This is a genomic window from Pseudomonas sp. HP_01, assembly GCF_055284355.1.
In genome coordinates, this window is record NZ_JBTOPV010000018.1 from 1 (window position 1) to 57,351 (window position 57,351).

At 59.3% G+C, this 57,351-nt stretch carries 49 protein-coding genes and 3 pseudogenes (1 of these 52 only partly in view); 19 read left to right on the forward strand and 33 right to left on the reverse strand.

What is annotated here, in order from left to right; all coding sequences use genetic code 11:
• Window positions 1-544: 544 nt before the first annotated feature.
• The 6 genes from ACYAR8_RS12025 to ACYAR8_RS12050 form a co-directional block, all read right to left on the reverse strand.
• Entirely contained in the window at window positions 545-1,081 is a 537-nt protein-coding gene (locus ACYAR8_RS12025; RefSeq protein ID WP_074890949.1) for a C40 family peptidase, read from the reverse strand.
• Window positions 1,082-1,169: 88 nt separating this feature from the next.
• Window positions 1,170-1,871, reverse strand: coding sequence for a C40 family peptidase (locus tag ACYAR8_RS12030; protein WP_074890950.1), 702 nt, complete (start codon window positions 1,869-1,871; stop codon window positions 1,170-1,172).
• A gap of 66 nt (window positions 1,872-1,937) precedes the next feature.
• Window positions 1,938-2,711 carry an NAD-dependent deacylase gene (locus ACYAR8_RS12035; protein WP_463580002.1) on the reverse strand — a complete coding sequence of 258 codons (774 nt, stop codon included), beginning with the start codon at window positions 2,709-2,711 and terminating at the stop codon, window positions 1,938-1,940.
• Window positions 2,712-2,719: 8 nt separating this feature from the next.
• On the reverse strand, window positions 2,720-3,424 hold the full coding sequence (hda, locus tag ACYAR8_RS12040) for a DnaA regulatory inactivator Hda (protein ID WP_463580003.1): 705 nt from the start codon (window positions 3,422-3,424) through the stop codon (window positions 2,720-2,722).
• A 288-nt stretch (window positions 3,425-3,712) separates the two neighbouring features.
• Window positions 3,713-4,786, reverse strand: coding sequence for an AI-2E family transporter (locus ACYAR8_RS12045; RefSeq protein WP_074890953.1), 1,074 nt, complete (start codon window positions 4,784-4,786; stop codon window positions 3,713-3,715).
• 54 nt (window positions 4,787-4,840) lie between these two features.
• The gene (locus ACYAR8_RS12050) at window positions 4,841-5,902 is read right to left on the reverse strand and encodes a DUF2066 domain-containing protein (RefSeq protein ID WP_108120597.1); all 1,062 of its coding nucleotides are present in this window, start codon (window positions 5,900-5,902) and stop codon (window positions 4,841-4,843) included.
• A 331-nt stretch (window positions 5,903-6,233) separates the two neighbouring features.
• On the opposite strand from ACYAR8_RS12050, the gene purM reads away from it, so the two are divergent.
• The 4 genes from purM to ACYAR8_RS12070 all read left to right on the forward strand — a co-directional run bounded on the left by purM (window position 6,234) and on the right by ACYAR8_RS12070 (window position 9,292).
• Entirely contained in the window at window positions 6,234-7,292 is a 1,059-nt protein-coding gene (gene purM / locus ACYAR8_RS12055) for a phosphoribosylformylglycinamidine cyclo-ligase (protein WP_074890955.1), read from the forward strand.
• Between the two features lie 8 nt (window positions 7,293-7,300).
• Window positions 7,301-7,951, forward strand: a complete 651-nt coding sequence (gene purN, locus ACYAR8_RS12060; protein WP_074890982.1) for a phosphoribosylglycinamide formyltransferase — start codon at window positions 7,301-7,303, stop codon at window positions 7,949-7,951.
• Between the two features lie 8 nt (window positions 7,952-7,959).
• On the forward strand, window positions 7,960-8,676 hold the full coding sequence (locus tag ACYAR8_RS12065) for a DUF3108 domain-containing protein (protein WP_074890956.1): 717 nt from the start codon (window positions 7,960-7,962) through the stop codon (window positions 8,674-8,676).
• 427 nt (window positions 8,677-9,103) lie between these two features.
• Window positions 9,104-9,292, forward strand: a complete 189-nt coding sequence (locus ACYAR8_RS12070; RefSeq protein ID WP_108120469.1) for a hypothetical protein — start codon at window positions 9,104-9,106, stop codon at window positions 9,290-9,292.
• A gap of 73 nt (window positions 9,293-9,365) precedes the next feature.
• Here ACYAR8_RS12070 and ACYAR8_RS12075 read toward each other — a convergent pair whose 3' ends face one another.
• The 7 genes from ACYAR8_RS12075 to ACYAR8_RS12105 all read right to left on the reverse strand — a co-directional run bounded on the left by ACYAR8_RS12075 (window position 9,366) and on the right by ACYAR8_RS12105 (window position 18,001).
• A complete protein-coding gene (locus tag ACYAR8_RS12075; protein WP_074890960.1) occupies window positions 9,366-9,908 on the reverse strand; it encodes a DUF2058 domain-containing protein in 543 nt (180 codons plus the stop codon).
• A gap of 26 nt (window positions 9,909-9,934) precedes the next feature.
• Window positions 9,935-10,768, reverse strand: coding sequence for a nucleoside triphosphate pyrophosphohydrolase (gene mazG, locus ACYAR8_RS12080; protein WP_074890961.1), 834 nt, complete (start codon window positions 10,766-10,768; stop codon window positions 9,935-9,937).
• Window positions 10,769-10,960: 192 nt separating this feature from the next.
• Window positions 10,961-13,204, reverse strand: a complete 2,244-nt coding sequence (gene relA, locus ACYAR8_RS12085; protein WP_074890963.1) for a GTP diphosphokinase — start codon at window positions 13,202-13,204, stop codon at window positions 10,961-10,963.
• 156 nt (window positions 13,205-13,360) lie between these two features.
• On the reverse strand, window positions 13,361-14,716 hold the full coding sequence (gene rlmD, locus ACYAR8_RS12090; RefSeq protein ID WP_463580004.1) for a 23S rRNA (uracil(1939)-C(5))-methyltransferase RlmD: 1,356 nt from the start codon (window positions 14,714-14,716) through the stop codon (window positions 13,361-13,363).
• Window positions 14,716-15,618 (reverse strand): cysteine synthase CysM, encoded by a 903-nt coding sequence (gene cysM / locus ACYAR8_RS12095; RefSeq protein WP_074890966.1) that lies wholly within the window; start codon window positions 15,616-15,618, stop codon window positions 14,716-14,718. The genes rlmD and cysM overlap by 1 nt, the downstream gene beginning before the upstream one ends.
• A gap of 260 nt (window positions 15,619-15,878) precedes the next feature.
• Window positions 15,879-17,246 (reverse strand): histidine kinase sensor domain-containing protein, encoded by a 1,368-nt coding sequence (locus ACYAR8_RS12100; RefSeq protein ID WP_463580005.1) that lies wholly within the window; start codon window positions 17,244-17,246, stop codon window positions 15,879-15,881.
• Between the two features lie 8 nt (window positions 17,247-17,254).
• The gene (locus ACYAR8_RS12105) at window positions 17,255-18,001 is read right to left on the reverse strand and encodes a response regulator transcription factor (RefSeq protein WP_463580006.1); all 747 of its coding nucleotides are present in this window, start codon (window positions 17,999-18,001) and stop codon (window positions 17,255-17,257) included.
• Between the two features lie 582 nt (window positions 18,002-18,583).
• Between ACYAR8_RS12105 and ACYAR8_RS12110 the strand changes: the two genes are divergently transcribed.
• The 5 genes from ACYAR8_RS12110 to ACYAR8_RS12130 all read left to right on the forward strand — a co-directional run bounded on the left by ACYAR8_RS12110 (window position 18,584) and on the right by ACYAR8_RS12130 (window position 25,850).
• Entirely contained in the window at window positions 18,584-21,337 is a 2,754-nt protein-coding gene (locus ACYAR8_RS12110) for a response regulator (RefSeq protein ID WP_463580007.1), read from the forward strand.
• A 518-nt stretch (window positions 21,338-21,855) separates the two neighbouring features.
• Window positions 21,856-22,842, forward strand: a complete 987-nt coding sequence (locus tag ACYAR8_RS12115) for a 2-hydroxyacid dehydrogenase (protein ID WP_463580008.1) — start codon at window positions 21,856-21,858, stop codon at window positions 22,840-22,842.
• An 85-nt stretch (window positions 22,843-22,927) separates the two neighbouring features.
• Entirely contained in the window at window positions 22,928-23,365 is a 438-nt protein-coding gene (locus tag ACYAR8_RS12120) for a hypothetical protein (RefSeq protein ID WP_065992852.1), read from the forward strand.
• The gene (locus tag ACYAR8_RS12125) at window positions 23,362-23,766 is read left to right on the forward strand and encodes an META domain-containing protein (RefSeq protein WP_074892298.1); all 405 of its coding nucleotides are present in this window, start codon (window positions 23,362-23,364) and stop codon (window positions 23,764-23,766) included. Before ACYAR8_RS12120 ends, ACYAR8_RS12125 begins: the two co-directional genes overlap by 4 nt.
• 164 nt (window positions 23,767-23,930) lie before the next feature.
• Window positions 23,931-25,850 (forward strand): ATP-binding protein, encoded by a 1,920-nt coding sequence (locus tag ACYAR8_RS12130; RefSeq protein ID WP_463580009.1) that lies wholly within the window; start codon window positions 23,931-23,933, stop codon window positions 25,848-25,850.
• Between the two features lie 29 nt (window positions 25,851-25,879).
• Here the strand turns inward: ACYAR8_RS12130 and ACYAR8_RS12135 are convergent, their stop codons facing one another.
• From ACYAR8_RS12135 to ACYAR8_RS12155, 5 genes are all read right to left on the reverse strand, one after another.
• On the reverse strand, window positions 25,880-26,434 hold the full coding sequence (locus ACYAR8_RS12135) for an ankyrin repeat domain-containing protein (protein WP_463580010.1): 555 nt from the start codon (window positions 26,432-26,434) through the stop codon (window positions 25,880-25,882).
• 53 nt (window positions 26,435-26,487) lie between these two features.
• Complete coding sequence (katB, locus tag ACYAR8_RS12140; RefSeq protein ID WP_463580041.1) at window positions 26,488-27,963, reverse strand: catalase KatB; 1,476 nt, start codon at window positions 27,961-27,963, stop codon at window positions 26,488-26,490.
• Between the two features lie 313 nt (window positions 27,964-28,276).
• Entirely contained in the window at window positions 28,277-29,398 is a 1,122-nt protein-coding gene (locus tag ACYAR8_RS12145; RefSeq protein WP_463580011.1) for an alkene reductase, read from the reverse strand.
• Between the two features lie 2 nt (window positions 29,399-29,400).
• Window positions 29,401-30,444, reverse strand: coding sequence for an MsnO8 family LLM class oxidoreductase (locus tag ACYAR8_RS12150; protein WP_463580012.1), 1,044 nt, complete (start codon window positions 30,442-30,444; stop codon window positions 29,401-29,403).
• A 141-nt stretch (window positions 30,445-30,585) separates the two neighbouring features.
• Window positions 30,586-32,397 (reverse strand): ABC transporter ATP-binding protein, encoded by a 1,812-nt coding sequence (locus ACYAR8_RS12155; RefSeq protein WP_463580013.1) that lies wholly within the window; start codon window positions 32,395-32,397, stop codon window positions 30,586-30,588.
• Between the two features lie 265 nt (window positions 32,398-32,662).
• On the opposite strand from ACYAR8_RS12155, the gene ACYAR8_RS12160 reads away from it, so the two are divergent.
• A complete protein-coding gene (locus ACYAR8_RS12160; protein WP_367948771.1) occupies window positions 32,663-33,019 on the forward strand; it encodes a response regulator in 357 nt (118 codons plus the stop codon).
• A 121-nt stretch (window positions 33,020-33,140) separates the two neighbouring features.
• On the opposite strand, the pseudogene ACYAR8_RS12165 reads toward ACYAR8_RS12160, so the two are convergent.
• From ACYAR8_RS12165 to ACYAR8_RS12185, 5 genes and pseudogenes are all read right to left on the reverse strand, one after another.
• A pseudogene (locus tag ACYAR8_RS12165) lies at window positions 33,141-33,377 on the reverse strand (methyl-accepting chemotaxis protein); the annotation flags it as partial.
• 48 nt (window positions 33,378-33,425) lie between these two features.
• Window positions 33,426-34,436 (reverse strand): annotated as a pseudogene (locus ACYAR8_RS12170) (PAS domain-containing protein); the annotation flags it as partial.
• A 245-nt stretch (window positions 34,437-34,681) separates the two neighbouring features.
• Complete coding sequence (locus ACYAR8_RS12175) at window positions 34,682-35,122, reverse strand: YetF domain-containing protein (RefSeq protein WP_108120482.1); 441 nt, start codon at window positions 35,120-35,122, stop codon at window positions 34,682-34,684.
• A gap of 7 nt (window positions 35,123-35,129) precedes the next feature.
• Entirely contained in the window at window positions 35,130-35,642 is a 513-nt protein-coding gene (locus ACYAR8_RS12180; RefSeq protein WP_463580014.1) for a hypothetical protein, read from the reverse strand.
• Window positions 35,643-36,017: 375 nt separating this feature from the next.
• Window positions 36,018-37,448, reverse strand: a complete 1,431-nt coding sequence (locus ACYAR8_RS12185; protein ID WP_463580015.1) for an IS1182 family transposase — start codon at window positions 37,446-37,448, stop codon at window positions 36,018-36,020.
• 620 nt (window positions 37,449-38,068) lie between these two features.
• Between ACYAR8_RS12185 and ACYAR8_RS12190 the strand changes: the two are divergent.
• Window positions 38,069-38,187: pseudogene (locus ACYAR8_RS12190) on the forward strand (magnesium chelatase subunit ChlI family protein); the annotation flags it as partial.
• Between the two features lie 9 nt (window positions 38,188-38,196).
• On the opposite strand, the gene ACYAR8_RS12195 reads toward ACYAR8_RS12190, so the two are convergent.
• A complete protein-coding gene (locus ACYAR8_RS12195; protein WP_463580016.1) occupies window positions 38,197-39,411 on the reverse strand; it encodes an aldose 1-epimerase family protein in 1,215 nt (404 codons plus the stop codon).
• Between the two features lie 236 nt (window positions 39,412-39,647).
• Between ACYAR8_RS12195 and ACYAR8_RS12200 the strand changes: the two genes are divergently transcribed.
• Window positions 39,648-40,436: a nucleotidyltransferase domain-containing protein gene (locus ACYAR8_RS12200; protein WP_463580017.1), complete on the forward strand. Its 789-nt coding sequence runs from the start codon at window positions 39,648-39,650 to the stop codon at window positions 40,434-40,436.
• Window positions 40,437-40,636: 200 nt separating this feature from the next.
• Here the strand turns inward: ACYAR8_RS12200 and ACYAR8_RS12205 are convergent, their stop codons facing one another.
• Window positions 40,637-41,635: an NAD(P)H-quinone oxidoreductase gene (locus ACYAR8_RS12205; protein ID WP_463580018.1), complete on the reverse strand. Its 999-nt coding sequence runs from the start codon at window positions 41,633-41,635 to the stop codon at window positions 40,637-40,639.
• A 96-nt stretch (window positions 41,636-41,731) separates the two neighbouring features.
• Window positions 41,732-42,907 (reverse strand): saccharopine dehydrogenase family protein, encoded by a 1,176-nt coding sequence (locus tag ACYAR8_RS12210; RefSeq protein WP_463580019.1) that lies wholly within the window; start codon window positions 42,905-42,907, stop codon window positions 41,732-41,734.
• 110 nt (window positions 42,908-43,017) lie between these two features.
• Between ACYAR8_RS12210 and ACYAR8_RS12215 the strand changes: the two genes are divergently transcribed.
• Complete coding sequence (locus tag ACYAR8_RS12215) at window positions 43,018-43,917, forward strand: LysR family transcriptional regulator (protein ID WP_108120600.1); 900 nt, start codon at window positions 43,018-43,020, stop codon at window positions 43,915-43,917.
• Between the two features lie 139 nt (window positions 43,918-44,056).
• On the opposite strand, the gene ACYAR8_RS12220 is transcribed toward ACYAR8_RS12215, so the two are convergent.
• Window positions 44,057-44,959: a LysR family transcriptional regulator gene (locus tag ACYAR8_RS12220; protein ID WP_073163701.1), complete on the reverse strand. Its 903-nt coding sequence runs from the start codon at window positions 44,957-44,959 to the stop codon at window positions 44,057-44,059.
• Window positions 44,960-45,046: 87 nt separating this feature from the next.
• On the opposite strand from ACYAR8_RS12220, the gene ACYAR8_RS12225 reads away from it, so the two are divergent.
• Window positions 45,047-46,060, forward strand: coding sequence for an NADP-dependent oxidoreductase (locus tag ACYAR8_RS12225; protein WP_108120486.1), 1,014 nt, complete (start codon window positions 45,047-45,049; stop codon window positions 46,058-46,060).
• Window positions 46,061-46,126: 66 nt separating this feature from the next.
• Window positions 46,127-46,429 (forward strand): putative quinol monooxygenase, encoded by a 303-nt coding sequence (locus ACYAR8_RS12230; protein WP_073163707.1) that lies wholly within the window; start codon window positions 46,127-46,129, stop codon window positions 46,427-46,429.
• Window positions 46,430-46,533: 104 nt separating this feature from the next.
• Here the strand turns inward: ACYAR8_RS12230 and ACYAR8_RS12235 are convergent, their stop codons facing one another.
• The 4 genes from ACYAR8_RS12235 to ACYAR8_RS12250 all read right to left on the reverse strand — a co-directional run bounded on the left by ACYAR8_RS12235 (window position 46,534) and on the right by ACYAR8_RS12250 (window position 50,327).
• Window positions 46,534-46,950, reverse strand: a complete 417-nt coding sequence (locus ACYAR8_RS12235; protein ID WP_108120488.1) for a DUF4279 domain-containing protein — start codon at window positions 46,948-46,950, stop codon at window positions 46,534-46,536.
• Between the two features lie 129 nt (window positions 46,951-47,079).
• Window positions 47,080-48,171, reverse strand: a complete 1,092-nt coding sequence (locus ACYAR8_RS12240; RefSeq protein WP_074892312.1) for a polyamine ABC transporter substrate-binding protein — start codon at window positions 48,169-48,171, stop codon at window positions 47,080-47,082.
• Window positions 48,168-49,202, reverse strand: a complete 1,035-nt coding sequence (locus ACYAR8_RS12245; RefSeq protein WP_463580043.1) for a histone deacetylase family protein — start codon at window positions 49,200-49,202, stop codon at window positions 48,168-48,170. The genes ACYAR8_RS12240 and ACYAR8_RS12245 overlap by 4 nt, the downstream gene beginning before the upstream one ends.
• A 132-nt stretch (window positions 49,203-49,334) precedes the next feature.
• On the reverse strand, window positions 49,335-50,327 hold the full coding sequence (locus ACYAR8_RS12250; protein WP_108120491.1) for an AraC family transcriptional regulator: 993 nt from the start codon (window positions 50,325-50,327) through the stop codon (window positions 49,335-49,337).
• A gap of 243 nt (window positions 50,328-50,570) precedes the next feature.
• On the opposite strand from ACYAR8_RS12250, the gene ACYAR8_RS12255 reads away from it, so the two are divergent.
• The 3 genes from ACYAR8_RS12255 (at window position 50,571) to ACYAR8_RS12265 (ending at window position 54,622) form a co-directional block, all read left to right on the forward strand.
• The gene (locus ACYAR8_RS12255) at window positions 50,571-51,368 is read left to right on the forward strand and encodes a phosphodiesterase (protein WP_463580020.1); all 798 of its coding nucleotides are present in this window, start codon (window positions 50,571-50,573) and stop codon (window positions 51,366-51,368) included.
• A gap of 467 nt (window positions 51,369-51,835) precedes the next feature.
• Window positions 51,836-53,962: a TonB-dependent siderophore receptor gene (locus tag ACYAR8_RS12260; RefSeq protein WP_463580021.1), complete on the forward strand. Its 2,127-nt coding sequence runs from the start codon at window positions 51,836-51,838 to the stop codon at window positions 53,960-53,962.
• Between the two features lie 201 nt (window positions 53,963-54,163).
• The gene (locus tag ACYAR8_RS12265; RefSeq protein ID WP_463580022.1) at window positions 54,164-54,622 is read left to right on the forward strand and encodes a GNAT family N-acetyltransferase; all 459 of its coding nucleotides are present in this window, start codon (window positions 54,164-54,166) and stop codon (window positions 54,620-54,622) included.
• 127 nt (window positions 54,623-54,749) lie between these two features.
• Here ACYAR8_RS12265 and ACYAR8_RS12270 read toward each other — a convergent pair whose 3' ends face one another.
• Window positions 54,750-55,571, reverse strand: coding sequence for a hypothetical protein (locus ACYAR8_RS12270; protein WP_245760101.1), 822 nt, complete (start codon window positions 55,569-55,571; stop codon window positions 54,750-54,752).
• A gap of 473 nt (window positions 55,572-56,044) precedes the next feature.
• Entirely contained in the window at window positions 56,045-56,503 is a 459-nt protein-coding gene (locus tag ACYAR8_RS12275; protein WP_463580023.1) for a VOC family protein, read from the reverse strand.
• A gap of 233 nt (window positions 56,504-56,736) precedes the next feature.
• Here ACYAR8_RS12275 and ACYAR8_RS12280 point away from each other — a divergent pair, with 233 nt between their 5' ends.
• Window positions 56,737-57,351: the 5' portion of an AraC family transcriptional regulator gene (locus ACYAR8_RS12280; protein WP_463580024.1), read on the forward strand. It continues 165 nt past the right edge of the window; the window shows 615 of its 780 coding nt (coding positions 1-615); its start codon is at window positions 56,737-56,739; the stop codon falls past the right edge of the window.

Consider the following 57,351-nt stretch of genomic DNA (forward strand, 5'->3'; position numbering starts at 1 on the left):
CCGCGAAGGCGGTGGTTCAGGCGACAGATGCGTCACAGGCAAAATCTTTCGCGGGCAAGCGCGCTCCTACACTGATCTCGGTAACGCCCACCGTCTGTGGCGTACACACGATCCGTAGATATCGGGTTGCTGGCGAAGGCGTCGGGCCACACGACATTGCAGCGTCCGCACGAATGCATTCGCCAGCAAGCTTGCTCCCGGAGGTTTTGCGCCCAATGCGGAAGTCGGTAAACCACGCCCCATTGTAGGAGCGCGCTTGCCCGCGAAGGCGGTGGTTCAGGCGACAGATGCGTCACAGGCAAAATCTTTCGCGGGCAAGCGCGCTCCTACAATGATCTCGGTAACGCCCACAGTCTGTGGCGTACACACGATCCGTAGATATCGGCTTGCTGGCGAAGGTGTCCGCAGTCAGCTCATCAGCGCGAGACGAATCAGGTTCGCCAGCAAGCCGGCTCAGAGGGGTGTGTTTGGCGCTGACGGGGTTCGCGCCGCCGGTCGTGTGTTCGCTCGCCAACAGCGTTTGAACACATTGCCTCAGGAGCGGTTATTGCCTGGCCAGATTCGATGGCTGGATCACGCGCTTGGCATTCAGCCAGGCTTTTTGCCAATACGGCTTGTCGAGGCTGTCGAGCTTGACCGTGCCGCCGGTGGCCGGTGCATGGACAAATCGCCCTTCCCCGACGTAGATGCCGGCATGGCTGACGTTGGAACCACCGCTGGTGGCGAAGAACACCAGATCACCGGTCTGCAATTGGCTGCGGTCGATGTCGGGGCCACGCAGGGTGATCATCTCCCGCGTCGATCGCGGCAAAGTGATGCCCGCGGCGTCGTGGTAGACATAGCCGATCAGGCCACTGCAATCGAAACCCGAATCAGGCGTGTTGCCACCCCAGCGATAGGGCGTGCCAACGAGGCCGATCGCGCGCAACAGCACATCGTCAGCGAGTGGTGAAGAAAACTGGGGAGGAGCGGAAACCACAGGCCGGTAGACGACCTTGCGCGGAGCGGGCGGTGGAGTGCTGGAACATGCGGCCAGCAGCACAGCCAGAGAGGCGACGATCAGGCGAACCGTTAACGACATAAACACGACAACCTGTGCGGGGTGCAGCTTACTTTGCCGAGAGCCGGGTTTGCGCGCAAGAGGGGGTTAGCCCTGTGCGCGCCCGGAATTAACGGGTTTGGCGCTTGATTGTAGTCGAGCTCATCGCGGTGGTGGTTGCAGGTACCGTTGACGATGCCGTTGCAGGCGCCATTGCCAGCGCGCGTTTGGCTTCGATGAAGGTACGGGACCAGTAGGCATCGTCCAGGCTGTCGACACGAACACCGCCACTGCGACGGCTGCTGGAATGGATGAACTGGTCATCGCCCAGGTAGATGCCCGCATGGCTGACGCGGCCGCGACCGGCGGTGCTGAAGAACAGCAGATCGCCTGGCTTGAGGTCATTGCGCTTAATGAGAGGGGCATCGATGTTGATCATTTCGCGGGAAGAACGCGGCAGGCTCATGCCGGCCTCTTCACGGAACAGATAGCCGATGAAACCGCTGCAGTCGAAGCCGGAGGTGGTCGACGTACCGCCGAAGCGATAGCGAGTGCCTATCAAGGATTTACCGCGTTCAAGGATGCTGTCGGCCAGAACCGGCAGGCGGTACGGCTTATTGTCGGCAAATTGAGCGAGTTCGTCTTCGGTGGCGACTTCGTCATCCAGAACGGAAGAGGCGTAGTCGGCGCGCTTGCTGGCGGATTGAGCGGTGGCAGAGTCCCGGAACTGGGGGCTTTGCGACTGTTGTTGCGACGTCGGCATCTGGGCCGCGCAGCCGAACAACAGCGTAACGAGTGCGAGAGGCACGAGGGGTGCGAGGCGGTTTAGCATGTGCACGACCGTGGCTGAAGTGTAAAGAAGCCGAGACTATGCCTTCAATCGTACCCATTTGCAAATTCAATCGAAACAAATGTGACTTACGATGTCGTCCATCACTTCTAAGGCTCTACACCTCAGAAACGCATCCATGTGCGCGGAATGATCGGTCGGCGAAGGGTTTATCTCGGCAGTAAAGCCGCCCGTCACCCGAGCGCGCAGCATGGGCTCATGAATGTACGGGAAACTGGCGGTGGTTCCGATGCTGAGCACAGCGTCAAAACCTTTTGCCGTCTCCTCCTGAAGCACATTCAATGCCAACTCCGGCAGCATCTCCTGAAATAACACCACCGATGGCCTCAGAACGCCACTACAGCTGGGGCAAAGGGGTGGCAGTGGTCGACTGAGATGCTCGCTCAGCTGCGGATCTTCGGCGCCACAAGATTGACAGTAGAGCGGCGCCAGTTGGCCGTGGATCTCGATCAGCCGTTCTGGCGGACTTCCCGCCGCGCGATGATAGCCGTCGACATTTTGCGTCAATACCCAACATTCCGGCTTGCGCCGCTGCAATTCAGCGATGGCGTAGTGCGCCGCATTGGGACGTCCGCCCAGGCAAGCGCTGCCCAATTGTGCGATGTACTTCCAGCACAGCGCAGGATCACGACGCAGCATCGGGCCAGACAACGCCATTTCGATGGGCAAACCATCGTCGGTCTCGCCGTTATACAGCCCACCGACACCGCGATAGGTCGGCAGGCCCGAATCCGCCGAAAGCCCTGCACCGGTGATGATCAATATCCGCGTGGCGTGGCGCAAGGCCGCTGCGGTTTGCAGGACCAGGGCCGGATCGACCACGGGCGGGCTTACCAACCGAGGGTTTCTTTCAGGAAGGGAATGGTCAGCTTGCGCTGGGCCTGGAGCGATGCCTGGTCGAGTTGTTCAAGCAGGTCGAACAGCGCGCTCATGCTGCGCTTGCCGCGGGTAAGGATGAAATGCCCCACTTCATCGGTCAGGTGCAGGCCTCGACGCGACGCGCGCAATTGCAGGGCGCGGAGTTTTTCTTCGTCGGACAACAGGCGCATCTGGAACACCAGCGCCAAGGTCAGGCGGGATTTCAGGTCCGCCAGTTTGACCGGCAGCTCCCGAGGCGAGCATGAAGCAGCGATAAGCAAGCGTCGGCCGCTGTCGCGCAGGCGATTGAACAAGTGGAACAACGCTTCTTCCCACTCAGGCTTGCCGACCACCGCTTGCAGGTCGTCGAGGCAGACCAGTTCATATTGCTCCAGATGATCGAAAAGGCCGATGCCTTGATCGAGCAGCTCGGCCATCGGCAGGTAAACCGCTGGCTCGCCCATCTGTTCGAAACGCAGGCAGGCAGCCTGCAACAGATGCGTGCGCCCTACCCCGTTCTTGCCCCACAGATAAATCAGACTCTCCGTCCAGCCGGCCTCGGCTTCGCACAGCCGCTCGACATAGCCGAGTGCAGCGGCATTGGCGCCTGGATAGTAATTGATGAAGGTGGCGTCATCACGCAGACGCACACTCAGGGGCAGCTGAACTGGTTTCATGCTGGCTGAACGGTTCGTGACGAACCGCCAAGGGGCCTCTGTGAAAAGTGCGCAAAGTCTATACCCGCAGGGCTGACCGCACAATGCGGCAGACCGCCAGCAAAATCAAAGGCTTGCGTAGGTGACTGGTATGACTGGGGATTACGAGGAAAAATGAACCGATCGCAGAAGCCGGCTTGCTGGCGAAAGCATCGTGTCAGGCAACACGACGCAAATGATCAACCGGTTCGCCAGCAAGCCAGCTACAGGGTCAGGGTCCATCCTTGACCTGCGCTCTACGTCCGAGAATCAGAGATCCGGGTCGTCCAGGCCGCCGTAGATGTCCGAATCCTTGTACAGGTCATGAACATGGCGCACCAAAACCATGATCACCGCAGCCACCGGCAACGCCAGCAGGATGCCGGTGAAACCGAACAGCTCGCCGCCCGCCAGAATCGCGAAGATCACTGCAACCGGGTGCAGGCCGATGCGGTCGCCCACCAACAGCGGCGTCAGCACCATCCCTTCCAGCGCCTGACCGACCATGAACACCGCGACGATGCCCAGCATCGGGTACAGGTCGCCGCCGAACTGGAAGAAGCCCGCCAGAATCGCCGAGCCGATGCCGATGACGAAACCCATGTACGGCACGATGGCCGCCAGACCGGCAATGACGCCGATCAACAGACCCAGCTCCAGACCGACCAGCATCAGCCCGGCGGCGTAAATCACGCCCAGGGCGACCATCACCAGCAACTGGCCACGAATGAACGCGCCCAGGACTTCATGGCACTCGTCCGCCAGGGCGACGATCTTCTTCTCGCGGTGACGCGGCAACAGGCTGCGGACCTTGGCGGTCATCACGTCCCAGTCACGCAGCAGGTAGAAGCAGACCACCGGGATCAGCACCAGATTGGTAAGCCAGCCGATCAGCGCCAGGGTCGAGGTGGTGGCCTGGGACAGGACGATGCCGACGATGTCGCCGGTCTGGCCCATGTGCTCCGAGATCGCCGCCTTGACCTTGTCGAACTTCCAGAACCCTTCCGCCAGCCCGAGCTTGGCCTGCGCCCACGGCATGGCGGTGTGCTGCAGCCAGTCGAGGATCTGCGGCGCCAGTTCGTACAGCCGATAAAGCTGCTTGGCCAGCATGGGCACCAGTACCAACAGCAAGCCCATAAAGATGAGGGTGAACAACAGAAACACCGTCACCACACTCATGGTGCGTGACAGCTTCAGTTTTTCCAGCCGGTCTGCCAGCGGATCGCCCATGTACGCCAGCAGCAGCGCCACGAGGAACGGCGTCAGAATCGAATGCAGCAGCCAGACGAACAAACAGACCAGGACAACCCCGCCCAGCCAGAACCAACGACGCGTATCAGTCATTACTGCCTCTTTCCCCAGGATGATGTGCTTCGTGCAACGTCGTTATGAACCTGTTCACCAACGGAAGTGCAATGCGCTGTCAGAAACAGCGGGCGGCTGCGGTGCTGCCGGCGTGCCGTCCGCAGCAACGGGCGCGGGGTTGACCGGCGCGCTGGCGATTTCACTGGCTGGAACTTCCTGCAATTTCGCCAGCGCGAGCTGCGAACGCAACTGATCGGGGCTGCCGCTGACGTCGAAAGCGATGCGATCACCGTCCGCTGATTTAAGGCGACCACCGAACGGTTCGAGCAGGTGCAGCAGCTGCGCGTAACGCTCAAGATTCATGCCCTGCACATCCAGCACCATGCCCGTCGAAGCACCCGGCTTGACCACGAAGCGTGGCGCCAGACGCTGGCTCACGGCCAACAGCACGGCGTCTGCCAGTTCCGCCGAGCTGGCGCCGCTGGCACTGCCCTGCTCCATCTTGTCGCCCAGCCACAGGTGCCACTTGCCCTGCCACTGGCCGCCGTTTTCCTGCGCGTGAACCGCCAGAATCGCGTCCGAACCGTAGCGCTCGGAAGCCTCTTTGAGCGGGCCGACGTTGTTACCGTCGAGGGTCTTGGCGTTGCCGATGCCTTGCTCGCCCAGGTCCGCCAGTGGCAGACGCAACGGCAGGCCGCGATGCTGAGCCGCGCGGCGCAAAGGTTCGGCAGAGGCCTGACCGTCGCCGACGAGATTGGCGCCGTCAGTGGCGTCATTCAGCCACCAGGCCATGATCACCGGACGGTTGGAACCCCACAGCGACAAACCCGCCTGGCGCATGACACGTTCGGTGCTCGCCGGATCGAAATCGACCTGCAGGCTTTCGGGCGGGCCGGCGTCATAACCGTACTGACTGATGATTTGCTGAGGGTCCTTGCGCACCTCGGCAAGGCCGCCGTTCTGTACCGCCTTGGGGTCGCCGGTCAGGCGGATGACCAGGGTTTCGAGCGCAGCCTGGGTGGCGCGGGTTTTCTCGTCAGGGGTCTGGCCGCTGACGGGTTCGCGCACCTGATAAAGAGTGTTCACCGTCTCGGCGAGCGCCGGCAGACTCATCAATGAGAGACAACCCACGAACAGGCAGTTTTTTAGGCGCATGAAGGAAGGTGGACGCATGAAGGATTCCCGCTGGGTAAAAAGGCAACGCTATAAATAGCTGCATGAACTCAAGTGACCCGACTCTGACCGCAGACGCGCCCGAATCGCTCACTCAGGCGCCAACGTTACACCGGATCCTCCTGGCGACGAACGGGTGCGGTGGGATAAACCGGGTTATTTTTTCTTCACCATGTCCTGCCCGTCGGCCCAAGGATGGCCGCTTGCGCCCAACCCTGATAAAATCGCGCGCCTTCGCAGACCGGCGAGGACACGGCCCCCGCGTCGTTGCCACTCGGTCGTTACCCCGAATCCCCCCCTAAAGGCCTGGATCATGAGCAAGCAACCCTCCCTGAGCTACAAAGACGCCGGTGTTGACATCGACGCCGGTGAAGCGCTGGTCGAACGCATCAAGAGCGTCGCCAAGCGCACCAAGCGCCCGGAAGTGATGGGCGGGCTCGGGGGCTTCGGCGCTCTGTGCGAAATCCCGGCCGGCTACAAGCAGCCTGTACTGGTCAGCGGCACCGACGGCGTCGGCACCAAGCTGCGTCTGGCACTGAACCTGAATAAACACGACACCATCGGCATCGATCTGGTCGCCATGTGCGTCAACGATCTGGTGGTTTGCGGCGCCGAGCCGCTGTTCTTCCTCGACTACTACGCCACCGGCAAACTCAACGTCGACACCGCGGCTCAAGTGGTGACCGGCATCGGCGCGGGCTGCGAACTGGCCGGCTGCTCGCTGGTCGGCGGCGAGACTGCTGAAATGCCTGGTATGTACGAAGGTGAAGACTACGATCTGGCCGGCTTCTGCGTCGGCGTCGTGGAGAAAGCTGACATCATCGACGGCTCCAAAGTGGCCGCCGGTGACGCGCTGATCGCCCTGCCGTCTTCCGGCCCGCACTCCAACGGCTACTCGCTGATCCGCAAGATCATCGAAGTGTCGGGTGCCGAGATCGACACCATCCAGCTCGACGGCAAGCCGCTGACCGAACTGCTGATGGCGCCGACCCGCATTTACGTCAAACAACTGCTCAAGCTGATCAAAGACACCGGCGCGGTAAAAGCCATGGCCCACATCACCGGTGGCGGCCTGCTGGACAACATTCCTCGCGTGCTGCCTGAAGGCGCTCAGGCCATCGTTGATGTGGCCAGCTGGACCCGTCCGGCGGTCTTCGACTGGCTGCAGGAGAAAGGCAACGTCGATGAGCATGAAATGCACCGCGTGCTGAACTGCGGCGTCGGCATGGTCATCTGCGTTGCGCAGGAACACGTCGAAGTCTCTCTCAATGCCCTGCGTGAAGCCGGCGAGCAGCCGTGGGTGATAGGCCAGATCGGCACCGCTGCCGAAGGCGCTGCACAAGTCGAGCTGAAGAACGTCAAGGCTCATTAATGCCTGACATGCCCCAACCCTGTGACGTGGTAGTGCTGCTGTCCGGCACTGGCGGTAACCTGCAGGCGATGATCGACAGCTTTCAGGACAGCGTGAGCCCTGCGCGCATCCGTGCGGTGATTTCCAACCGCGCCGATGCCTTCGGGCTCGAGCGTGCCGCCCGCGCGGGGATCGACACCCACGTGCTCGACCACACCGGCTACGAAGGTCGCGAGGCCTTCGATGCCGCGCTGATCGAGGCCATCGATTCGTTTCAGCCGTCGCTGGTGGTGCTCGCCGGATTCATGCGCATCCTCACGCCCGGGTTCGTCCGCCACTACCATGGCCGCCTGCTGAACATTCACCCTTCGCTGCTTCCCCTGTATAAAGGCCTGCACACCCATCAACGGGTGCTGGACGCCGGCGATGCCGAACATGGCTGCAGCGTGCACTTTGTCACGGAGGAACTCGATGGGGGGCCTCTGGTCGTACAGGCAGTTGTTTCTGTAGAGTTGCACGACACGCCCGCCACGCTGGCACAGAGGGTTCACGCCCAGGAACACCTGATTTATCCCCTGGCCATTCGCTGGTTCGCCGAAGGACGATTGACCCTCGACGAACACGGCGCCTCACTGGACGGCCAGCCCTTAGGGCCCAGCGGCCACTTGATCCGACATTAGGAGATATTATGCGTCGCGCTTTGCTCTTCGCTTTCGCTCTGTTCGCACTTCCCGCAGTTAACGCGGCCGACCTTCAACCTTTCTCCGCCAGCTACACCGCTGACTGGAAACAGCTGCCCATGAGCGGAGGCAGCGCCAGCCGCAGCCTCGAGAAGAACGCCAACGGCACCTGGACCCTGAGCTTCAAGGCCTCGATGATGATCGCCAGCCTGACCGAAGTCAGCACGATCAAAGTCGACAAGGAGCAGTTGCTGCCGCAGACCTACCACTTCGAACGTGGCGGCCTGGGCAAGAGCAAGACAGTCGATCTGGTCTTCGACTGGCCCACCAAGTTCATCACCGGTTCGGACCGTGGCAACGCGGTGAAAATCCCGCTGAATGCCGGCGTCCTCGACAAGTCCACCTACCAGCTCGCGCTGCAGCATGACGTAGCGGCAGGCAAGAAGAGCATGTCGTATCAGGTGGTCGACGGTGATGAAGTCGATACCTATGATTTCCGCGTGCTGGGTACTGAAAAGGTCGAGACCAAAGTGGGTTCGGTCGACGCCATCAAGGTCGAGCGCGTGCGTGATCCGACGCAGAACAAGCGCATCACCGTGATGTGGTTCGCCAAGGACTACGACTACCTGCTGGTTCGCCTGCAACAGGTTGAAACCGACGGCAAGGAATACAACATCATGCTGCAGGACGGCACGGTGAACGGTAAGTCGGTCAAGGGCAGTTAATTCAGCCAGCTGATTCACGCCTACATCGCGCAACATCGAACCCCGCCTACATGGCGGGGTTTTTTTGGCCGTAAAACCAGTATTGCCAGGCGAGCATTGATCTGACGGACCTCATTCCCCGGGTTGCTGCCGCTTCGCGACAGATCGCGGGCAAGCGCGCTCCTACATTTGAACGGCGGCAGGCCGAGGTTTTGTGCCGACGACCAAGCGCGCTGGCTGCGAACGACAAAATGAAACATTCTTCATGGCCTTCAACCGAGTGTGACAAAACGCCACACACCCTTCGAATACAAGCATTTAGCGCACTGTTACGGATTCGGTAAATAACTGTTGCCGGATGTGCACGTTTACTTAGCTGGCTACCAAAAACTATAAAGAAGGCCTGCGACGTCCTGCCGCAGATATCCAAGAGTCAGGAGTTTGCACTATGACCGTAACTGTTACTGAACGCGACGACGCCCATATCTCCCACGAAACCATCGCCGATGGCATCCAGATCTGGGATGTTCGCCAACAGGACCAACTGGTAGGGATGTTTCATTACGAATCGGACGCACAGCGTTACGCAGCAGAGCTAGCTGAGCAGGAAGCAAAACAGCAGGCCAGTCATTCGTAATTTCGGAATCGCAGCAAAACAAAACCCGCCTCTTGGCGGGTTTTGTTGTTTTAGCTGAGTGAGCGACGGGCGCTTACCACATCAAATCATCCGGGATCTTGTAGGCGGCGTACGGATCGTCGCCCTCCGGCTCTTCGGTCGGGGCGCTGAGCATGACGATGCGGCGCGGGTCGCGCTCCTGCACCTTGAGAGCCGCTTCGCGTGGGATCACCTCGTACGTACCGCCGTGGTGCACGATGGCCAGCGCACCGCTGCTCAGCTTGCTGCGCATCAGGGCGTTGACCGACAGGCGCTTGACCTTCTTGTCGTCGACGAAGTTGTAGTAGTCCTCGGTGGTCAGCTTCGGCAGGCGCGTGGCTTCGATCAACTGCTTGACCTGGGCGGCACGGGCTTTCTGCTCGATTTTCTCCTGCTGCTGACGATTCAGTTCCTGATCGCGTTTGGCTTTCTCCGCCATCGCTTCCTGGGCAGCGCGCTGGCTGGTGTCGTCCGCCACCGCCTGGCCCTTGTGCACCAGACGCTGTTCCTTCTGCTTGCTCTTGCTGGCCTGCTTCGCCTGTTTCTCATTGACCAGGCCGGCTTTCAGCAACTGGTCACGAAGGGAAATACCCGCCATCTGTCTTCTCTCTCTAAATAGTCAACTCAACCGCAGTTGGGCGTGATCTTTTCCTGGCGCTTGGCTTCGCCCCAGAGCGCATCCATCTCTTCGAGGCTGCAATCTTCGATGGGGCGCCGGGTGTCGCGCAAGGCCTGTTCAATAAATCTGAAGCGCCGCTCGAATTTGGCATTGGCGGCGCGCAGGGCATTTTCCGGATCGACCTTGAGGTGTCGGGCCAGATTGACGGCGGCAAACAGCAGATCGCCGACTTCTTCGGTGATGGCCGCGCTGTCATTATCAGCCATGGCTTCAAGGACTTCGTCGAGTTCCTCACGGACGTTATCGACCACCGGCAACGCGTCCGGCCAATCGAACCCGACCTGAGACGCACGCTTCTGCAATTTCGCCGCTCGAGACAACGCCGGCAGTACATTTGGCACATCGTCGAGCAGGGAAAGCTGCTCGGGCGCGCTGGCCTTTTCGGCGCGCTCCTCGGCCTTGATCTGTTCCCACCGATGCTTGACCTGCTCTTCGCTGAGACGCGGCGTTTCCAACGGCGCGTACAGATCGCCGGTCGGAAACACGTGGGGATGACGGCGAATCAGTTTGCGGGTGATGCCGTCGACCACGCCGTCGAACTCGAAGCGCCCTTCTTCCCGGGCCAGCTGGCAGTAATACACCACTTGAAACAGCAGATCGCCAAGCTCACCGCGCAGGTCATCAAAGTCGCCACGCTCGATGGCGTCGGCCACTTCGTAGGCTTCTTCGAGGGTGTGCGGCACGATGCTCGCGTAATTCTGCTTCACGTCCCACGGGCAACCGAATTGCGGATCGCGCAGACGGGCCATGAGCGTGAGGAGGTCTTGGAGGCTGTACATGGGGGTCTCTCTTCGTTCGCAGCTGTAAGCGACAAGCCACAAGCTTCAAGTTATCCGCGTACGGCTTGAAGCTGATCGTTCCCACGCTCTGCGTGGGAATGCCCGCCTGGAAGCTCTGCGTCCCACGAGTGACGCGGAGCGTCACGGACTGCGTTCCCACGCAGAGCGTGGGAACGATCAACCGCCGTAAAATCACGGCGTTCTGTTACGCCGCGTTTCGATGATGTTCGGCAGTTGCGAGATGCGCCCCAGCAGACGGCCCAGCGCATCCAGGCCCGGGATCTCGATGGTCAGCGACATCAGCGCAGTGTTGTCTTCCTTGTTCGAGCGGGTGTTGACCGCCAGCACGTTGATGCGCTCGTTGAGCAGGATCTGCGAAACGTCCCGCAGCAAGCCCGAGCGGTCGTAGGCGCGGATGATGATGTCCACCGGATAGGTGAGCACCGGCACCGGGCCCCAGCTGACCTGGATGATCCGCTCGGGTTCGCGCCCGCCGAGTTGCAGCACCGAGGCGCAGTCCTGACGGTGAATGCTCACGCCGCGGCCCTGGGTGATGTAACCGACAATGGCATCGCCCGGCAGCGGCTGGCAGCAGCCGGCCATCTGCGTCATCAGGTTGCCGACGCCCTGGATCTGAATGTCCCCGCGCTTGCCCGGCTTGTAGCCCGTGGCCTTGCGCGGGATCAGCTCCAGTTGCTCGTTGCCCCGCTCCGGCTCGACCAGTTGCTGAGCCAGATTGACCAGCTGCGCAATGCGCAGGTCCCCGGCACCGAGGGCCGCGAACATGTCTTCGGCGGTCTTCATGTTGGCCTTCTCGGCCAACTTGTCGAAATCCACCTGGGGCAGTGCCAGACGCGCCAGCTCCCGCTCCAGCAGCACCTTGCCAGCGGCAACGTTCTGGTCGCGCGCCTGCAGCTTGAACCAGTGCACTATCTTCGCCCGCGCCCGGGACGTGGTGATGTAACCCAGGTTCGAGTTCAGCCAGTCGCGGCTCGGCGTGCCGTGCTTGCTGGTGATGATCTCGACCTGCTCGCCGGTCTGCAGGCTGTAGTTGAGCGGGACGATGCGGCCGTTGATCTTGGCACCACGGCAGTTGTGGCCGATCTCGGTGTGCACGCGGTAGGCGAAGTCCAGCGGGGTCGCGCCCTTGGGCAGGTCGATCGCGTGACCGTCCGGGGTGAACACGTAGACGCGGTCGGGCTCGATGTCGACGCGCAGCTGTTCCGCCAGCCCACCGATGTCGCCCAGCTCTTCATGCCACTCGAGCACCTGACGCAGCCAGGAGATTTTCTCTTCGTAGTGATTGGAGCCGGATTTGACGTCGGTGCCCTTGTACTTCCAGTGCGCGCAGACGCCCAGCTCGGCTTCTTCGTGCATGGCGTGGGTGCGGATCTGAACTTCCAGCACCTTGCCTTCCGGACCGATAACCGCCGTGTGCAGCGAGCGATAGCCGTTTTCCTTGGGGTTGGCGATGTAGTCGTCGAATTCCTTGGGAATGTGCCGCCACAGGGTGTGGACGATGCCTAGCGCGGTGTAGCAATCGCGCATCTCCGGCACCAGCACGCGAACGGCGCGAACGTCGTAGATCTGGCTGAATTCCAGGCCTTTGCGCTGCATTTTTCGCCAGATCGAGTAGATGTGCTTGGCCCGGCCGCTGATGTCGGCTTTAACGCCGGTGGCCAGCAGCTCGTTCTCAAGCTGGGACATCACGTCGGTGATGAAGCGCTCGCGGTCGAGGCGGCGCTCGTGCAGCAGCTTGGCGATCTGCTTGTACTGCTCGGGCTCCAGGTAACGGAAGGACAGGTCCTCCAGCTCCCATTTGATATGACCGATGCCCAGCCGGTGGGCCAGCGGCGCGTAGATGTCGAAGACTTCCCGGGCGACGCGGTTGCGCTTTTCATCGTCGGTGTTCTTCACCGCACGGATAGCGCACGTCCGTTCGGCCAGCTTGATCAGCGCGACACGCACGTCGTCGACCATGGCCACCAGCATCTTGCGCAGGTTTTCGACCTGGGCCTGGGTGCCGAGCACCAGGGATTGACGCGGGCTGAGACTGGCGCTGATCGCCGCCATGCGCAGCACGCCGTCGATAAGCTTGGCGACGGTGGGGCCGAAGCGCTGGTTGACGTCGGGCAGCGAGATCTTGCCTTCGCGCACGCCGCGGTAAATCACGGCGGCAACGAGGGAATCCTGGTCGAGCTTGAGGTCGGCCAGGATTTCAGCGATCTCCAGGCCCGTCTGAAAACTCGACGTGCCCTCCGCCCAGAGGTTCTTGGCGGCGTTGTCCTGTTGCTCGGCGTGCCGGGCAAATTCACAGGCCTCTTTGAGGGCCTGTCGGTCCACTGCGAGGTCGACGCTGACCACGTGATCCAGCCACGCGTCGAGGTTGATACTGCCGTCTGTGTTGATCGGCTGGTGGGGTCTCACCTGTACCATGTTGCTTACCTTCCCTACGGCGCGATGAAATGCGCCATCAGTCGCCGGCCTTCTTGAGCGCGTGCACCTTGCGGGCCATGCAAAGGCGTGTACGCGCGGGCCAGTCGGATTAAACGAGACTCCGTGTAAGGCATCGGCATTTCCTGAGCCGCCGCCTCACTTGCTCGCTTCAAATAACGCCATCGCCTCGACATGCGCTGTCTGCGGGAACATATCGAGGATTCCGGCACGTTTTAAACGGTAGCCCTGCTTGATCAATTCAACCGTGTCGCGCGCCAGCGTTGCCGGATTGCACGACACATAAAGGACGCGCTGAGCGCCCAGCGACGTGAGCTTGCCCACTGCTTCGAACGCCCCGTCACGCGGCGGATCGAGCAGCACTGCGGCGAAACCTTCCGCCACCCAGGCCGCCCTGTCCAGTGGCTGCGACAGATCGGCCTGATAAAACGTCACGTTGCTTAAACCGTTGCCGGCGGCATTGGCCGTCGCACGCTGAACCATGGCCTCGACGCCCTCCACTGCCACCACCTCGCGCGTCATTTGCGCCAGCGGTAGGGCGAAGTTACCAAGCCCGCAGAACAAGTCCAGCACTCGTTCGTCCTTGCCCGGCGCGAGCCAGGCCAGGGCCTGCTGGATCATCGCGGTGTTGACCTGATCATTGACCTGCACGAAGTCGCCAGGGCGATACGCCAGGGACAGATTCCACGGCTCCAGGCGGTAGCCCAGTTGCGCGGAGGGGTCGACCGGTTGTGGCTCGCCTTCGCCGTGCAACCACAGCTGCGCGTCATGGGTTTCGCAAAATCCCTTGAGGATTGCCAGATCACTTTCAGGCAACGGCGCGGTGTGCCGCAGCAGCACGGCATTGGCCGAACCGCTGAACAGCTCGACATGCCCCAGCGCCTGAGGTTTGCTCAAGCGACGAAGCATGGGCGCCAGCGCTGTCATGATCGGTTGCAAGGCCTGTACCAGCACCGGGCATTGTTCGATGGCGATGATGTCCTGACTCGCTGCGGCGCGGAATCCGACGTCCAGGCGTTTGGCCCGCACGTCCCAGCGCACGGCAACGCGGGCGCGGCGGCGGTAGGCGTATTCATCGCCGGTCAGGGGCGCGGCCCATTCCTCCGGCTCAACCCCGGCGATGCGGCTCAATTGCTCGGCGAGCATGCTCTGTTTCAGGGCGAGCTGTTCGGTGTGGGGCATTTGCTGGGTGCTGCAACCGCCGCAACGGCCGAAATGCGGGCACGCGGCCGGGCGGCGCATGGGGCTGGCCTGGAACACGCGCTCGGTACGGGCTTCGACCACTTTGCCGTGGGCATTGAGTACGCGGGCCTCGACCTCTTCGCCGGCCAGACTGCCCATGACAAACCAGGTGCGGCCGTCGACGAAACCGATGCCGCGACCGTCATTGGCCAGCCGCTCGATGGTCAGGCGTTGTTTTTTACCGGTGGGGACCTGCGCAGTCCGGGTGCCGCCGCTGGGCTGGAAACGCAGGCCTGCATCACGCTTGGCCATCAGTTGGGCGCATCGTAGACGCCGGTCGACAGGTAACGGTCGCCGCGGTCACAAATGATCGCGACCATCACCGCGTTCTCGACTTCTTGGGACAGCCGGAGCATCCCAGCTACCGAGCCGCCCGACGATACGCCACAGAAAATACCTTCTTCCCGCGCCAGACGACGCATGACGTCCTCGGCTTCGGCCTGGCCCATGTCCAGAATACGATCGACGCGGTCGGCTTGATAAATGCTCGGCAGGTATTCCTGAGGCCAGCGGCGAATGCCCGGGATCGAAGCGCCGTCCATAGGCTGGAGGCCGACGATCTGGATGTTCGGGTTCTGTTCCTTGAGGAAACGCGAGGTGCCCATGATAGTGCCGGTGGTGCCCATGGAACTGATGAAATGGGTGACGGTGCCGCCGGTCTGCCGCCAGATTTCCGGGCCGGTGCCGACGTAATGGGCCTGGGGATTGTCGCCATTGGCGAACTGGTCGAGGACTTTGCCGTGGCCTTGGGCCTGCATGCGCTCGGCCATGTCACGGGCGCCTTCCATGCCCTCTTCCTTGCTGACCAGAATCAGCTCGGCGCCATAGGCGGTCATGGCTGCCTTGCGCTCGGCGCTGGAGTTGTCCGGCATGATGAGAATCATGCGATAGCCCTTGATCGCCGCGGCCATGGCCAGGGCGATGCCGGTGTTGCCGGAGGTGGCTTCGATCAGGGTGTCGCCGGGGTGGATCTGCCCGCGCTCTTCGGCACGGGTAATCATCGACAGCGCCGGGCGGTCCTTCACGGAACCGGCCGGGTTATTGCCTTCGAGCTTGAGCAGCAACGTGTTGCTGGTGTTCCCGGCCATGCGTTGCAGACGCACCAGCGGGGTGTTGCCGACGCAATCGGCGATGGTTTGATACTGCAGGGTCATGGCGTGTTCGCGATCCAGACGTGCGGAGGTCGCCCATCATACCGGCAATCGCTGCCAGCCCATATCACGCAAAGTGAGGTGGTTATCGCTGAATGGAATAAGGGGTGTCCTTGGGCTTGTCTGGGCCGGGTACTGCCCCCTGTAGGAGTGAGCTTGCTCGCGATTGCATTCAGGCCGGCAACATTTAGCTCACAGACATTCCGCATCGCGAGCAAGCTCACTCCTACAATTCGGGTTGGTGACCAGATCCAACCGCGACATCAGGCCTGCCTCGCCGGCAACCGCATGATCATCTTCAACCCTTGCCCGGTGTTCTCCGCCCACAAGTCCCCGCCCTGCAGCCGCAGGGAGTTGCGCGCGATGCTCAGGCCCAGGCCGAAACCACCGTCGCCGGGGCGGGCGCCGTCCAGGCGGATGAACGGCGCAAATATGCGCTCGAGATCGTCCTCATCAATCCCGCCGCCCTGATCTTCCAGCCACAACAGCCAGTCGTCCCCTTCCCGGCGACCGTCAAGGCGCACGATGCCCTCGGGTGGCGAGTGGCGGATGGCGTTGCGCAGGATATTTTCCAGCGCTTGGGCCAGGGTGTTGAGATGGCCACTGACCCAGCACTCGCTGTCCAGATCGCAGGGCAACTGACGGGACGGCCAGCAGGTTTCGAAACAGGCGTCGTCCACCAGCATCTCCCACAGCGCCACCACCTGAATGTCCTCACCGGGCAGTTTTTCGCGCTCGGTGTCGAGCCAGGCCAGCTGCAGAGTGTCATCCACCAGCCGGCGCATGCCATCCACCTCCCGGCTCAATCGCTCGCGCAGCTCTGGCAAAGTTTGCTCGCTATCGCACGCTACCCGCAGGCGACTCAGAGGCGTGCGCAGTTCGTGGGAGAGATCACGCAGCAACTGCTGCTGAACCTGCACCGTCGAATGCAGGCGCGCGGCCATGTGATCGAAGGCGCGGTTCAGCTCACCCAGCTCATCACGGCGCTCGGTCATTTGCGGCGACAGCCTGCTGGTCAGCCGATCGGCGCGCCATGCGTTGGCCTGTTCGCGCAGTTGATTGAGCGGGCAAATCAGCAGGCGATACAGCCCGACGCACAGCAACAGGGTGAACAACGCAGGAATCAGCCCGTTGGTGAGGATTTGCCCGATCACCGCATAACGCCCCGGCTTGAAGCGCTCGGGCAGTTCAATGACCAGGCTGCCCGCGTCAGGGTAGCCGGGAAAGGCGATCTTCAGCCAGGGCACGGTCTTCTGTCGCGTGCTCATGGGCCAGTCGATGCCGCGCATGAACGTCAGCCGCTGGTACTGCTCGCGGGTCAGTGGCGTACTGGCGAGTGATTGCAAGTCGCCGCCGATGACCCCGACCCAGCCGGGTTCCTGCTGACGGACCTGCTTCAGCCATTCGTCGATGCCGCGCCGGCCTTCCTTGCTCCACGCACCCTCGGCCTGCGCCGCATAGTCGTTCAGCACCTGATGGGCCTCAGCGTTCAGATAGGCGTTCCGGGTCTCGATGTAGCGGCCCCAATACCAACTGAGCCAGATCATCAGCAGGCAGAAGCCGACCAGCAGTACGGCGAGTTTCCAGAACAGCGAATGCCAGCCGGGCAGTCGTTTGCGTGATTCAGGCATTCGACACCTCAGGCATCCGCCGCCACCGCGGTCAGCACGTAGCCTTTGCCCCAAACTGTGCGCAGCTGTCGCGCCTGATAGCCGACGGCCTTGAGCTTGCGGCGAATCTGGCTGATGTGCATGTCCAGGCTGCGGTCGTGCCGGGAATAGCCGCGCTGCAAAACGTGCTGATAAAGGAAGGCCTTGCTGAGGACGTCTTCGGGGTTGCGCCACAGGGTTTCCAGCAGGCGGTACTCGCTGCCGGTCAATTGCGCCGGGGTGCCTGCGAAGAAAACGTCGCAGCGGCGCTCGTCAAAGGTCAGGCCGTCTTCGTCGGCTGTTTCGGCGCTGGCCTCGGGCTCGGTCGCTGCCAGGGCGTGAAAGCGTCGTTCCAGCTCGACCCTGCGCAGGATCGCCTCAATGCGCACGCGTAGCTCATCGACGCTGAAGGGTTTGGGCAGGTAATCGTCGGCGCCGTTCTGGAAGCCGGTGATGCGGTCGGCCTCGGCGCCCAGGGCGGACATGAGGATGATCGGCATGGTGTGGCGGCGGCGCAGTTGGGTAAGGATGTCGAGGCCGTTCATGCCCGGCAGCAGGATGTCCATCAACACGACATCGAAGGGTTCGCGTTGTGCACAGGCCAGCCCTTCGGCGCCGTTCTGGCACCAGGTCACCTGAAACCCGCAGCGATCGAGCTGATCGTGAACGAATGCGCCGAGCACGACATCGTCCTCGATGGCGAGTATGTGGGGGCGGTGGATGCTGGCGGGAGTCATTGGCGTCTGCGACTGATTCTCAAGACGCGGATTATTCAAGATTGCGCGCGGCGGAGCAATGCTGGCCTGCCGGCGATGCGTTCTTTAGTAGGACCGGCTTCAGCCGGGAAAGAGGCCAGTGTGGGCGCCATCAATTCTGCGGCGTAACACTTGACGCCTTCCCGGCTAAAGCCGGTCCCACTAGAGATACGCATTCTTATAGTGGGACCGGCTTCAGCCGGGAAGAGGCCCGGTTGGGCACCATCCAATTTCGCGGTGTGACCTCCAATGCCTTCCCGGCTAAAGCCAGTCCTACAAGGGGAGTGTCCAGTCCCTTCAAGCGTGCACGCCGCGCTCCCGTAGGACCGGCTTCAGCCGGGAAGAGGCCCGGTTGGGCACCATCAAATTTCGCGGTATGACCTCCAATGCCTTCCCGGCTAAAGCCGGTCCTACGAGGGGAGTGTCCAGTTCCATCAGCTGTGCACGCGTCGGTCGCACTGTGTGCACGAAGCGCAAATGACTACACTGCGCAGTGATTGCGCGTCACACGCTGCATTGGCGCAGCGGTTGCCTGAATTCTTGCCGGGTTGTTGGAGAACAAGTGTGCTGAAAAAAGTGGGCATCAAAGGCCGCGTCATGCTGCTGACCTTGCTGCCGGCGTGCCTGATGGCGGCGTTGCTCGGCGGTTATTTCACCTGGATGCAGCTGAGCGAGTTGCAGACCCAGTTGCTCAAGCGTGGCGAGATGATTGCCAACGAGCTGGCGCCGCTGTCCGCCGGCGCGCTGGCCAGCGGTGATCAGGCCATGCTCGAACGCATCGCCGGACAAGTGCTGGAACAGGCCGACGTGCGCGCGGTGTCGTTCCTTGATGCCGACCGGGCGATGCTGGCCCACGCCGGCCCGAGCATGATCAACCAGACTCCCGTCGGCAACAGCACGCACATGCTGCAACGCTCGGAAAACGACGCCACGCGCTACTTGATGCCGGTGTTCGGGCGCAGCCGCCACCTGACCGGCGACGTCGTTCCCGCCGAAGCCGACCGCCTGCTCGGCTGGGTCGAGCTGGAGCTGTCCCACAACGGCACCCTGCTGCGCGGTTATCGCAGCCTGTTCGCCAGCCTCATCCTGATTGTCATCGGCCTCGGCCTGACCGCCATGCTGGCCCTGCGCATGAGCCGCACCATCAACGGCCCGATCACCCAGATCAAACACGTCGTCGCCCAGCTCAAGGACGGCAACCTGGAAGCGCGATTGCCGCCCATGGGCAGTTACGAACTGGACGAACTGGGTTCGGGCATCAACCGCATGGCGGCGACGCTGCAGAACGCCCAGGAAGAATTGCAGCACAGCATCGAGCAGGCCACGGAAGACGTGCGCCAGAACCTGGAAACCATCGAGATCCAGAACATCGAGCTGGACCTGGCGCGCAAGGAAGCCCTGGAAGCCAGCCGGATCAAGTCCGAGTTCCTGGCGAACATGAGCCATGAGATCCGCACGCCGCTCAACGGCATTCTCGGTTTCACCCACCTGTTGCAGAAAAGCGAACTGACCCCGCGTCAGTACGATTACCTGGGCACCATCGAGAAATCCGCCGACAACCTGTTGAGCATCATCAACGAGATTCTGGATTTCTCGAAGATCGAAGCCGGAAAGCTTGTCCTCGACGCGATCCCGTTCAACCTGCGTGACCTGTTGCAGGACACCCTGACCATCCTCGCCCCCGCCGCCCACGCCAAACAACTGGAACTGGTGAGCCTGGTCTACCGCGACACGCCGCTGTCGCTGGTGGGCGATCCGCTGCGTCTGCGACAGATTTTGACCAACCTCGTCAGCAACGCCATCAAGTTCACCCGCGAGGGCACCATCGTGGCGCGGGCGATGCTGGAGGAGGAACACGACACCACCGTGCAATTGCGCATCAGCGTGCAGGACACCGGCATCGGCCTGTCCAGCCAGGACGTGCGCGCGCTGTTTCAGGCGTTCAGCCAGGCGGACAATTCACTGTCGCGGCACTCCGGCGGCACCGGGCTGGGGCTGGTGATTTCCAAGCGGCTGGTCGAGCAGATGGGCGGGGAGATCGGCGTCGAGAGCACCCCAGGGGAAGGTTCGGAGTTCTGGATCAGCCTGACGCTGCCGAAAACCCGCGACGACCTCGAAGACCTGCCCGCCCCGCCGCTGCTGGGCCGTCGCGTGGCGGTGCTGGAGCATCACGATCTGTCGCGCCAGGCGCTTGAGCATCAGCTGGAAGACTGCGGCCTGCTGCCGATGGTCTTCAACAACCTGGAAAACCTCATCAACGGCGTGACGGTGGTGCATCAGACGCCCCACGCCATCGACATGGCCGTGCTCGGCGTCACCGCCCACGAGTTGCCGCCCGAGCGCCTGCGCCAGCAAATCTGGGACCTGGAAAACCTCAACTGCAAAGTGTTGGTGCTGTGCCCGACCACCGAACAGGCGCTGTATCAGTTTTCCGTGCCTGACGCCTATAACCAGTTGCAGGCCAAGCCGGCGTGTACGCGCAAATTGCGCCGCGCGCTGTCGGAATTGATTCAGCCCAAGCAGTTGCGCAACGAGGTACCGGAGCCGCTGTCGAGCCGGCCGCCGCGCATTCTCTGCGTGGACGACAACCCGGCCAATCTGCTGCTGGTGCAGACCTTGCTCGAAGACATGGGCGCCAAGGTCAAGGCCGTCGACAGTGGTTATGCGGCGGTGCAAGCGGTGCAGGATGAACCCTTCGATCTGGTGCTGATGGACGTGCAGATGCCGGGCATGGACGGGCGTCAGGCGACGGAAGCTATTCGCAGTTGGGAGAGCGAGCGTCAGGCCACGTCGCTGCCGATCGTTGCCCTCACCGCCCACGCCATGGCCAACGAGAAGCGCGCGCTGTTGCAGAGCGGCATGGACGATTACCTGACCAAGCCGATCAGCGAACGCCAACTGGCGCAGGTGGTGCTGAAATGGACCGGGCTGGCGCTGCGCAATCAGGCGCCGGAGCGGCAGATCGAGATCGCCCAGGGCGGCATCAATCTGCAAGTGCTTGATCACGAAGAAGGGCTGCGGCTGGCGGCGGGCAAAGCCGATCTGGCGGCGGACATGCTGGCGATGCTGCTGGCCTCCCTCGCCACTGACCGCGAAGCCATCCTCACTGCCCGTGAGGCCAGGGACAACGTCGCGCTGATCGAACGCGTCCACCGCCTTCACGGCGCGACCCGCTACTGCGGCGTCCCGCAACTGCGCGCGGCGTGTCAGCGCAGCGAAACCCTGCTGAAGCAGGAATCGGCGGACAGCGACAAGGCACTGGACGAATTGGAGAAGGCGATCAACCGCCTGGAAACCGAGGCGCGTGTGACGGCTTGATCTGGGTCACAGGGCCTCGTTGAGTGACGGGTACGCTCCGATGTTCCAAGGTCAGCCGCATGACCTGAAGGAGCGGTTTGCTGGCGATTGCGGTGGTTTGGAAATGAAGAGGTTGACTGACACACCGCATTCGCGGGCAAGCGCGCTCCTACAGGGGATCTCGGCAAAGCAGGCAATCGTCGGCGTACACAAAATCCGATGGAGCCGGCTTGCTGGCGAACGCGGTGGGTCTGAAACGGAGATGTCGACTGACACACCGGGTTCGCGACCGTCGTAACCTCCGATTGCTCCTACAGTGGATTTGGGTCAGCACCGAGATCCACGTTTAACGCAAAATCTGATCGCTGTTGGATTTGGCCCAAACCCGACACCCGCGTTCGACACAAAACCTGTAGGAGCGCGCTTGCCCGCGAAGGGGTATCTCGGCCGATATGTTTGCATCGGATGTACCTCGCCTCACAGGCCTCCGCATCTTAGCGGATGGCCCGCGTCAGTCCGAAGCCGAATAAGGAGCAACCATGCGCACGCTTGTCTACAGCAGCCAGACCTACGACCGCGACAGCTTTCTTGGCGCGCATATCGCCCCGGACATCGAGCTGCACTTCCAGCCCGCACGGCTGACGCTGGACACGGTGGCGCTGGCCGATCAATACGAAGTGGTCTGTGCTTTCATCAACGACGACTTGAGCGCCCCGGTGCTGGAGCAACTGGCCGCAGGCGGAACACGACTCATCGCGCTGCGCTCGGCCGGTTTCAATCACGTCGACCTCGCCGTCGCCAGGCGATTGGACCTGAGCGTCGTGAGGGTTCCGGCCTACTCGCCCCATGCCGTCGCCGAACATGCGGTGGCGTTGATCCTCTCGCTGAATCGCCATCTGCACCGCGCCTACAACCGCACCCGCGACGGCGATTTCAGCCTGCACGGCCTGACCGGTTTCGATCTGGTGGGCAAGACCGTCGGCGTGGTCGGCACCGGGCAGATCGGGGCCACGTTCGCGCGGATCATGGCGGGCTTCGGCTGCAAACTGCTGGCCTACGATCCGTACCCCAACCCGCTGGTCGAAGCGCTGGGCGCCCGCTATCTGCCCCTCGACGAACTGCTCGCCCAAGCGCAGATCATCAGCCTGCATTGCCCGCTCAATGATCACACGCGCCACCTGATCAACCCGGATTCGCTGTCGCGCATGCAGCACGGCGCGATGCTGATCAATACCGGTCGCGGCGCGCTGGTGAACACCCCGGCGCTGATCGATGCGCTCAAGAGCGGCCAACTGGGCTACCTCGGGCTGGACGTTTATGAAGAGGAAGCACAGCTGTTTTTCGAGGACCGCTCGGACTTGCCGCTGCAGGACGATGTGCTGGCGCGGCTGCTGACATTCCCCAATGTGGTGATCACCGCCCATCAGGCGTTTCTGACCAAAGAAGCCCTCGGCGCCATCGCCCAGACTACGCTGGATAACATCACTCACTGGGCGGCGGGTAGCCCGCAGAATCTGGTGCAGTGAACGCGCGTGCTGCCGGTCACAGGGTCGTCGGCCGCGAGAATTCATCCTCTAAAGTGTTAGCATGCGCGCCTATTTGGAGACCCCCATGGCCGAACACGATTTCCGTTACAGCATGCTCACCCCGCAACACACACTGATCGAATGCCGCAGCCTGGCGGTCGGTCGCTACCAAGTGACCGGCAACGGCGGCTCGATCAAGCCCGACGATGTGCTGCTGGTCACCGTCAAGGGCAGCAAAGAGCTGTTCATGCGCCTGAACGTGGAAAAAGTCCGTCACCTGATCAACCCGACCGGTCAGTGGGTGGCCGTTGCCAACGGCCCGGCGTTCACCGAGCTGGCGATCCATCAGTGGAAAGTCAATTGCAACGACTGCGGCAAAGAGCGCGACATTGAGTTCATGGTCGACGGCAAGGACGGCAAAAAAGCCCTCAAACCTGCCGCCACCGCGCGCATCGAAGAGCTGGGCTGGAAGGTTGTCGGCGAAAACCACCTCTGCCCTGCCTGCGCGAAGAAAGCTGCATGAAACCGCTTTTGCTGACGCTGCTGGCAGCCACGCTGCTGGCGGGCTGTGCGACCAAACCCTCGGCACTCAAGCAGGATCACGGCTACGTGCTGGAATGGATCGGTGAACGGCCGTTGATCGACAACAGCCACCTGACCATGACCCTGGGCAACGACGGCCGCGCCTACGGCAATGCCGGCTGCAATCACTGGTTCGCTCCTTATCAATTGCAGGGCGATGCGATCAGCTTCGGCCCGGTCGGCAGCACCCGAAAACAGTGCGCGCCGGCGCTGATGGAGCAGGAACATCGGTTCCTTGAGGCGATGGGCAACGTGCAGCGGTGGGATGTGTCGCCCATCGAGCAATTGCGGCTCTGGCCTGCCCAGGGCAAACCGTTGCGGTTCTGGCTGGAAGAGGACTGAATGCAGTAGTCCACGGGTATGGCCATCCTGCGCATATAGCCGGATGCCGCAGGATGCTCATGCAGCCCGCGCTTTGGCCGATAGCCCTTACACCGTGTTCCCTAACATTGATGCACGACTTGCCAGGCGTGCCCGAGAGTACGGATTGGACCCTTGGAGCCCACTTGATCAGTATTTTGTCATCGCGCCTTGAGCGGGTTCGACGCTTTGCCCGCACTCGGCGGAGCAAACCGGCGCGTTATGCGGGCGCACTTCTGATAGTGATGCTGTGCTGCGCGCTTCGTTCGCTGCTTCCCTTCACAGCCCTGCCCTACCTGTTTTTCATTCCCGGATTGATGTTCATCGGCTTCTGCTTCGGGGTCGGGCCATCCGCTTTTGGTTGCGTGCTCGCGGTTCTCACTGCCCAATATTTTTTCATCGGCGAAATCGGTTTCAACGACGGGTTTTCGACCTGGGCCAGCAGCGCGAGCTTCGCATTGGTGACCTTCGGCATGTCAGTCATCTGCGCATTGTTCCAGAAGAGCTTGAACGCGCTTTCCGATCTCAATGACCGTCTGGAGCTTGAGGTTGAGCGGCGCACCCTTGAGCGGGATGGCATCTGGAATGTCTCCCCCGACCTGATCTGCATGCTGTCCGAACGTGGCGAAGTCGTTGCGATGAATCCCTCCTGGCAAACCGAGACGGGACACGCGGAACATGCACTGAAAGACGGGGCATTTTTCAGCTTTATCTCTCCTTCGCAGTTGTCCGATGCCTTGCGCAGACTCAGCGAGCTGCCGGTAGCTGAGCTCGATAGCCAGGGCCCGCGCAGCAATGGGACGCCGTTGCATCTGAACTGGCGAATTGCACGTCGCGAGGGGCATTACTTCGCGGTAGCCCGAGACATCTCTCTTCAAAAAGAACGCGAGGAAGCGTTCGAAGAGGTCAGGTCGCAATTACAGCAAAGTCAGAAAATGGAAGCGGTCGGTCAGCTGACCGGCGGTCTGGCCCATGACTTCAACAACCTGCTGACAGTGATCACCAGTAGCCTGGACATGCTCGAACAACGGCTTGCCCAAGGCAGGCACGCCGAACTTCAACGATACGTGGGTCTGGCCCGCAATGCCTCCGATCGCGCCGCCTCCCTCACCCATCGTCTGTTGGCCTATGCCAGGCGCCAGACACTGGCAAGTACGGTGATCGATCCGGCCTTATTGGTTCAGGAGATGGAGGACCTGATCAGCAGGACGCTGACCCCTCGTATAGAACTGGAAGTACTGGCGGCCAAGGACGCGGTGCTGTGCTTTTGCGACGCGCACCAGTTGGAAAACGCGCTACTGAACCTGTGCATCAATGCGCGCGACGCCATGCCGCAAGGTGGCCGGCTACAGATTGAGGTCACCGCTGTGCGCATCGAGCCGGCGCACGCAACCGGGACACTCAGCGCAGGTGGATATGCACGTTTCAGTGTCAGCGATACCGGCACAGGTATGCCGCGCAGCGTACTCGAGCGTGCATTCGATCCGTTCTTCACAACCAAGCCACTGGGTTCCGGCACTGGCCTGGGGCTTTCGATGGTCCACGGCTTTGCCCGACAATCATCCGGGGACGTCCAGATCGAGTCGCAGGTAGGTAAAGGCACGACGGTGAACCTGTTTCTGCCCTTGCATCAAGGTACGGCACCGGCTCCCGGCGTCGTCTCGCCAACTGCGGCCGAGGACAAGGCTCACACGCTGAGCGGCTCCATATTGGTGGTCGACGATGAGGACGCCATCCGCGATCTGATCAGCGAGACACTGTTGGACATGGGCTATGAGGTCGCCAAGGCGGCAACCGCTGCGCAGGCGCTACAGCAGCTAGAGCGACTGCCTGAGGTCAGCTTGCTCATCACCGATATCGGTCTGGAGGGCGGCATGAGCGGCGATGAATTAGCCGTAGCCGCGCTGGATGCGCGACCCACGCTCAAGGTCTTGTTCATCTCCGGTTTCGCCGAAAACAGCATCCCTGCGATCGCCTTGAAAAGCGGCCAAACTGAATTGCTGCTCAAGCCTTTCGCGATGAAACATCTCAAGACGCTGACCCAGCAATTACTGACGTCAGGCTGAACCCACTCACCTTTAGAGCCTGCGAGCAGTCATCGGGTCGCCGGCAATGGCTGGAACTCGCCGCGCTCCAGGTTTTGCACCCGGTTGCCCATGGCGTCTGTCGCGTTGAGATCCGCGCCTTTGGCTGCCAGAGCTTCAAGAACATCCTTGCGATGGAACAGCGCCGCGTACATGGCCGCCGTCTGACCGGCGTTATTGCGTTGGTCGGGTGCACAGTTAGAAGCGACCAGTTGCCGCGCGATGCTAAGTTCGCCTTTGAAGATCGCCCCCATCAATGCCGTGTTGCCCCTCAGGTCCTTGGCGCAAGGATCGGCACCGGCGTTCAGCAGTTGGGTCACGGCAGGTTGCTGGCCGTGATAAGCGGCAAGAATCAGCGCTGTATAGCCTTTTTCGTCCTGTACGTTCAGATCGAATTTGGCATTGATGAATTCGTTGAGCATGTCCTGGCGCCCCTCTCGGGCGGCCTGGAAAAACAGCTCCTTGAGTTGTGCCTGGGTATCGGCGGTGCTGCCGGTGTCTGACGGGCTGGCGTTGGCAAGGCCCGCCGCCAGACACAGCAGCAACGCATGAAAGGTTCTGCGCATGTGATGTCCTCCAGAAGCCCCGACCCGCCGTGCAAGCGGGCCGAGGTGGTGGGTCAGTCTTTCAGTGCAGCGGCCAGTTGCTTGACCTTGCCCAGATCGCCATTGGCAACCTTGGTCACGCCAGTGCCGTACTCCGGATCTGCCTTGTAGAGGAACGACAGCATGATGTCCTTGCTTTCGGTATCGGTGGTCGCCAGGGATTCACCAAAACTCTGGATCAGGTCCTTGCGGTCCTTCTCGCTGTAGGAACGGTACAAGTCGCCCGCCTGCTTGAAGTTTTGCTCTTTCTGGATCTTGGCCTGCTGCGTGCTGCCGGACAATGGCAGTTGGCTGTAGCGCGCCTCTTCAGCCGCCGGACGCGGATTCAACCGGCTTGGCTCGTAGTTCACGCCGGTGGTGGTGTGACCGGTATTCAGCGGGCCGTCCTGGTTGCCGTTGTTGACCTTAACCCGTGGCGCGTTGATCGGGAGGCTCAACACGTTAGGACCGACGCGATAGAGCTGCGTGTCCGCGTAGGAAAATACCCGGCCTTGCAGCAGGCGGTCTTCCGAAGGCTCGATACCCGGCACGACGTTGGCTGGCGCCATGGCGACCTGTTCGGTTTCCTGGAAGTAGTTATCCACGTTCTTGTTCAGGACCATCTGGCCGATTTTGCGCTCGGGAATATTGGGCCAGATTTTGGTGGCGTCCAGCGGGTCGAAGTCGAACTTCGCCAGGTCCTCAGGCTTGACCACCTGCACGTACAGGTCCCACTTCGGAAAGTCGCCCTTGTTGATCGCGCCAACCAAATCGTGGGTCAGGTGGCTGTAGTCCTTGGACTGCACTTCAGCGACCTGCTTGGGATCGAGGTTTTTCAGGCCCTGCAGGCTCTTCCAGTGAAACTTCACATAGTTGACTTCGCCTTTGGCGTTCACCAGTTTGTAGGCGTGTACGCCGTTGCCGTCCATGGTGCGATAGCTGGCGGGTGTGCCTTCGTTGGAGTACAGCAAGGTCAATGTGCGCGTGGCTTCCGGGACGTGGGAGAAGAAGTCGAAACGTCGGGAATCATCATCCAGGTTGGTGCGCGGGTCAGGCTTGAAGGCGTGGACCATGTCCGGGAACTTGATCGCGTCGCGGATGAAAAACGTCGGGAAGTTATTCCCGACCAGGTCCCAGTTGCCGTCGGCCGTGTAGAACTTGGTGGCAAAGCCGCGGGGGTCACGCAGGGTTTCAGGGGAGTGGTTGCCGTGGACGACGGCTGAAAACCGCACGAACACCGGGGTGTGCTCGCCCTTGCGGAAGACCGTGGCCTTGCTCAGGTCAGAGGCGTCGTCGGAAGCAACGAACTCACCATGCACGCCGGTACCTCGAGCATGCACGACACGCTCCGGAATGCGTTCACGATCAAAGCGCTGGAGCTTTTGCAGCAGTTGCACATCTTGCAGGAGAACCGGGCCGTTCGGGCCAGCAGTCTGTGAGTTCTGGTTGTCGCCGACAGCGGCGCCGTTGTCGCGGGTCAGGGTGTCTGCGTAGGCTGCAGAACTGACCATCAGGCTCGCGCCAATCAGGCTGGCTGCGATAGGGGAGCGGGGTAAGTACATCGCGGACTCTCTCTTTTTTTGGTGTTCTGAGAGTGAAAGCCTACGGCTAGAGCCCGCGAATGCTGAATTGGTTCTGACTATGCGTTTGATAGGTTTAAAAATATTGACGGTCAACCGACGGGCATTACCCTCCTGCTCCGCAACAGCTGCTTGCCCACCGCCTGTCCTTTCAGCTCGACACAGTGACAGGTCGCACTGGAAATCGTCACGACCACCGCCAGAAATTCCGGCGTTCATCACTGCAGCAGAGAATCGCCGCTAATCAGCCCCTGTAGGGCGGGTAGTCGACATAGCCTTTTGCATCGCCGCCATAGTAAGTGTCGCGATCCGGCTGGGTCAGTGACCAGCCATTTTGCAGCCGAGCGACCAGATCAGGATTTGCAATGAAGGGCTGCCCGAATGCGGCCAGGTCGATCAGGCCCGCCTGCAGCAGGTCTTCAGCGCGCTCACTGGTCATGTCCCCGGCGAGGATCAATGCGGTCTCGCCCAACTGTGTCTTGCAGTCTTTGAGCAGGTCACGAAGCGCTTGCTCCTGTGCTGCCGAACCTTCTTCTGCCATGAAGAAGTGGGTCTGATCCATCACGTGAACGTAAGCGATGCCGCGCTGCTGCATGCCGGCACAAAGCGCCGAGTAAGTTTCGTCGATCTGCGGATACAAGGGCATGTCGAACAACTGGCCGTACGGGGAAACACGGATGCCCACCCGATCAGCGCCGACTCGGGCGGCTGCCGCATCGACGACCTCGAATACGAAACGCAAACGATTTTCCAGCGTGTCGGCTGAATAACGATCGGTTCGGTCATTCACGAGCGGATTCAGGAATTGCTCCAGCAAATAGCCGTTGGCGCCATGAATTTCCACCCCGTCGAATCCGGCCGCGATAGCGTTTTCCGCAGCTTGGGCGAAATCCTCCACCACCCGTGCTACCTCTTCGGTGGTTAACGGGCGTGGCGTGGATGTAGCCACAAAACCCGGCTCTCCGTCGTCTGTGTAGCCAAAGGCGACTGCGCCTTGTGCTTGTTTGCTGGTAGCGCTGACGGGCGCTTTGCCGTCGATCTGAATGGAGGTGTGGGACACGCGGCCAACGTGCCACAACTGGGCGAACATTTTTCCGCCGACGCTGTGGACCGAGTCGGTGACCAGCTTCCATCCCTTGATTTGCGCATCGGTATAGATGCCCGGATTGAAGAGATAACCCTGGCCCTCACGTGAGATCGGCGTGCCTTCCGAGACAATCAAACCTGCGGTGCCGCGCTGGGTGTAGTGCAGGGCGATTTGCTCGGTCGCAATGTCGTTAGGGGCACGCGAGCGGGTCATCGGCGCCATGACGATGCGGTTGCCAAGCGTTGTGGTGCCGAGTTTGTAGTCTTCAAATAAGGTCATGATTAACTCTCCGGAAGTGAGCGCTGTGGGGCGCGAAGGTTGAATTCGTGGTTGGCGCGGGCGAGCAACTCGATAGCCCGTTGCCGGTTCGCCTCCCCCGGGATCATGGGGACAATCATCATCTGATCTGTCTGATACTGCGCAGCAATGCGCCGCAGTTGCTGCATCGCCGCCGGACCGTCGCCAATAACCACCCGCTTGCGGTTGAGCGTCACGCGCTCGCGGGCTTCAGCGTTGTACTGCGCAGGGTCGACCGCCTCGGGCAGCGTTAACGCCTCGGCTGGCGTGGCGGACTCTGCCCGCAGCAACCAATCGTCAAAACTGGTTGCCAGCCGCTCGGCCTGCTCGATAGTGTCGGCCACTACGGCGAATACAGCGACGATGACACTGGGCGCGGAATGCAGTCTTGAAGGGCGAAAGTTGGCTCGATAATGCTCGGCGGCCAGTACACCTTGCTGATGATGAGGGTTGATGAAGTGGGCGAATGTGAAGCCCATTCCTTCCAGAGCGGCCAGTTCAGCGGTACTGCCACTGGCACCCAGTATGTGCAACTCAGGAAGGGTTGTGATCCGAGGCGCAGCGTAGATCGCCTGCCGCTGATCGCTTGACCCGTCTGTGTCACCAAGGAGCAACGCCTTGAGGTCCTTGAGCTTGGCCGGGAAAGGGATCTGGTGTGTCTTCTCATCATTGAGGGCACGGGTGACGCGTTGATCCGCTCCGGGCGCCCGCCCTACTCCCAGGTCTATCCGGCCTGGGTATAACGCCTCCAGCACACGCGCAGTTTCGGCCACTTTGTACGCGCTGTAGTGCGGCAGCATGATGCCACCCGAGCCAACCCTGATCGTCTCTGTATGGGCGGCAATCTGCATCATCAGCAGCTCAGGGCTGCTTCCCGCCTGAACCCTGGATTGGTGGTGTTCCGCTACCCAGTAACGTTCAAAACCCAAGGATTCAGCGGTTTGCGCCAGCCGCGTGGTGGCCCATAGCGCATCGCTGGCGGTGAACCCGTCGTCTACTGGGGAATGGTCAAGAATGCTAAGTCTCACTGCGCCCTCCGGACAAAGAACACAGCCTATTGGAGAAACGACGCGGGATTTCGGCTAGTTTTTACCGAATGGCATGAATTAAATTCACCAATCATGGTTCCAGGTCAGTCGGTCGAGCACGGGAACTGTGTGGGTCGACGGTTACCGATACCCACGCGCCTGGATGTCGAAAAGACTGGCATAGCGCCCGCCGCCCGCGATCAGTTGCGCGTGGGTGCCTTGTTCCAGAATCCGGCCCTGATCCAGCACGATGATGTGATCAGCATTGCGCACGCTGGAGAATCGGTGAGAAATCAGCAACGTCATGCGTCCCTTGGCGTACTCGCGGAAGTGCTCGAATACGGCAGCCTCGGCCGCAGCGTCGAGGGCGGCCGTCGGTTCGTCCAGAATCAGCAGATCGGCCTCTCGGCGCATGTAGGCCCGCGACAGTGCCAGCTTTTGCCATTGCCCGCCGGACAGTTCCTGCCCACCGGCGAACCAGCGCCCCAACTGCGTGTGATACCCGTTGCTCAAGCGCTCGATGAAGTCGGCGGCGATCCCTTGAGTGGCCGCATCGCGCCAACGGTCCTGGTCATCAAACGCGTCGACGTCACCCACCCCGAGGTTTTCGCCGACGGTCATCTGGTAACGGATGTAGTCCTGAAAGATCACCCCGATGCGCTGGTGCAAGGCCTGTTCGTCCCAGTCCTGCAAATCGCTGCCGTCCAGCAGGATCCGGCCTTCGTCAGGCGCATAGAGCCGGGTCAGCAGCTTGATCAATGTGGTTTTGCCGGATCCGTTTTCGCCCACCAGGGCCAGGCTCATGCCGGGCGTCAGGTGCAGGCTGATGTCGCTGAGCGTGGGCTGGGCGGCCCCCGGGTAGCGGAACCCCAGACCCTCGCAGCGCAGGCCGTCGCCCGGGCGTGCGCCGGCCTTCAGCGTGCCGCGTCCAGGTGCCACCGGTACCTCAAGGTATTCGTAGAGGTCTGACAGGTACAGGCCGTCCTCGTATAAACCCGCAATCGCGCTGAGACTGGCAGTGATGGCGACCTGGCCTTGCTTGAACAGCACCAGGTACATCGTCATCTGCCCCAGTGTGGTCTGGCCGCGCACGGTGTCCATGACCACCCAGGCGTAGGCCACGTAGAACGCGGCAGTGCCCAATAGCCCGAGGACAAAGCCCCAGGCGTCGCGCCGCACGGTGAGTCGGCGGTCTTCGGCGTACAGGCGGGTGAAATTGTCGCGATAGCGTTGCAGCAACAAGGGCGCCATGCCGAAAAGCTTCACTTCCTTGGTGTGGGACTCATGGGACAGCAAGGCTTCCAGGTAATTTTGATGGCGGGTTTCCGGGGCGCGGCGCTGAAACAGGCGGAAGGCATTGCCGGAAAAATGCGTCTCGGCGAAGAACACCGGCAGCGCCCCGACCACCAGGATCAACAGCGCCCACGGGGAAAAATGCACCAGCAGCACCGCGAAGCTGACCAGCGATATGAGGTTTTGCGTAAGCCCCAGGCCCTTCGTGACGAGGCCCAGTGGCCGGGTCGATGCATCCCGTCGCACGCGCACCAACTTGTCGTAAAACGCCGAGTCCTCGAACTGCAGCAGCGAAAGCGTCTGGGCCTTTTCCAGGATCATCAGGTTGACCTTCTGCCCCAACTGCACCCGCAGCAGCGCTTGTTGCATTGAAAGCGCCCGCTGCGCAGCGGCCAGCAGCGCCAGCACGCCCGCCTCGGCCAACACATAACGCAGGACCGGCCATACCGGCGCCTGGCTGCCATTGGCATGGATTTGCATCGCCTGAACCACCGCATCGACGATCCGCTGGCCGATCCACGCGGCAAGCGCGGGCAAGATGCCGGCGATCAGCGTCGCCACGATCAAGCCGCTGAACAGGGGGCGGGATGTCGCCCAGACAAGGCCGACCGCCCTGCCGCTCTGGGTTGAAAATGCAGTCAAACGATTGAACAACGACATTAAAGCGCAGGCTCCGGGTTGTCAGTGACAGGGGATTGTACCGGCTAGTCCGGCACGCTCCGCCGGTCTTGTGGACAGCTTCTGTATAATCCGGGGCTATTCAGGCTTTGCATAGCACTACACGCCACTCAATCAAAGCGACATAACCGTGCAAAGAGAGCCGAGGGACGGCTTTATCGGAAGTGGGAACCCACAGGCAGTGCCCCAGTCCAACTTCACGACGAACCAGCATGGACACAGGACAGTGTTATCAACCGTATTAGTGGTGGAAGATGACTGGCTCATCCGCAGTTTGATCCATGAAATTTTAGAGACGGAGGGTTTCGAGGTCGTAACAGCGGAGACAGGCGACGACGCCTGGGACTGGTTGTGCGAGACCTCGGGAGGTGCAGATCTTATCCTGTCCGACATCCATATGCCGGGTGGCCTGAGCGGTATCGGGCTGGCAAACCGGGTGCAAGCGCATTGGCCCCGCATCCCTGTGATCTTGTCTTCCGGGGGACGGGGGCAACAAATCCTGGAGTCTGGATACGCTCCACTTTTCATCCCTAAACCTTGGCACTCACAAGATATAGGCACCATTTGCCGGCGCGCCTTGGCTTTGGCAATAAACCGAGAATGATCCTGCCGATCCCTGGGGGTTTACGTCGGAGAGTCATTGTTCCGAGTCACAGGGACTCCTTTCCAGACTTCGACCTGGTTCAGGGAACCAGGTGTTTAAAGGCAGGAAGGGTCTAGCGAGCAATCATGCCGGCAGCCTGCTCAGTGGCTTCAGTGGTACGCGTCGCCAGCTTGCGAACCTCGTCGGCAACCACTGCGAAGCCACGACCCGCCTCGCCCGCACGTGCAGCTTCAATGGCCGCATTGAGGGCCAAAAGGTTGGTCTGGCTCGCGATGCTCTGAATCGTCCCCACGATCTGGGACAACTGAGCGATGTTGTGCTCAAGCGTTTGCTGATGCTTGACCTCTGTTTCCCTCAACATCTCCTGCTCGTGCTGCAAGTTGACGTCCACAAGCGCACCGACGACTCGCAGAGGCAGGCCGGCGGGGTCGCGTCTGGTCTGGCCTCGCGCGCGGAACCACCGATATTCGCCGCTTTTCATCTTCAGCCGGTACTCGATATCAAAGGGTGTCTTGCCTGATCTGTCATTCAGATGGGCCCCGAATGCACTGAGGCTTCTGTCCTTGTCATCGGGGTGTAACCTGGATGCCCAGCTGTCCAGCACATCTGGAAACTCCTCGACCGTTTCGAAACCCAGCAACCGACGGAACTGAGGTGACCACCAGAACGGGTTCTTGGGATTCACAGGGTCTCCGGCAATGACCTCCATATCCCAAAGCCCATCCGAGAGCATTTCCCGAGCCAGCTCGAATCGGGTGATGATGACGTCGTGCTCCTGATCCCGCTCCAGTTGGTCATGGATATCCCGGAGCGCGCCAGCGACCCGGATGGGCGTGCCCCGCTCGTCTCGGAGTGTCTCACCCTGTGCATGGAACCAGCGATATGAACCGTCTTTCATGGCGAGCCGGTTTTTGACTGTGTAAGGGGTCATCCCGGACTTGTCGTTGAGATGGCGAGCGAAGGCGTCGAGTGTTGCCTGCTTGTCCTGCGGATGGAGCCGATCGGCCCAACTGGCGAGCACATTCGGAAAATCTCTTTCGTCCTTGAATCCCAAAAGGCTGCGAAATTGCTGCGACCACCAAAAGCGATTTCCGGGGTTAACCGGATCGCCGGCCACCACCTCCATGTCCCACAGACCTTCACTGGACGCGAGATTGACCAGATCGAACCTGATCTCATGGGCTGACGCGGAGGCTGCCGATTCGCGAAGCAACTCGCGGGCATCCTCAAGCTCTCTTTCGAGCTGGCCTATGCGGGATTGGTATTGATCATTGGAGGACTGGATCACCCGCCAAGCATCCAGAACTGCTGGACCTTCTTTGCACTGGGCGACCTCAGGACTTTTGCCGCTCATGATCGACGTCAGCAATTGCTTCAGGGCGCGACGATCACGGCGAAGAAGGGAAAAATTGGGCATGTTGTACAGACTCGAAATGCGTGACGGGCCTCCTCCATGGCACCTTGCCGCTCATATCGTCTTGGGCGACAAAAACTTTATCTGTCTGGCTGAACAAATGGCCGTCAACTCGCTGAAATTGCTCAGTAATAGAGGCCACGCTTGCGAAGTGTGTTGCTAACGGGCTACGCGGAGGAAACCATGGCCAGCGCTGATTTTCTGGCCCCGGTATACCCCGCCTGACCAAGCCGTGACGTAGCAGATGATCACGCCGGAATGATCGAGATCTTGCCGTTGCGCTCAAGGATCGCGTACTTGATCTGCTCCACTCGTTCGAAGCCCTGCTCTATTCTCGCGGCCTCCAGGATGTCGTCTTCCTGGATGCGGGCCTCGTGCATGCGATGGCGCAGGAACGCGCCGTTTTCAACGATGATCGTCGGCCCCCCATCGATCAGCTTGGCCAAGCGTTTGGAGCGTCGTTTGACCAGGGAAAGCCCGATGTCGATCACCATCAACGTCACAATGACCAGAATCGCATTGGTCACCGAGAAGTCATCGCCCAGCAGCGCTTGCTGGGTCGCTTCGCCAATGACCATCAGCAGCACGAAATCAAACGACGTCAGCTCGCCCAATGATCGTCGGCCAGAAATCTTGAAGAGCACCATCAGGGCAAAATAAATCGCACCCGCGCGTAGTACGGCATCCATTGAGCACCTATGGGTAGATGAACTGAGTAACGGGAATATGGCCGCCGCCAACGACACTGATCTGACTTTTGAATAGCCCGATGCCGTCGCTGCGCCATGAGATGAAGAGCGTGACGTGACCGCTCTTGTCGGTGGGGAAAGTAAGACTCAGACCTTGGGGACTGCCCACAGAGCTGACCGGCTGCGGCTGGATAGACTCGATGCTGAAGCCATCCAGCATAGGCTTGCTGATCGACAGCGTGACTTCTTTGCCCGGCTGCCCAGTGGCCTGAACGATCATCGGATTGGTCCCGCCAGCACGGTGGAAACGCTCGTACTGCACCGTCAGATCACCCTGCTCACTCACCGCTTCGAGCAAGCTGAGCGGGCCTCTGGAGAACAAGCCGAGCAATGTCAGGATGACAACCGCCGTCAGCACATACCAGCCAACCCGCTGGAACTTCCAGACTTTGCGCTGCAGCGCCATGTCCTCGGCAACGGGGTGTTCACGGTCCTGCATTTCCTGCTCTAAGAGGCTCATACGCATCACTCGTCGGGACTAGCGATGTGACCGCTTTGGTCTGTGTGAAGTTCTGGTGGGGTGAGCGTGTGCTGGTGATTGGGTGGGGCGTTTGAGACGGTGAGCTCAGCTTTGAGATAAATCCGCGAGCGTCATTCCATCGAGGGCAATTTGAAGAAGCATTGTCAGAATTCTTACGGCTGACTAAACACGAGTGGGTCTGAAGGTCCGCTATCGGCCCAGAGTGTGTAAAAACGGGCCAGTGCAATGTCGGCACGTAGCACCGACGGTTTTTGCTATGTAGTCGCTCGCGGTAAGCCCTGCGGGTCGTCACTCGGGTCTTGGAGACTTTAATAAAGCCCCTACGATGCCAGGTGGGCAACAAAGCCAACCATTTCAGGCTGACAACGCCTTCATTAAGCTGCTGGTGCCAAGGATTTTCATAACTCGCTTCATGTTGTAGGCGAGCAAGTTCAAGCTCATTTCTGCACTGACGCCTTCCAGCCTTCGCGTCAAAAAATGCGTGGCGCCCATCCACTGTTTGAGCGTCCCGAAGGGATGCTCAACTGTGCGCTTTCGGACTCGCATCATGTCCGGCGCGTTGCTCAGCCGGACCTGCATCTCTTCCAATATCGCCTCATGCTCCCAGCGCCGAATACGGCGTTGCTTGCTCGGTGTGCACTGTGTTTTCAAGGCGCAGCCTTGACACTTTGAACTCCAATAACGATGCAGCTTCATGCCTTTCTCGACGCTGGAGAAACGCCATATCAGCGTTTCTCCAGCTGGACATACATAGTGATTGTTCGCCGCGTCATAGATAAAGGCATCGTTGTTAAAACGCCCATCAGCTTTGGCTCCAGAGGTCATTGGCTTGGGCACATACGCGGTGATATCAGCGTTGTGACAAGCCAGGATTTCCTCACCTTTGAAATAGCCTCGGTCGGCCACCACCGAAAGCGAATCTGATGCCATGGCCTCGCGCGCCTGCTTGGCCATTGAACTGAGCTGATCACGGTCGGAACCGACATTGGTCACCTCATGAGCAACGATCAAATGGTGCTGAGCATCGACTGCTGTTTGCACGTTGTAGCCAACGATTCCTGTACCTCGCGTCATCATTGAATGCGCATCTGGATCGGTCAGTGACACCTGTTTATCCGGTGAGTCGTTGAGCCGTATTTCAATCGCCTGAAGCTCCTTCATTTGCACTTTGAGCTTGGCGATTTTCTCTTCCAGCCGCACCGTCTTGGCTCCAGAGGATGTGGGCTCTTGCCGATCCGCAGTATCAAGTGCCGTTAGGTAACGGTTGATGCTCGATTCGATTTCTTCCATGCGCCGCTTCAGTTTGGCGCTGGTGAAATTTCGGTCGCGGTTGTTGACGGCTTTAAACTTGCTGCCATCAATGGCAACCAGATTTTCACCGAATAATCCCAACTGCTGACATAGCACTACGAACTGGCGACAGACGCCTCGGATAGCCTTGCTGTTGTCTTTTCGGAAGTTGGCGATGGTCTTGAAATCCGGCATCAAACGCCCGGTCAACCACATCAGCTCCACGTTGCGTTGAGCTTCTCGTTCCAGCCGCCGGCTCGACTGAATGCGGTTTAGATAGCCGTAGATGTAGATCTTCAGCAGGATCGCGGGGTGGTAAGCCGGCCGTCCAGTATCGGCTGGAATGGCACCTTCAAAACCTAGATTGACCAAGTTGAGTTCGTCGACGAAAACGTCAACTACTCGTACCGGATTGGTATCGCTAACGTAGTCGTCGAGGCTTTCGGGAAGTAAGGTGCCTTGGCCTCGGTGTTCACCTTGGATAAAGCGCTTCATAGGCAATCCCCGCGATAAAATCCTCAGCAATCATAGCAAGGGATTACGGAGTCGTTTCTACATACGCCGGGGCAATCGCATACACCAATGGATGCCTATATATAGAAGGTCCGGGGGCAGCGACTCTGATTGCTCAGCCTCAGGCTCCGAGATACCCTTTCTCCTCCTGACAGATAGGCGCGGCCAACAAATCATGTCTACTTGCTATTCCATTCAAATCACGCCAGAAAGACCATTGCCGGCCTTTTATTGCATTGCTGAACATCTATGGGGAACCGGATGTGATGTTGACTCTGACGGTGACTGCGCAGGTTCAGATGATCACCAATGGACGGAACTGACATTGTCGCTTCGCGGCACATCAGGAGAACGTATCGACATTGACCCGCTCTCGCTCATGCCTCTTACCCTCGTAATCCGTTCATCGCACGCCACCCTCTGCCAAAGAGCGGCCGACTACATCGTATCTGTTTCCGGAGGCACTATCGGCGCAGCTGCTAACGTCAATACGGTATGAGTGCGGGGACACGAGGCTTATAGATTTCCGGCAGGTGAAGAACCTAAAAGTGAACCCCTTGGCGTTTTTACACACTCTGGGCCAACTGCGGACAGTGACCGAATCGTTGCGATCAGCCCAGCGGCGCTCAAGGTCGCGCGCTCGCTGGTGGACCTTGAACAAGCCGACGGGATCAGACGCGAACACAGGGCCGAGGGGCTGCAATATCGGCCAACAATGCTCCAGCCCGTTTCACCCCTTGGTAAGATCAACCAACGGCGTCTGCCGCACCTCAGTCTCCCGCCCATCCTGAATCTCGCTAACCTGCTTCAAGGCTCTATCCACCGCCGCCTTATCCGCCAACAAGCTATAGCTGATGCGGAACTGCTTGTGTTCCTTGGGCCCAATTGTCGGTACTAGATTCAGTGGCCGCTGATAACGGCGGTTATAGGAAAAACTTGTACCCGGCTCCAGCCCTGTGACATAGCCCTGGCCTTCGGTGTCGGTGTTTTTCCACAGGGAAAACACGGGCAGTGTCTGGGTATTGAAGCCGACCGAAACGCCCAGGCTGCCGGCCTTGTTATGCAACACGGTCAACGTATCGCCCTTGGCATCGGCATACGGCACCACGTTGTACACCGTTTCGTCGTAGTCCCTGGTCGGTGCGCGGTAGGTTTGCCAGTCGGGCAGATCGTCCTTGGCCTTGTCGTTGAACGGCGACACCTGTTTCACCGGCGCGGCGAAACGAGCGCCCTGCTCCAGGAACGGGGTGCTGAAGTTGCTGTGATACAGCGCCTGGTATTCCTTCGGATAGTCGCCGTTGTTGGTCAGAGTGTCGTTGAGGGCGAACACGACGCTGCCGGGTTCGGTCACCAGTTCGGTCGCGACCGAGAAGTCGACCTTCTTGAACGCCTGCTCTTCCAGCTCGCCGCGCAGGGTAATGGCGTACGGTGGTTTTTCATCGATATGCAGCGTGACTTTATTCGCAGGAATGTTGGCGGCTCGACCGTGCAGGGTCAGCAGTTCGCCGTTGTCGACGCCGGGGTGGCCGACCCATTCGTATCCACAGCGGGTGACCAGCTCATTGAAACCTTCCAACCAGCCCAGACCACCGCGGCCATTGAGTTCGATGAAAGACGGATTGACCACTTCCTTGACCGGCGAATCCCAGCCCATGCGTACATTGCCAACTGAGGCCTGCAAGACGTTCATTCCGCGAGTCGGCACTACCGAGAGTTTCATCGTGCCGTTATCGATGTCGACGATGCTTACGCCCTCCTGCCGACCGCCGTGCAAGGTGCGCAAGGTAACGCTGAAGGGTTTGTCGGTTTTTATTCCGAGTTGCTGATTGGTGATCTGCCAGCCCTGCACGGCTTTGTCAGTGTCGAGCAGAACGTAATCCCAGGCCATGGCGTGGGAGGCAGCGGACAGTGCGCTGATGGCAACAAAAAGTTTGAGCGGGGTCATGGCGGCAGCCTTTCTTGGAGTTGTGCCATTTTTATAAACGTGATGAAACGTTTCAGCAAGCTAAAAGATGGACACGGTGATGACGCTGATAGCTTATTTCTGCATTTTGTGACCGGCTGAAATCGACCCTAAGATGCTCTTCGCGGAAGGCGGCAATCTGCCAGAAGCGGACGCTGGACAGCCCCCCGCGGAATGAGTAGCGTGCACTCGATACATCGTCTAATTAGAGTTGGCTCATGGTTTCTATCGTTGTTCAAGAAGAGGTTCGAGACCGGCTACGTCGTGCTGAGAACGAGCATGACGTGAAAGTTCTTTTAGCTATTGAGTCTGGCAGTCGTGCCTGGGGATTTGCCTCTCCCAACAGCGACTACGACGCACGCTTCATCTACGTAAATAAACCGGAGTGGTATCTCTCTGTCCGTCTCGAGGAACAACGCGACGTCATCGAGTATCCGATCATTGACGACATGGATATCAATGGCTGGGATCTACGTAAGGCACTCAGGCTATTTTGGAAGTCCAATCCAGGCTTTGTGGAGTGGATACAGTCGACGATAATTTACGAGCATGCTGGCTGTTTCCACGAGCGGGCAAAGGAGTTATTGCCGCAGGTGTATTCGGTGGAGAGTGGCATCTACCACTATCGCAGCATGGCCAAAACCAACTATAGGGGATATTTGCAGGCCCCTCAGGTACCGCTGAAAAAATACTTCTACGTTCTGCGCCCGCTGTTATCGGTGCGGTGGCTTGAGCAGTTTGGTACACCTGCCCCCATAGAGTTTGAGAAGCTGCGCGGTGTCATCGAGCGAGAGTCCGGGCTCCAGCAGGCCATTGATGAATTGCTTGCGATCAAGCGCGCGTCTCCGGAGATGGGGTTATCACCCCAGATCACCCCCATCCAACAATTCATTGAGCGTGAACTGAATCGACTTGAGTCGATTAAGCCTATACGCACCGAGCGCAAAGACGTTGAGCCATTACTTTCGGAACTGTTTCGAACTGTACTCAAAGAAACCTGGGGATGAGGTGCGAGTCTGAGGTGCTCAGGGGGAATAAATCGTTTGAAAAACCGATGACGGATCGTTAAAGCAGTGCGCACCCGTTCACTTGGACCGTCCGCTTTGGGTCGAAAGCAGCCGCTCGCCACCCACATAAACACGGACACCTAAAACAAACATGAAGATCGCCCGGCGGGCAGTCAAAGACACGCGCCGGGCGTTTCAATTCACAACACCTTCAGCACGATTTTGCCGATATGGTCGCCCTGCTCCATTCGCTGATGCGCTTGTGCTGCGTCGGCGAGAGGGAAAACACGGTCAATGATCGGCAGGCATTCGCCTTGACTGAGCAACGGCCAGACATTGGCGAGAACGGCGCGAGCAATCTCGGCTTTTTCCTCAGCGCTGCGCGAACGCATCATCGACCCTGTCACCGAGCCTTGTTTTTCCATCAACGCCAGCAGATTGAAGTCCTTGACGGAGTTGCCGCCCAGAAAACCGATAATGACCAGTCGACCGCGTCGTGCAAGTGACGCCACGTTGCTCTCGAAATAGCTCCCGCCCATGATGTCGAGAATCACGTCCACGCCCTTCTCGTGGGTTAGCCGGGCGATCTCCTGAGCGAAGTCCACCTCGCGGTAATTGATCGCTTCGCCACCCAGTGCGCGGATCCGGTCGCACTTTTCCTGACTGCCGGCCGTTGCAAAAGCCTTGATCCCCAGGGCCTTGCACAGCATCAGCGCGGTCGTGCCGATGCCGCTGGTGCCGCCATGGATCAATACGGTGCAGCCCTTTTGGGCACGGCCCAGTTCGAACAGGTTGGCCCACACGGTGAAGAAGGTTTCCGGAATGGCCGCGGCCTGAATCATGTCGACGCCGTCGGGGACCGGTAACGATTGGGTGGCCGCCACAACGCAGTATTCGGCGTAACCACCGCCATTGGTCAGCGCACATACCTTGTCGCCCAGCTTGAAATCGGCCACGTTTGCGCCAACCCCAACAACCTCACCGGCCACTTCCAGCCCGGGCACAGGGTTCATGCCGGGTTTCATCGGGTATTTGCCCGAACGCTGTATGACATCGGGACGATTGATGCCGGCGGCGTGAACCCGGATCAGCAACTCGTGATCACCCGGCGTTGGCACATCGGCCTGCATTATCTTTAATACCTCGGGGCCACCGGGTTCGGTGATCTCGATGTAGTTCATGCGGTTTGGCACATTCATGGGACACCTTTTGTTGACTAGGCTAATTGTTGAGAGAGCTAAAGACTCTGAAAGCTGAACGTCAAAGACATTCAGCCTTTTTAGCGGCCCATCGAATCAACCCTCGACGGTAAACCTCAGTCCGGCTTTTTCAGTCAGCCGCTTGATCAACGCCTCATTCAACGCCGCCGCTGGCGTCCAGCAACCGCCCGGGGTCTCCTCACGTGTCACATCGAACGCCAACGCCATCGCTGACTCGGCCAACATCTTGGATGTCGACAGGTAGCCCGGATCCTCGTCGCAACTCACGGATGCCTTGAGCACCTGACCATCGGCCAGTTCAGCGATGAACAGCACATCATAAAAGCCTGCCTCAAGCTCCTTCTGTGTCGGCCCTTGCCCCGGTTGCGGATGACCGCCCTCATTAAAGGAGAAGCCCGCCAGACCAGGCTCATCGTCTTCGCTCGGTTGTGCCTTGAGCATCAGCATTTCGTCGTACTGAAAGGACGTGCCCCAAAGGTGCCCTTCCAGCAAGTTTGTGCGATGCACCGCCTTGGAATTGATGCCCGACATGATGAAAGGCCCGACCCAGGTCTGAGCCAGTTCATCCCGGTAGGGGGTCTGATCATCAGGTTGCTCGACACCTTTGAATCCTGGTGTGTAGGCGAATGGATCGGCCACCAGTTCACCAAGCGCAGGATCCTGCGCCGCCGCTGCAACCACTGCGTCGACACTCAAGAACGTGCCACCGGACAGCACGCCTTGCATATTGCGCACGCGGCCCCTGACCCGAGGCGCGTAGCGAGCGAACTTCTTCATGACCTGCTGCTGGGTGAACCATACGCCGAGGTCGAACGGCACCGAATCGAAACCGCAGGAGAACACTAGGCGCGCGCCCGATGCCTGGGCTTGGGCCTGATGGCTGCCGATCATCCGGGCAATCCAGGGGATCTCCCCCGAGAGGTCAACGTAGTCCGTCCCCAACTCGGCGCAGGCGGCCACCAGGTCCGAGCCATAGACCGAAAACGGCCCTGCGGTGGTGATCACGACCCGGGTTGCGGCAACCATCTCGCGCACGGACGCCCGGTCCTGGGCATCGGCCACGATCAGCGGCAGCGCTGCGGCGTTTGCCCAACTGTCCCGAATGGCTTCCAGCTTGCTCAAGCTGCGACCGGCAATGGCCCACTTAACAGCGCCATCGACGCCGTATTGAGCGAAGAGGTATTCAGCGACCAGCCGACCGGTGTAACCCGTGGCGCCAAAAATGATCACATCGAATGTTTGTTTACTCATGGGAAAGATGATTCCTGAAAGCGCCGCGAAGCGAATGCGACACTCTAGCCATCCTGCCTACAAATGATTAGATGGTATGGTTGGAATGGACCTATAACCGCAGAGCATCAATCGTGCGCGACAACGTCACCGACCTCCTGGCCCTCCTGCGGGTCGCCCGTGAAGGCAGTTTTACCAAGGCAGCGGCGCAGCTTGGCGTGTCCCAGCCTGCGCTAAGCCGCACCATCACCAAACTGGAATCCCGCCTGGGTGTGCAATTGCTGACTCGCAGTACCCGCAGCGTCGCGCCGACCGAAGCCGGAGCGCGGCTGATCGACAGCATCGGGCCGCATTTTGACGGGATCGAGTCAGGGCTCAACGAGCTCAGCGAACTCAGCGGCACACCGGCGGGCAGCCTGCGCATCACCTCCATGGAGCACGCAACCCATCTGGTCCTTGCCCCGGCTGCGCTGCAATTGATGACCGACTATCCGGGGATCAAGGTCGAAATCAACGACAGCTACGCATTGGTCGATATCGTTGCAGAGCGCTTCGATGCCGGTATCCGCCTGGGGGCGCAGCTGGCTCAGGACATGATCAGCATGCCTATCGGCCGGGATTTCCGCCTGGCATTGGTGGCCGCCCCCGCCTATCTGGAACACCGTGCTAAACCCCTGACGCCACAGGATCTGACCGAGCACGCCTGCATCAACCTGCGTCAGCCCACCTCGGGCGGATTGTGGGCTTGGCCTTTCGCAAAAAACGGGCGAGAAATCAAAGTACGCGCCGACGGGCATCTGGTGAGTAACAACATTTGGCTCATGCGTGATTTTGTCAGGGCGGGTGCCGGGCTGGGCTACTTCCCGGAGCATCTGATCGAGCAAGATCTGGCACAAGGTCGCCTGGTGCGGCTGCTGGAGGACTGGACTGGCACCGTCACCGGGTATCACCTTTACTACCCAAGCCGGCGCCAACATAAACCGGCTTTTCGTCTGCTTCTGGATGCTCTGCGTGATCAGTCAGGGCGCTGAGTGTCTTCTTTTGGCCGATACCTGACGATCAAGAGCGCTGCCTGCAAGCGACGTCTCCGGAGCGGTACACGTGGAGTATCTGCGCCTAGATCAGCTAGCGGCTGTTGAAAATACCCTGTCTGAACGAAGAGTCAGGACCTCAGCGAAGTTCGATCAGCATATCCAGAAAAGCGCGTACCGCAGGATTGGTGCGACGGCTTTCGGGCCAAATGGCGGTGATATTGTGCCTCTGTACCGCGAATTCGGAGAGTATCGGGACCAGCTCCTTACGCTTCACCCTCGGAGCTGCCATGAAGCTCGCGGCTATTCCTATACCCGTGCCCGCGGCCATTGCTTCCAAAATAGCCTCGCTTGCATCAACGACGACGGACGATGACGGCAGTATTTCGATCTCTTTATCTGCGATGCGAAACGGCCAGCGTAAGGTTTGACCGGTGTTTTGATAGCGTAGGTTCACCGTTTCATGCTCCGCCAGCTCATCAGGATGCTGAGGCGTTCCGCACCTTGCCAAGTAGTCAGGAGAGGCGTAGCAACCGAGCTTGTATGGCAAGAGCCGACGGGACAAAAGCGATGAGTCCGAAAGCTCACCGATCCTTACCGCAAGATCAATGCCTTCCTCGACCAGGTTCACGATCTGGTCGCTTAGACGCAGGTCGATCAATACCTTCGGGTAGCGTTTACGAAACTCGCTGATGGCAGGCGCGATGATATGCAACCCGATGGGAAGTGATGCCGCAATCCGTAACGTGCCAGCAGGCTCGGAGCGTGCTGACTTAGCCACCTGCTCGATCTCTTCTGCATGACGCAACAGCTGCAACACACGCTCATGAATATCGCGGCCTTCAACGGTGAGGGTCAGCGAGCGTGTGGTGCGGGTGAACAGCGACACCCCGAAATGACGTTCTAGGCGCTGGATGCTTTTACTGATCGCCGAGGGCGAAATGGACAGCGAGCGGGCCGCAGCCCTGTAGCTGCCCAGAGAGCCGGCGCGGGCGAATGCGATCAATCCGCTCAGTCGTTCAAATCCGATTGGTTCCTTCATGGCACCATTGAAACGACTTTCAACCTTATTATCAACCTGGCTGATAGGGGTTAACTTAAGTCATCCCCCATCGATAACGAGGTTGTGATGAACGACACAATGAAAGCTGTGCAGTTGCACGAATTTGGCGGCCCTGAAGTGTTGCGCTACGAGGATGCGCCCAAACCCATGGCACAACCTGGCGAAGTGCTTGTCCGCGTCCATGCGGCGAGCCTTAACCCGCCAGACCTTTTTCTACGAGACGGCTATCGTGCCCTACCCCCTGAGTGGCGGCCAGACGCCAAGTTTCCGCTGACTTTAGGCACGGACGTATCGGGAGAGGTCGTCGCGCTCGGGGACGGAGTTTCCAGATTCAGCGTCGGTGACAACGTCTACGCAATGGTGCGCTTTCCGAAAGATTTGATGACTGGCAGCGGCGCCTACGCCGAATACATACGCATCCATGAGACCGAGTTGGCTTTGAAACCCAACGGGATAGACCACGTCCAGGCCGCAGGTGCGCCCATGTCGTTGCTTACTGTCTGGCAGTTTCTGATTGAGCTGGGCCATGACGAGCCAAATCCCTTTCAGTCGTTTCGACATGAGCCAGTCCCGCTGCGAGGCAAGACCGTGCTGGTAAACGGTGCCGGCGGTGGCGTGGGGCATCTGGCAGTACAGGTTGCCAAATGGAAAGGTGCGCGCGTCATCGCGGTTGCCTCCGGTAAGCATGAGAGCCTGCTTCGCGACCTGGGCGCAGAGGAATTTATCGATCACACAATGACGGCCGCTGAAAACGTCGCGAAGGATGTGGATCTGGTGATTGACGCCGTCGGTGGTGCGAATATGGAACGCTTTCTGAGCGTCATAAGACCGGGCGGCGCCCTCTTCCTGGTCAATCCCATGGGTTTCTGCGCGCATAAAGAAGCAGCTGATCTGGGCATCACCGTTTCCTCAACGCAGGTGCGCTCCAACGGTACCCAACTGGCAGAGGCTGGCCGCTTATTGGATAACGGTACTGTCCGCGTGATGATCGACAGTACGTTTGCGCTTGCCCAGGCATCGGATGCGCATCACCGAGCTTCACGGGGAAGTATTCAAGGAAAGATCGTGCTTATCGCCTGAGTTATCAATGCCTCCAATTTCAGAGCCGATCTGTAATTGGGGTCTACACCAAAAAGGATGGCAAAAATGCTCATCGTAGCTGGCTACCTATACGTCTCGTCCGAAGACATCGAGCGATTTCAGGGCGAGTTTCAGACCTTTGCAGTCGCGACACGACAACGTAAAGGAAATATTTCTTACGACGCCGCAATTGAAGACCCAAAATCCGGAAAACTTATTCTATTAGAACGCTGGACTGATCAAGCTGCGCTTAGCGCTCATCTTAACGCCATAGACACCGTACAGTTCGTAAACCGATGGGAGCGGTTGATGCGAGGCGATATTAGAAAATACGACGCTTCGAACGAACGGGATCTTATGACGCAGTAGCAACGAAGCTAACCTTAGGGGCTGCTCCTATTGGTTGGAATGAAGGGCCGCTTTCGACCCAAAGCTGCCGTTTGCTTCCGGCTGAAATCGGCCGAATGCGGACGTCATTCGTCGTCTGACGAAGCATAGATGTCTATGGATAGAGCGATATTACGCTCGCTGAGCAGCCGCATTGTTTGCGACGAAACAGAAATGCCTTCGTTTGATTCACGCATGAACCAACCGCAGAAAATGTCCATCTCGAATCGTTTTGCAAGCAAAGCCCAATCATCTAGGCTCACGTCGATGTAGCCCAAAAGCTGAGAAATTTGGCCATCAAAATCGGCGCTGTCGGTTGGTTCTGCTTCAAGTATCCACGCCCCGGTTTTCTTCACAGCGACCTTGCCGGATGAGGTTGAATATTCGTAGCCCTTGACCCACCCTTGTGTATAAAAGTGGTCGAACAAGCGGCTCAGCTCCTCGGGTATCAGTTCGTCACCAAAGATACGAAGAGCCGCCTTGCACTGGTCTAATGTTGCCATATTCACTAGGTTTCCATGTCAGAGATGACGAGCTGCTGTTGGCCGATAGCCGACGTCCATGTCCCTGCTTTAACCTTAAGCCTTCTCGACCTGAGACCGCCAATCACTCGCTGGGGGCTTTTCCAGGTATCAGGTGCCTGACTTGATCTTGGTCCAGGCCCGCGTGCGGGCGCGTTCGGCGTCACGCCCCAGAGGCTTGAGCGTATAGAGCGTGGCCATCGCGGCCTCGGTGGGGTACAGGTTGGGATTGTTGCGAATCGCCGGATCAACCTGTTCGGTAGCGTCTTTGTTGGGGTTGGGGTAGCCGACAAAATCGCTGATTGGCGCGATCACCTGCGGCTGCAGCAGGTAGTTGATAAATGTGTAGGCGTCTTGGGGGTTCTTGGCACCCTTGGGGATGGCGAGCATGTCAAACCAGATCGGTGCGCCTTCCTTGGGCAGGCGCATGTCTACGGTCACGCCGTTCTTGGCCTCTTTGGCACGGTTGGCGGCTTGGGAAAAGCTGCCGGAGTAACCGACTGCGACGCAGATGTCACCGTTGGCGATATCCGCCATGTATTTGGAGGAATGGAAGTAGGTGATATAGGGGCGGATTTTCATCAACAGCGCTTCGGCCTTCACATAGTCCTTGGGGTTGCTGCTGTTGGGGTCGAGGCCCAAGTGCTGCAAGGCCAGGGGCAGGATTTCGGAGGGCGAGTCCAGCAGCGCTACACCGCATGACTTGAGCTTGCTGATGTTTTCTTCCTTGAAAATCAGGTCCCAGCTGTCCACTGGCGCATCGGCACCCAGGGCGGCCTTGACTTTGTCCGGGTTGAAGCCGATCAGGATGGTGCCGTACATGTAAGGAACGGCGAATTTATTCCCCGGATCGTTGGCCTCGATCAGCTTCATCAGCTTGGGATCGAGGTGGTTCCAGTTCGGCAATTGGCTGCGGTCCAGCGGCTGGAATATACCGGCTTCGATCTGCTTGGCCAGGAACACGTTGGATGGCACTACCACGTCATACCCCGAGTTGCCGGTGAGCAACTTGGCTTCCAACGCTTCATTAGTGTCGAAGATGTCGTACACCAATTTAAGGCCGGGATTCTGCGCCTTGAAGTCCTCCAGCGCCTTGGGGGTGATGTAGTCGAACCAGTTGTAGACCCGCAGGGTTTTCTCTTCGGCATGAGCCATGCCGCTGATAACGGCAGCGCAGAGGATAAGTGACTTGAACATGGTCATTGGGCAGCCCCTTCAAAACCTTCGAGAACGTTGACGGCATTGATGCCGATTTCTTCCACCGCGTAGCCGCCTTCCATCACGAACAGCGTAGGTTTACCCAAGCGGGAGATGCGCGCGCCCATCGCCAGATAATCCTCGCTGTCGAGTTTGAATTTCGAGATCGGATCGTCCTTGAAGGTATCCACGCCCAGGGAGACGACGATGATGTCAGCGTCATAACGATCAATTTCCGTGCAGGCTTGCTCGAGCGCCGCGCTCCAGGTTTCCCAGCCGGAACCGGCCGGCAGTGGATAGTTGAAGTTAAAACCGGCACCTGCGCCTTCACCGGACTCGTCGGCATAGCCCAGGAAAAACGGAAACTCCGCTTCCGGGTGGCCGTGAATCGAGGTAAACAGCACATCGCTGCGCGCATAGAAAATCGACTGGGTGCCGTTGCCGTGGTGGTAGTCAACATCCAGAATCGCGACCTTTTTGTGGTCCTGATCAAGAAAGGCCTGGGCAGCAATAGCGGCGTTGTTGAGGTAGCAATAACCGCCCATCAAGTCGCCAGCTGCGTGGTGTCCCGGCGGACGGCACAGGGCGAAAGCACTGTGGGCACCTTGCTGTATCGCTTGTTGGGCGCTAAGCGCGACCTGCGCCGCCGAGTAGGCTGCCTGCCACGTGCCGGCGGTGATTGGCGCCCCGCCGTCGAAGCTGTAATAACCGAGTTGACCATGCAGGCTTTCGGGTAATACGCGGCGCAGCGTACGGGCAGGCCATGTGTAGGGCAGGAGGTCGCCGTCCTGACCGAATTCGGTCCAGCGCGCCCAGGCACCCTTGAAGAAATCGAGGTACTCACGGCTATGAACGCGTTGCAGCGGTTCCAGACCAAAGTCCTGCGGCGCCTGTACCTCGCCAAGTTGACGGTCCCTGACCCGTTGTAATACATGATCGGCGCGTGAGGGCATTTCGAAGCAGGGCATCAACTGCCCGTCCATCAGCTCACAGCGGCCGTGGTGCAGGTGGTGATCATCCGAGTAGATTGTCAGCATTTGTTGTTCTCCGCGGTCTGTATCGGTCAATACAGTCTTGCCCTGGGCGCGGTTTATGAGAACGGCAAGTGCGGCCAAAAGGGGATAAATATGGCCAGATTTTCTGTCCGTAATTCGCCCCTCAATGAGGCGTCATGCGCGAAATTGGCTCGGCGCCACGCCACTCCAGCGCACGAAGGCGTGCCGAAAACTTGCGGTCTCGCTGAAGCCCAGAGCCTCGGCGATCCGGTAGATGGGCCACCGGTCTTCGGCGAGCAGTTGCTTGGCGCGTTCGAAACGAAGTTCGTCGAGCAGTTCCTGATAACTGCAGCCCAGGTCGTGCAGGTGTCGACGCAAGGTGCGCGCCGAGCAGTTCATCTGTCGGGCCAGCATGTCCAGCCCAGGTGCGGCATGCAGTTGTGCAGCCAGCGATAGCCGGATTCGCCCCAGCCAGGCCTCGCGCCCGGTGAATTCCGTGTTCTGTTTTCGGCAGCGCTCGGTCATGGCCTGATGGGTTACCGCGTCAGCCAGCGGTAAAGGCTGGGCGAGCCAGCGTTTATCAAAAGCAAATGCATTGACGGTGGCCTGGAACTGCAACGGACAGTCGAAACATTCAGCGTAGCGAGTCTGATAGTCCGGCGCATCGTGCTCAAAGCGGGCGCCCAGCAAGGGCAGTGAGTGGCCGAGCAGGTCGTCGCAAATGACCTTCAGCGACCCCAGGCACAGCTCGACATTGAAAGCGGTCAGTGCCGGATTCTCGCGGTAATCCCCCGCAGTGAACCAGATACGCTCGCCGTCTTCCTCCAGACTCAGCTCGAACAGTGTTCCCAGCAGCGCGGGATAACGCAGAGCCAGACGTAGCGCGTCACCGAAAGTGGCACTGGTAAGCAGGGCATAGCCGAGCATGCCGTAGGATGAGACATGCATACGCTGCCCCACGATCAGGCCGATGTCGCGCTGCAGAGCCACGGCGTTGGCGCACACCTGCATCTCCTGATGCGTGGCGATGCGCGTGTCGGCACGGTTCAAGTCCGCTGCGCATATGCCGCTGCCGGCCAGCAGCGCCTCGGCGGACCAGCCTTGGGCCTTGAACGTGCTCAGGACCAGTGAGACAGCATTGAGGGTGGTGAGATGGGAGTGCAGCATGGGGACTTCCAGCGAGGCGAGGAATACGAGAAGGGCAAGTTATGTGCCGGAATCCCGCCTGGTTGATTTTGCTTCGGCGACTGGCTGTTGGAGCCTGGGCCGGTTCGACCTCCATCGCCTGTTCCGGCCTTCGAGATCTCGGCGCTCTGGCATGCCGCATGGACGCTGACCCCATCCTTCGCAGCTCAGGCATGCTACCTTCACCCCGCCATTGATCACCGCATCCTCCATGGAGAATATCCCGTGCTGATTGCCCACCTTTCCGATCTGCATATCAGGCCGCAAGGCATGCTTTATCAGGGGCTGGTTGATTCAAACACGATGTGCGAGCAGGCCATTGCACACCTGAACAGGCTCATGCCGCGACCCGATGTCGTGATCATCACCGGCGACCTGGTGGATGAGGGGCTACCGCAAGAGTATGCAATGGCGCGTACATTGCTGGCCGGGATCGAGCAGCCGTTGCTGATGATTCCTGGCAATCATGATGACCGAAACTTAATGCGTAGTACCTTTTCCCAGCCGTATCTCTCTTCAACGGCAGGCCCGTGGCACTTCGTCGCCGATGACCTCGGACCGGTACGGATCATTGGTGTGGATGTGACCGTGCCGCAGGAACATCACGGCGACATGAGCGAGGCGGCTGGGGCCTGGCTCGATGCGGCACTTGCCCAAGAGCCGACGCGCCCGACTCTGATCATGCTGCACCAGCCACCATTCCTCAGTGGCATTCCTTATATCGACACGTATGCCTGCCGGAACTCGGAGCGGCTGCGCGAGGTGGTGCAGCGCTATCCGGCAATCGAACGTGTGGTGTGCGGACACATTCACCGCTCAATGCAATTACGTTTTGGCGGCACAGTCCTGTGCACTGCGCCCAGCACAACGACGGCCATCGGGTTGGCCCTGGATGCAGAGGCTGAAGAGGCGTCGTACGTGGAGCCGCCGGCGTTACTCCTGCATCACTGGAAGGTGGATACCGGTCTGATTACCCACTGGGTGCCAATCGGCACATTCCGCGGGCCACTGCCGTTTGCATGAGCGGAGAAGTTTGGCGGGGAGTGGATAAGGGTGAGTGCCTGCACGGGTGAGTGCTGGTGACGGGCACTTACCGAGCCAAAGCGGTCATTCGAGCTGAGAGCATCGGTTGGATGGTATGTAGCAGCAGGCTGGGGGTTGATATGAACGTGATTCTGCGTTTGTGGCAGGACAGGTGTATCAAGCGTGGTAATCGCTATCGAAATTCGTCGGCAAAACTGGCCTTGTAAACATGATAAGAAAAAATCGAACGGCGCTGGGTGCAGAACTCGTGTCTCGCTATCTCCGAGGAGACGTCGATGCCGAAGCATACGGCACCACGCAGATTCCCCGCACTCTACGCGGCACCTGCGCACAAATCGCAAATTGACGAATAGCAATACATATCATTACTTTTCATTATCAAATATCATTCGCGCCCTTTGGCATGGACGCCAACACGTCTTTCTCCCAGCCAAGGCTCCCCGTCGATGCGTCGTACGCTGCTATCCCTTTGTGTGCTCCAAGCTTGCTCTCCGTCATCATGGGCTGAGGAGATCCCCGCCTCAACCCACAGTCTGGAATTGGAGGCGACAGACATTGTAGGTACTGCAGACTATGAGTCGGCCCTCGGCCCGGTCAATGGGTATCGCGCCACTCGCTCGGCCAGCGCCACCCGTACCGACACCTCGATCCATGAAGCTGCGCAATCAATCAGTGTCGTGTCCAGGGACGTCGTTGAAGATCTGGGCGCGACGAGGCTGCAGGATGCGCTGGACTACGCAGGTGGTGTGGGCAGAGCAAACAATTTTGGCGGACAGGGCCTCACCACCTTTACCGTACGTGGCTTCACCACGGGCGAGTTCTACCGCAACGGGTTCCCGATCAATCGGGGCTACCCCAACATGCCCGACGCCAACACCATCGAGCGTCTTGAGGTCATCCGCGGCCCGGCCACGACGTTATATGGCCGTGGCGATCCAGGCGGCACGTTCAACGTCGTATCCAAACAGCCCACTGCCGAGCGCACAGTGACCCTGGGCAGTCAGCTCGATGATCAGGGGATGAAACGTGGCACCCTGGATGCGTCTGGCCCGCTGGACGATGAAGGTCGTCTGGGGTACAGACTGAACCTCATAGGCGAGGGAGGAGACACGTTCAGGGATCACGTCGAAACCGAGCGGTACGCAGTCACCCCCGTACTGAGCTGGCAAGCATCCGATGACACCAAGGTCGTTTTCGAGGGTGATTTCATGCGTAACAATCACCCGCTGGATCGCGGCGTGACGCGTTACGCCAAGCAGATCGGCACGGCCTCCCGCGACACTTTCTTTGGCGAGAAAGATGCCGGCAAGCTGCACAACGACAACAACATGGCCCAATTACGTTTCGAGCACCTGCTCAACGAAAACTGGACACTGGCCGGCGGCTTCCAGTGGCTGGACGGCACCTTGCAGGGCAACGCGATAGAGGCTAATGGCGTGGCTGCCGACGGTCGCACCCTGGGTCGCAATTTCAACTACCGCAAGCTTGAGTGGACGGACAAGGATACGCAGCTGAACCTGACCGGCCACTTCTCGACGATGGGCCTGGACCACACCTTGCTGACCGGCGTGGAAGTCGAGAATTACGACTACACCTCCATCATTCAACGTTCCAGCGGCGCAGTCAGTGCATATCCGATCGACATCTTCAATCCGGTGTACGGTCAGCCGCGACCTGCGTTGACCCGTACACCCACCCACGACAAGGAAAACCTCAAAACCTACGCGGCCTTCGTGCAGGATCAGGTAGCGCTCACCGATCGCTTGAGGTTGTTGGGCAGCGCGCGATTCGAGCGTTTCGAGCATGACTACGACACTTACATACAAGGCGGGACAAGCTGGGAGGCGAGTGACAACGCGGTGACACCACGCGTGGGCCTGAGCTACGACCTTACTGAGACTGTCGCGGTCTATGCCGACACGGCTCGCTCCTTCAAGCCCAACACCGGAGCGAGTCGTCAAGGCGGCGGCTTTGAACCGGAAAAGGGCAAGTCCTATGAGGTTGGCGTCAAGTGGGAAGCGCTGGATCGCCAGCTCAGCGTCGATGCCGCGATCTATCAAATCGAGAAGCGCAACGTGCTGACCACAGACCCGGTCGACTCAACCTTCAGCGTTGCGGCAGGCGAAGTGCGCAGTCGGGGGCTGGACATCAACGTCGCCGGCAATGTCACACCCCAGTGGCGAGTCATCGGCGGTTACGCCTACGTCGACGCTGAGGTGACCAAGGACAACGTGCTGCAATCCGGCACACGATTGTTGAACATCCCTAAGAACAGTTTCAGCCTGCTCAACATGTACGAGTTTCAGGATGGTGAACTAAAAGGGCTCGGGCTGGGTGTGGGTGCGAAATACGTCGATGAGCGTGCCGGACAGACAGCCAACTCGGCATTCAGCATGGGCAGTTACGCCGTCGCCGATCTGCTGACGTACTACAAGGTCAATGACAAAATCAGGCTGAATCTTGATGTGAAGAATCTTTTTGATCGAGATTACGACGAGGGGGCTTTTGGAAATGTGTACGCCTACCCTGGAGAGCCTCGCACCGTTCAGGTTGGTGTGTCCTACACGCTTTAAGCCCTCTGGCGAGTAGGGGCAGTGACCGCTTCTGGCCGATTGCTGCCAGTCACGACAGGCAGCAATCGGCCAGAAGCGGTCATTCCGGAAGAAAAAATGAATCTTTTACCGTTTCAGCCTCCTTTTCACCGTTGCGCTTGACCCTATTCCCTCCTTGCGGCCACATACGCGTACTGATCCAAAAACGAGGAAGACTCTCACATGCCCCGCCTGGTTTGGCTGCGTGACCATATGCAACACAGCGACACCCTGGCGCAGTGGCTGCATCAGCAGTTCGCATACGAGTTTGTTGAGCAGCCATTGGCCGATTGGCAACGCGAATTCGCGGAAGGCCAGGGCAATGGTGATTGGCAATGTCTGATCGCCCTAGAGAATGACCAGCTACTTGGCGGCGCTGCACTTGCCGGCAACGACTTGCCCGAGCGCCCGGAGCTGGGGCCCTGGCTAGCCTGCGTCTTTATCGCCCCGCAGGCAAGGAAGCGAGGGTTGGCGGAACAATTGATAGAAGGCATCTGCAACGCCGCAAAGGCCAACGGCACCACGCGGTTGTACTTGCACACCTATGATCGCAGCGACTACTACGCCAAGCGTGGATGGCAGGTGGAGGAGACTTTTCGGGCGTGGGGTAAGGAGCAGCGATTGATGCTGCGGGATTTTTGAACTCGCTCAGGTTTACAGCATAAGATGGAGAGCAAACGTAAGCATCCGGCCAAGTCACCTACCGAACTCCAGCATTAAAGGCTTCGGTGGCTAACGCGTTGCAGATTGGTCACGAAAAAGGAAGCTTTCAGGAGTGAGTGCCTGAGGTGCCTTGGCCGGTAAATATATTGCTTTCAGGATTTAGGACTTTGTCCAGAAAGCTTTTGTTATCAGTATTATCTCCAGCGGTGTTCGTTTTGTAGTTGAAGTCTTGGTCAATCCAGCTCTGAAGCTTGGCTTCGTACTCAGTGGGGTATTGCGACTGCTCAATGGCTGGTAGTCCTTTATAGTGATCGAGAACCGATGTGTAAAAATCAGTCAGCTTGCCTGTCGCGCTGTATTCCACACTTCCTTTAGCCACGACTTGCTGGCGCCATACGCGCTCCTGACGGTATGACTCCAACCAGGCCGATTTTTTCTCGTTGACTGTAAAATCACCGCTTTCGTCATAGGCGATGACAGAAAGCTGTTCTCGTGAGATTCCGCCGAACGGGTTTTTTCCGCTGCCATTGACAAATTGGGTCGCGTTTTTGGCCCGCTCCATGCGTTCAGGGTCGTCGCTGTCAGGAGTTTCCGCATCGTGCCGTGCTTTATTGGCGTCGTAGCTGCTGCCAACCAGTTGCTCGGTCAGCTGTCCGACTTTCTCACCCAGTTCTTTGCGGCTGAGGCTTTTATCCCTTGCTTCTGCACGAGCGGAGGCTTCACTTAACTGGCGCGCAAGTAAGGAGAGTGAGCCAGTATCTTTAGCACTTCCGGACGTAGTCGCTAGCGTTTCGGCCGCCGTCGAGGGCACTGACAAGGTCTGGCTGACCTGGATGCCGGACACTTTGATATTCGGGTTCGAGGGAGTATTGGTATTGATTGAGCTGACCAAAATCTGATCTCCATGTGTTGAAAAATCCAATTTCACCTTTGTTTATCGGCGATTCATCTGAGAGCTGGAGTTTTCAGGGGCGAGGGTAAAGAAAACGCCTCGAATAAGGGCCTGGTCTGCCCATGCCATCGTAAGCGTCTAGTAAAGAGCAAACGCCTGGAAGCGCGGATGTTTGCAATAGGGACGAAAGGCCAGAAGCTGCTAATTCAGGAATGTCCGCCGCCAAAAGCAGTCATTGATAGATCCTATATGGCGGTAATTTAAGATCTGCGCCTTTTCGCGTTAGTGATCTGCGCTCTAGCGCACTAACAGGGCTTTAGTTTTTCGATCTGCGCAGTGGAGTGCCAGAAAGGAAATCCAACTTTTATGTGGGTGGCGAAGTGTATGATTACGCCAGCTGTATACTTGAAGGTGATGATCTCTATGTTTGCCATGAGACGTCATGCGCGACGGAGAGCGCTTTAAGTAATTGCGTTAGGGAAATAAGCTCAACAGCCTTCGGCAGGAAGCTACTCATTGGCCTGCATCAGTTCCAGAGTGATATGGTCTGGCCCGGTCACATATACAACTAGAGTTCCCTTGCGTGGGCCTGCGGGAATCGCCTGAGGCTTGCCTCTTGCTTTCCAGCCTGCTTGCTCAATGCGTTCGAGTACGGCGTATATGTCTTGCACTCTCAATGCCAAATGCGCTGAGCCAATCGCTGATGCCGTAGACGGAGTGATACCGTGGCGGTCACCCTGCGAATATTCCAGCAACTCTACTCGGCTGCCATCCGGGCCTTTGACTATCGCCGTTCGCACGCTCGGATCGGCGGTGCCGGTTACTTGCAAAATGAATGATCCGCCCATTTCCGACTGACGCTCAAGAGTGAACCCAAGTCCAATTGTCCAGAAGCGAATGGCTTCTTCCAGTGAACTAACTGCGAAGCCAATATGATCGACGGCGTGCACCATGTGGTTAGAATTCATCAAATGGTCCTTTAAAGGTTAACGGGCCAATAGGAAGGTGAGCTTGCGCATCCTGCTGTTACGGCCAAAACACAGAAAGTACATGTGTGGGAGGTACGCATAATCAGGCCAATCCAAGAGAAGCAACATTTGCGTTTTTTAGACATTGAGTATTCCTCTCACCGGTCTTATTCTCCATTAGGCATTCAGGATATGGCTACCTCGGATATGACATTGGATAACGTAAACCAGCCATGAACCGCGCGCTTATGCCACTGTTGGCGATAGAGCAACGCGACCGCGCGATCCGCGAAACGGCGCCCCACACTCATACGACAGGCCAACTAATCGCAAGCCTTGCCGGGCTGCTTTCCGTCAGCACTGACGGCGGCTCATGGGTAGTGCCGGCTACCCATGCCATTTGGATACCTCCCCGTGTCGCACACGCGATGATGTCACATGGCGCTTTTGCAGGAGCGATGGTCTATATCGCGGAGCAAGATTGCGGGATCCTGCATCAAATGCCATGCACATTTAGGGTCAGCAGTTTGCTGCGCGAAGCGGTAAGCCGCGCTGCGTCGTGGGGACAACCACCCCGCAACGAAATGGAGTCGCGGGTTGCAGCAGTCATCTTGGATGAAATTGCTACCTCACCCGCTGAACCCATCGGTCTGACGCACCCCAATGACCCGCGCTTGAGGCGTATCACCGATGCGATACTTGCTCATCTTGATGACAATAGATCACTTGAGGATTGGGCTGCTTGGTCAGGTATGGCACCTAGAACACTTGCCCGGCGTCTGGTCGCTGAAACCGGTTTTAGTTTTTCTGAATGGCGTCAACGTGCACGCACGTTGCGCGCTATTCAA

Excerpts from the sequence above, each read along its gene's own strand:
- ACYAR8_RS12200 (WP_463580017.1), top strand. The coding sequence starts at position 39,648 with ATGGTTTCTATCGTTGTTCAAGAAGAGGTTCGAGACCGGCTACGTCGT.
- ACYAR8_RS12125 (WP_074892298.1), top strand. The coding sequence starts at position 23,362 with ATGAAACCGCTTTTGCTGACGCTGCTGGCAGCCACGCTGCTGGCGGGC.
- ACYAR8_RS12100 (WP_463580005.1), bottom strand. The coding sequence starts at position 17,246 with ATGCCTGAATCACGCAAACGACTGCCCGGCTGGCATTCGCTGTTCTGG.
- ACYAR8_RS12225 (WP_108120486.1), top strand. The coding sequence starts at position 45,047 with ATGAACGACACAATGAAAGCTGTGCAGTTGCACGAATTTGGCGGCCCT.
- ACYAR8_RS12175 (WP_108120482.1), bottom strand. The coding sequence starts at position 35,122 with ATGGATGCCGTACTACGCGCGGGTGCGATTTATTTTGCCCTGATGGTG.
- ACYAR8_RS12235 (WP_108120488.1), bottom strand. The coding sequence starts at position 46,950 with ATGGCAACATTAGACCAGTGCAAGGCGGCTCTTCGTATCTTTGGTGAC.
- ACYAR8_RS12050 (WP_108120597.1), bottom strand. The coding sequence starts at position 5,902 with ATGCGCCTAAAAAACTGCCTGTTCGTGGGTTGTCTCTCATTGATGAGT.
- ACYAR8_RS12105 (WP_463580006.1), bottom strand. The coding sequence starts at position 18,001 with ATGACTCCCGCCAGCATCCACCGCCCCCACATACTCGCCATCGAGGAC.
- ACYAR8_RS12065 (WP_074890956.1), top strand. The coding sequence starts at position 7,960 with ATGCGTCGCGCTTTGCTCTTCGCTTTCGCTCTGTTCGCACTTCCCGCA.
- hda (WP_463580003.1), bottom strand. The coding sequence starts at position 3,424 with ATGAAACCAGTTCAGCTGCCCCTGAGTGTGCGTCTGCGTGATGACGCC.
- ACYAR8_RS12205 (WP_463580018.1), bottom strand. The coding sequence starts at position 41,635 with ATGAATGTGCCAAACCGCATGAACTACATCGAGATCACCGAACCCGGT.
- mazG (WP_074890961.1), bottom strand. The coding sequence starts at position 10,768 with ATGTACAGCCTCCAAGACCTCCTCACGCTCATGGCCCGTCTGCGCGAT.
- cysM (WP_074890966.1), bottom strand. The coding sequence starts at position 15,618 with ATGACCCTGCAGTATCAAACCATCGCCGATTGCGTCGGCAACACCCCG.
- ACYAR8_RS12045 (WP_074890953.1), bottom strand. The coding sequence starts at position 4,786 with ATGACTGATACGCGTCGTTGGTTCTGGCTGGGCGGGGTTGTCCTGGTC.
- ACYAR8_RS12230 (WP_073163707.1), top strand. The coding sequence starts at position 46,127 with ATGCTCATCGTAGCTGGCTACCTATACGTCTCGTCCGAAGACATCGAG.
- ACYAR8_RS12250 (WP_108120491.1), bottom strand. The coding sequence starts at position 50,327 with ATGCTGCACTCCCATCTCACCACCCTCAATGCTGTCTCACTGGTCCTG.
- ACYAR8_RS12265 (WP_463580022.1), top strand. The coding sequence starts at position 54,164 with ATGCCCCGCCTGGTTTGGCTGCGTGACCATATGCAACACAGCGACACC.
- purN (WP_074890982.1), top strand. The coding sequence starts at position 7,301 with ATGCCCCAACCCTGTGACGTGGTAGTGCTGCTGTCCGGCACTGGCGGT.
- ACYAR8_RS12185 (WP_463580015.1), bottom strand. The coding sequence starts at position 37,448 with ATGAAGCGCTTTATCCAAGGTGAACACCGAGGCCAAGGCACCTTACTT.
- ACYAR8_RS12240 (WP_074892312.1), bottom strand. The coding sequence starts at position 48,171 with ATGACCATGTTCAAGTCACTTATCCTCTGCGCTGCCGTTATCAGCGGC.
- katB (WP_463580041.1), bottom strand. The coding sequence starts at position 27,963 with ATGGTCAGTTCTGCAGCCTACGCAGACACCCTGACCCGCGACAACGGC.
- rlmD (WP_463580004.1), bottom strand. The coding sequence starts at position 14,716 with ATGGCCAAGCGTGATGCAGGCCTGCGTTTCCAGCCCAGCGGCGGCACC.
- ACYAR8_RS12245 (WP_463580043.1), bottom strand. The coding sequence starts at position 49,202 with ATGCTGACAATCTACTCGGATGATCACCACCTGCACCACGGCCGCTGT.
- ACYAR8_RS12180 (WP_463580014.1), bottom strand. The coding sequence starts at position 35,642 with ATGAGCCTCTTAGAGCAGGAAATGCAGGACCGTGAACACCCCGTTGCC.
- ACYAR8_RS12155 (WP_463580013.1), bottom strand. The coding sequence starts at position 32,397 with ATGTCGTTGTTCAATCGTTTGACTGCATTTTCAACCCAGAGCGGCAGG.
- ACYAR8_RS12135 (WP_463580010.1), bottom strand. The coding sequence starts at position 26,434 with ATGCGCAGAACCTTTCATGCGTTGCTGCTGTGTCTGGCGGCGGGCCTT.
- ACYAR8_RS12260 (WP_463580021.1), top strand. The coding sequence starts at position 51,836 with ATGCGTCGTACGCTGCTATCCCTTTGTGTGCTCCAAGCTTGCTCTCCG.
- ACYAR8_RS12275 (WP_463580023.1), bottom strand. The coding sequence starts at position 56,503 with ATGAATTCTAACCACATGGTGCACGCCGTCGATCATATTGGCTTCGCA.
- relA (WP_074890963.1), bottom strand. The coding sequence starts at position 13,204 with ATGGTACAGGTGAGACCCCACCAGCCGATCAACACAGACGGCAGTATC.
- ACYAR8_RS12210 (WP_463580019.1), bottom strand. The coding sequence starts at position 42,907 with ATGAGTAAACAAACATTCGATGTGATCATTTTTGGCGCCACGGGTTAC.
- ACYAR8_RS12030 (WP_074890950.1), bottom strand. The coding sequence starts at position 1,871 with ATGCTAAACCGCCTCGCACCCCTCGTGCCTCTCGCACTCGTTACGCTG.
- ACYAR8_RS12075 (WP_074890960.1), bottom strand. The coding sequence starts at position 9,908 with ATGGCGGGTATTTCCCTTCGTGACCAGTTGCTGAAAGCCGGCCTGGTC.
- ACYAR8_RS12220 (WP_073163701.1), bottom strand. The coding sequence starts at position 44,959 with ATGAAGGAACCAATCGGATTTGAACGACTGAGCGGATTGATCGCATTC.
- ACYAR8_RS12145 (WP_463580011.1), bottom strand. The coding sequence starts at position 29,398 with ATGACCTTATTTGAAGACTACAAACTCGGCACCACAACGCTTGGCAAC.
- ACYAR8_RS12070 (WP_108120469.1), top strand. The coding sequence starts at position 9,104 with ATGACCGTAACTGTTACTGAACGCGACGACGCCCATATCTCCCACGAA.
- ACYAR8_RS12115 (WP_463580008.1), top strand. The coding sequence starts at position 21,856 with ATGCGCACGCTTGTCTACAGCAGCCAGACCTACGACCGCGACAGCTTT.
- ACYAR8_RS12195 (WP_463580016.1), bottom strand. The coding sequence starts at position 39,411 with ATGACCCCGCTCAAACTTTTTGTTGCCATCAGCGCACTGTCCGCTGCC.
- ACYAR8_RS12025 (WP_074890949.1), bottom strand. The coding sequence starts at position 1,081 with ATGTCGTTAACGGTTCGCCTGATCGTCGCCTCTCTGGCTGTGCTGCTG.
- ACYAR8_RS12120 (WP_065992852.1), top strand. The coding sequence starts at position 22,928 with ATGGCCGAACACGATTTCCGTTACAGCATGCTCACCCCGCAACACACA.
- purM (WP_074890955.1), top strand. The coding sequence starts at position 6,234 with ATGAGCAAGCAACCCTCCCTGAGCTACAAAGACGCCGGTGTTGACATC.